Below are 56,617 nucleotides of genomic sequence, written 5' to 3' on the forward strand. Positions count from 1 at the left end.
GCTCGCGAATGCGGTGGGTCAGTCGAATTATCCGGTGACTGACACTCCGCATTCGCGAGCAAGCCCGCTCCCACATGGGTTCTTTGTCGGTCTTGATACCTGCACTTGCCGTTAGCGGCATAAGTCCGCCGTTTTTTCGACTCTCTTCCTGCTGCCCTCAGCTGCCACCTGCCGGCAAACCCCCGCCCCGCCTGGACTTTCCCTCATTTCAAAAAGTTGGTTCGCAAATTGCTTAAGCCTCATCAGTACAGCGGTGGGCGGCAAGCGTCCGTCAGAAAGAGGAAAGAGCGTGGATAAGTACCTTTACGTGGCAATGACCGGCGCCAGCCAGAATGCACTGGCGCAGAAGGCCCACGCCAACAACTTGGCGAACGTTTCCACCAATGGTTTCCAGCGTGACCTGGAACAGGCGCGCTCGATGCCGGTGTTCGGTGACAGCTTTCCGGCGCGGGCCTTTGCCTTGACCGAGCGCCCAGGCACGGACTTTTCCCCTGGCGCGATGATTGAAACCGGCCGTGACCTCGATGTGGCCGTCAGCGGTGACGGCTGGATGGCCGTGCAAAACCCGGATGGCGGCGAATCCTATGTGCGCAGCGCCAGCATGAACGTCGATGCGCTGGGCGTGCTGCGGGCCGGCAACGGTATGCCGATCATGGGCAACGGCGGCCCGATTGCCGTGCCGCCCCAGCAGCAGATCGAAGTCGGCCAGGACGGCACCATCAGCATCCGCGCCATGGGCGAAGGCCCGCGGGTGATGGCTGAAGTGGACCGGATCAAGCTGGTGCAGCCCGACCTCAAGAACATGACCAAGGGCCTCGACGGCACCATCCACACCAAGGATGGCCAGCCGGCCCAGGCCGATGCCAACGTCAAGCTGACGTCGGGCTTCCTGCAGGCGAGCAACGTGAACGCCGTCGAAGAAATGACGGCAGTCCTGGCCCTGTCCAAGCAGTTCGAATTGCACATCAAGATGATGAACAGCGCCAAAGAAGACGACCAGGCCATGACCCGCGTCCTGGCGATGAGCTGATAGCAGCCACACACTAATTTTTGTAGCGCGGCGCCATAAAACAGGCGCACGAAGGAGAAGAACATGCTTCCGGCTCTATACGTTGCCAAGACAGGCCTGTCCGCCCAGGACACCAACCTGACCACCATTTCCAACAACCTGGCCAACGTGTCGACCACGGGTTTCAAACGTGACCGCGCCGAGTTCCAGGACTTGCTCTATCAGATCAAGAAGCAGCCTGGCGCCCAGTCGACCCAGGACAGCGAATTGCCGTCGGGCCTGCAACTGGGTACCGGTGTGGCAATCGTTGGCACCCAGAAGAACTTCAGCGCCGGTAACCTGCAGCAGACCGGCCAGCCACTCGACCTGGCAGTCAACGGCAAGGGTTTCTTCCAGATCCTGCAGCCGGACGGCACCACCACCTACACCCGTGACGGTACGTTCCACCTGGACTCCAACGGCCAAGTCGTGACCGCCAATGGCTTCGCGCTGGAGCCGGCGATTGTCGTGCCGAACAACGCCCAGACCTTCACCGTCGGCAACGACGGCACCGTGTCGATCACCGTGGCCGGCAACCCGGCGTCCCAGGTGATCGGCAACCTGCAAACCGCCGACTTCATCAACCCGGCCGGCCTGCAGGCGATCGGTAACAACCTGTTCCTGGAAACCGCGTCCAGCGGCGCGCCGCAAATCGGCACCCCAGGCCTCAACGGTTTTGGTACCACCCTGCAAAGCACCCTGGAAACGTCCAACGTCAGCACCGTTGAAGAGATGGTCAACATGATCACCACTCAGCGCGCCTACGAGATGAACTCCAAGGTGATTTCCACCGCCGACCAGATGCTTTCGTTCGTAACGCAGAATCTGTAATCAAGTCTATGGGGCGCCCTTGAAGGCGCCTGCAACACCGTGAGGTATGGGTCATGAATCGCTATGTTTCTGTTCTGGCATTGAGTGGGATTGCTGTGCTCGCGGGCTGTGTCGCCCCGACGCCTAAGCCCAATGACCCGTACTATGCGCCGGTGTTGCCGCGCACGCCGTTGCCGGCGGCCGCCAACAATGGCTCGATCTACCAGGCCGGGTTCGAACAGAACCTGTACAGCGACCGCAAGGCCTTCCGGGTCGGTGACATCATCACCATCACGCTGAACGAGAAGACCCAGGCGAGCAAGAACGCCAACTCGCAGATCGGCAAGACCAGCAAGACCAGCATCGGCCTGACTTCATTGTTTGGCGGTGTACCGAACACCAACAACCCGCTGGGCAGCGGTGACCTGAGCCTGGACGCCGGCTACAGCGGCGACCGCGCCACCAACGGCAAGAGTGCGGCAGGGCAGGGCAACAGCCTGACCGGCTCGATCACCGTGACCGTGGCCGACGTGCTGCCCAACGGCATCATTGCCGTACGCGGCGAGAAGTGGATGACCCTCAACACCGGTGACGAACTGGTGCGCATTGCGGGCATGGTTCGCGCCGACGATATCTCCACCGACAACACCGTGCCGTCGACACGGATTGCCGATGCACGCATCACCTACTCGGGTACGGGTTCGTTTGCTGACGCCAGTCAGCCGGGCTGGTTTGACCGTTTCTTCCTTAGCCCGCTGTTCCCTTTCTAGGTGATCACTTTGAACTTCAAACAGCTGATGGCTGCGATGTTGCTGCTGGCCCTGAGCGCAGGCGCCCAGGCCGAGCGCTTGAAAGACATCGCGAGCATTTCCGGCGTGCGGTCCAACCAGCTGATCGGCTACGGCCTGGTGGTGGGGCTTAACGGCACGGGTGACCAGACCACCCAGACCCCGTTCACCCTGCAGACCTTCAACAACATGCTCTCGCAGTTCGGCATCAAGGTACCGCCGGGCTCGGGCAACGTGCAGTTGAAGAACGTCGCGGCGGTGTCCATCAGCGCTGACTTGCCGCCGTTCGCCAAGCCGGGGCAGGTGGTCGATATCACCGTGTCGTCCATGGGTAACTCGAAAAGCCTGCGCGGCGGCACCTTGCTGATGACGCCGCTCAAAGGTATCGACGGCAACGTCTACGCCATTGCCCAGGGCAACCTGGTGGTGGGTGGCTTTGATGCCGAAGGCCGCGACGGTTCGAAGATCACCGTCAACGTGCCGTCGGCCGGGCGGATTCCCGGTGGTGCCTCGGTGGAGCGCACCGTGCCCAGCGGCTTCAACCAGGGCAACAGCCTGACCCTGAACCTCAACCGCTCTGACTTCACCACCGCCAAGCGCGTGGTCGACAAGATCAATGAGCTGCTCGGCCCGGGCGTGGCCCAGGCCATCGATGGCGGCTCGGTTCGTGTGACGGCACCGCTGGACCCAAGCCAGCGTGTGGACTACCTGTCCCTGCTGGAAAACCTTGAGGTTGACCCGGGCCAGGCGGTGGCGAAAGTCATCATCAACTCGCGGACCGGCACCATCGTGATCGGCCAGAACGTCAAGGTTTCGCCAGCGGCCGTGACCCACGGCAGCCTGACCGTGACCATCACCGAAGACCCGATCGTCAGCCAGCCTGGCCCGTTGTCCAACGGCCAGACTGCCGTGGTACCCCGTTCGCGGGTGAATGCCCAGCAAGAAGCCAAGCCGATGTTCAAGTTCGGCCCCGGCACCACCCTGGACGAGATTGTCCGTGCGGTGAACCAGGTGGGCGCAGCGCCCGGCGACTTGATGGCGATCCTCGAAGCATTGAAACAGGCCGGCGCCTTGCAAGCCGACCTGATCGTGATCTGACGCCATGGCCATGGACATGCGCAAGAGCGGCCTGACCAGCACGGCGGATTCGGGTTCCTATTCCGACCTCAACCGGCTTAACCAGTTGAAGGTCGGCGACAAGAACAGCGACGGCAACATGCGCAAGGTCGCGCAGGAATTCGAGTCGCTGTTTCTCGGCGAAATGCTCAAGTCCATGCGTTCGGCCACCGAAGCCCTGGGCAAGGACAACCCGCTGAATACCCCGGCGGCCAAGCAGTACCAGGAAATGTACGACCAGCAGTTGGCGGTTTCCCTGTCTCGCGAGGGCGGTGGTATCGGCCTGGCGGACGTGCTGCTGCGCCAGATGCAGAAGAACAAGCCGGTGGACGCCCAGGCGGCCACCCTGCAAGGCCCGGCTGCGCCCGCGAAGAAGGTGGATGTACCGACTGAAATTGCCGCCGGTACCAAGGCCGATGGCCCGCTGGGCCGCAGCAATGGTCAGCGGCCATTGTGGGCGTACCGCGTGGCGGTGCCTGAAGGCACCAACTCCCACGCCAACGACATGGCGCTGATGAACCAGCGACGCATCTCGTTGCCCAGCAAGCTGACGGATCGCCTGCTGGCCGGCATCGTGCCGGGTGCCGAGGCTACCACTGCCGCCAAGGCCGCGCCGCTGCGCAACAGCGCTGCCGATGATGGCGTGGTCAACAGCACCGCCCGCAGCCTTGCCGCCATACCGCCTCGCGGGCAGATGCAGGTTTACGGCCGCGCCGTGGCCCAGCCACCGCTGGCACCGGCGAAGAAAGCCTTCAGCTCGCAGGATGAATTTGTCGCCACCATGTTGCCGATGGCCAAGCAGGCCGCCGCGCGGATTGGCGTCGACCCACGCTACCTGGTGGCCCAGGCCGCCCTGGAAACCGGTTGGGGTAAATCGGTGATGCGTGCCGAGGATGGCACCAGCAGCCACAACCTGTTCGGTATCAAGGCCGGCCAGAGTTGGCAGGGCGAACAGGCCCGGGCGATCACCAGCGAGTTTCGCAATGGCGCGATGGTCAAGGAGACGGCGCAGTTTCGTTCCTACAATTCCTACCAGGACAGCTTCCATGACCTGGTGACGTTGCTGCAAAGCAATGATCGCTATAAAGAAGTTGTGAAATCAGCCGACAACCCGGAACAGTTTGTGCGCGAGTTGCAAAAAGCCGGTTATGCAACCGACCCGGATTACGCCAGCAAGATTTCGCAGATCGCAAAAACGATGAACAGCTACCAGAACTACGCTGCCGCGGGCGCTTCCACTCATTTATAAGGTCTGAATCATGAGTTTGCTCAATATCGGGATGTCGGGGCTCAATGCCGCCCAGGGATCGTTGTCGGTCTTAAGTAACAACATCGCCAACGTCAACACCCCGGGATACTCGCGTCAACAGAGCGCTCAGACCGCGAATGCGTCGAACGCCTACGGCGGCGTATTTATCGGCACCGGTACTACCCTGGCGGACGTGCGTCGGGTGTACAACCAGTTCCTCACCACGGCTTACCAGAACAGCACGGCACTCGACAGCGACGCCAACGCCTACCTGGACCAGGCCAGTGCCATCGACAAGACCTTGTCGGATTCCAACACCGGCATGTCTTCGGTGCTCAGTGCCTTTTTCGCGGCGGCGCAGACGGCTTCTGCCACCCCGGGCGACGTGTCCGCGCGCCAATTGCTGCTGACCAGCGCCCAGACCCTGAGCAACCGCTTCAACTCCATTTCCGGCCAGTTGAACCAGCAGAAACAAACGATCAACAGCCAGTTGAGCACCATGACGGACCAGGTCAACAAGCTGACGTCCTCGATCGCCTCGCTCAACAAGCAGATTGCCCAGGCCCAGGGGACTTCCAGCAGTGCGCCGGCCAACCTGCTGGACTCGCGTGACGAAGCGGTGCGCTCGCTCAACGAGCTGATCGGCGTTACGGCCACGGAAAAAAACGGACAGTTCAGTATTACGACCGGTACGGGGCAGTCGCTGGTGGAAGGCGGGATATCCAATAATATCTCTGCGGTACCGAGTAGCACCGACAATAGCCAGTACACCATCCAACTCTCGATGGGCGACTCGTCCATTGACCTTGGCAATGTAGTCACCGGCGGCAGTATCGGTGGCTTGCTGCGCTATCGCAGTGACGTGCTGATGCCGGCCATCAATGATCTGGGGCGCATCGCGATTGCCACGGCAGACACGATCAACAACCAGTTGGGCCAGGGCCTGGACCTCAACGGCGAATTCGGTTCGTCGCTGTTCACCGATATCAACAGCGCGGCGGCGATTTCCCAGCGCAGCCAAGGGGCCGCCGGCAACAGCGCGGGGTCTGGCAACCTGAATGTCACGATCAAGGACAGCAGCCAGCTGACGACCTACGACTACAAAGTCACGTTTACCAGTGGTAACCAGTACAACGTCGTCCGCTCCGACGGCAAGGCCATGGGTTCGTTCGACACCACCACCACGCCGCCGCCGGTGATTGATGGCTTTACCCTGGCACTGGACGGCAAAGGGCCCATGGCTGCCGGTGACAGCTTCAAGGTCAGCCCCACGGCCAACGGGGCCACGGGCATCGGTGTCGACCTGAAGGACGTCAACAAGCTCGCCTTCGCAGGCCCCTTGGCGGGGAACGCAAGCAAGACCAACACCGGCACCGGTACGTTCACACCGCCTCAACTGACTGTGCCGCTGGATATTCATGGCGGCGCTGATACCGCCCAGTTGCGCGCCGGCATCGAAAACTCCATGCCGGTAAAAATGCTCTTTGGCAAGCCGGCCGCCGACGGCACCCAGTCGTATACGGTGAGCGACGCGCAAGGCAATCCGATCGGCAGTGGCACCATCATCCCGGGCCAGGGCAACAAGATCAGCATCAACGTACCGATGCGCGATGCCTCCGGTGCGTTGATCCCGGGCAAAAGCTTCAACTTCGACACCACGGTCGGCGGCTCGCCTGCCAATGGTGACAGCACGACTTTCTCGTTCAACGCTTCGGGCACCTCCGACAACCGCAACGCCCAGCAATTGCTGGACTTGCAGACCAAGGCCACCGTGGGCGCCAGCGACGGCAGCCCGGGTGTGAGCCTGGTCAGCGCCAACGCCCGACTCGTGTCGCAGGTGGGCTCAAAAGCCAGCCAGGCCGCTACCGACTCCACCGCGACGGGTGCGCTGTTGGCAGCGAACAAGGCGGCCAGCAACTCGGTGTCCCAGGTCAACCTGGATGAAGAGGCGGGTGACATGATCAAGTTCCAGCAGTACTACACCGCGTCGTCGCAGATCATCAAGGCTGCGCAAGAAACTTTCAGCACACTGATTAATGCCCTTTAAAGGAGTCTGGGACGATGCGTATTTCTACACAGCAGTATTTCGACACCAGCGCCAGCAAGTACCAGACGAACTATTCCGGTGTGGTGAAAGCCCAGGACCAGGCGAGCAGCGGTATCCGGGTGCAGACCGCCTCCGATGACCCCGTCGCCGCCGCGCGCTTGCTGCAATTGCAGCAACAGAAAGACATGCTTGGCCAGTTCAACGGCAACATCAACACCCTGCAGAACTCGCTGACCAACGAAGAATCGGTGTTAAAGAGCATCAACACCGCCTTGCAGCGCGGTAATGAACTGGCGCTGCGTGCGGCCAACCAGTCCCTGAGCGATGACGATCGTAAATCCATCGCCAGCGAAGTGGGCGCGCTTGAGGACCAGGTGCTGGGCTTGCTCAACTCCAAGGATGCCAACGGCAACTACATGTTTTCCGGGTCGAAAACCGACACGCCGCCTTACATCCGCAATAACGACGGCACCTACACGTATCAGGGTGACGAGACGCCGCTGAGCTTGCAGATCTCGGACAATCTGTCGATGGCGGGGGGCGACACCGGTAAGTCGATGATGGAAAGTTCGACCAACACCGGTCGCACCCAGGCTACGTTGTTGCCGCCTGCGGTCAATGACGGCAAGGTCGCGGTATCGGCGGGCACGGTGACCTCCGGTGTCACCTACACCAAGAGTTTTACCGACGGCCAGCCCTACAAGCTGACCTTCAGCAGCAGCACGCAGTATTCCGTGACCGACAAGGACGGTAACGATGTTACCTCGGAGATTCCCGGCAACGGCACTTTCGACGCGACCAAAGAGGGCGCATCCAGCGTCAACCTGCGCGGCGTCAAGTTCGATATCAGCCTGACGCTCGGCGCGGACGTTGCGCCCGGCGCTGACTCCGACGCACTGGTGGCGGGCAAGGCGTTCACCCTGCAATCCAAGCCGGACACCTTCAGTGCTTCGCGTTCGCCAGGCAACGCGTCGACTGCACAAGTGACCGGTGGCCAGGTGACGGATCAGGCGGCCTACGCCAGCACCTTCCCTGATACCGGTGCGGTGATCAAATTCACCAGCGGCACCACGTATGAGGTGTATGCGCAGCCCTACAGTCCGAACAGCAAGACCATCGCGACCGGCACCATGGCTGCCGGTGCCACCTCGATCAACGCGGCCGGCGTGACGTTCGACATCAGTGGTGCGCCAGGGGCGGGCGACCAGTTTGCGGTCAGCGCCGTCAGCAACAAGAACGAAAACGCCCTGGACACGTTGAGCCAATTGCGCAAAGCCCTGGAAACGCCGGCTGACGGCAATCTGGTCGCGCAGAACAACCTCAAGGATGTGGTGGCCAAAACCATCGGCAACCTGAACAACGCCAGTTCACAGATTGACCAGGTGCGCGGCTCCATTGGTGCTCGCCAGAATGCCCTGGATCTTCAAACAGATGAAAACACCAGCCTGGGGACTGCCAATACCAACACCATGAGTTCCTTGGGCAACGTTGACATGGGTCAGGCGGCGATCAACCTGCAGCTTCAGCAAACCATGTTGCAGGCCTCTCAGTTGGCCTTTGTGAAAATCTCTCAGTTGAGCCTGTTCAACAAAATGTGATGTCCGCAGCTGCAAACCGGCGGCTCACCCTGGAAACGGGGTGGGCCGTTGTGCTTTTTGGCGTTTGTATGTCCCCGTGTTTCGCACAAAGCGCAGAAAATTGAGTGACCTGTGAGTCATAAAGCGCATCTTCACTGTATCGTGTGAAAAGGATAGGTCGTCGCCAGGTCTCTGCGAGGGCCTGCCGCCAGGGTACAAAGGCGGTTTTCGGCGAGTTTTTTGCGGGGTCATCCCCATTATTGTCAGCACCCGGCGACGTGTCTCGCGGGGTGTTCTCCAGCTATTTAGTATTGGGAAGCCACAATGATTGGCATAAAAAGCATCGCCAGTTACGTGCCGGCAGACGGGATTGATAACTACGCCCAGGGTGCCAAATTCGCCAAGGATGAAGAATTCATCATTGGCAAGATCGGTTCGGCGTTCCTGCCGCGCAAGGATGCCGCGCAGGAAACCTCCGATCTGTGCGTCGAGGCGGTCAACGCCTTGTTTGCCAACAACCCCGATTTGAAGCGCGAGTCCATCGATGCGCTGATCGTCGTTACCCAGAACGGCGACGAAGAGGGCTTGCCTCACACCGCCGCCATCGTCCAGGACAAGCTGGGCCTGCCGACGCACGTGGCGGCCTTCGATATTTCCCTGGGCTGCTCGGGCTACGTCTACGGCATCTATGCGATGAAGGGCTTCATGGAAGCCACCGGCCTGAAGAACGGCCTGCTGGTGACCGCCGATCCGTACTCGAAGATCGTCGACCCGGAAGACCGCAACACCACCATGCTGTTCGGCGATGCCGCTACCGCCACCTGGATGGGTGAAGACGCGCCGTGGCAGTTGGGCAAGTCCAAGTTCGGCACTGACGGCTCCGGTGCGCCGCACTTGAAGGTCAGCGATGGCGTGTTCTTCATGAACGGCCGCCAGGTGTTCAACTTCGCCTTGCTCAAGGTGCCGGCGCATTTGCACGAGCTGCTCAACGAATCGGACCTCAAAGCTGACGAGATCGATGCGTTCTGCATCCACCAGGGCAGCGCGGCGATTGTCGACGCCGTGGCCCGGCGTTTCGAAGACGCGCCGGTGGACAAGTTCATCAAGGACATGGTCGAGACCGGCAACACCGTGTCCTCGAGCATTCCGCTGCTGCTGGAAAAGCACATGCTCGACTCCACCTGGAAGCGCGTCGCCATCAGTGGTTTTGGTGTGGGGCTGTCCTGGGGCTCGGCGATTTTGCACCGCCCTTGACGACTTAAAGGCGCTGCACAAAAAAACGCCCATGATCGAAAGATCATGGGCGTTTTTTATTTGGCGCCAGAAAGCCAACAATTGCTGGGGTTTGGGCTATCGTAAATGCTTGAATTAAAAGGGGTGGCACGGCGCCAGTAAAAAAAATCAAAAAAGTCCTCAAGCAACCTGCTTTCACGACGATAACTATTACGAAGGTTCTCTAGGCCACACCCGGCGGTTGCCAGGGCCGGAAGCCGCAGTACACCACCCACGAGGATTTCGTCATGGCATTAACAGTAAACACCAACCTTGCTTCGTTGACCGTTCAGAACAACCTGAACAAGGCTTCCAGCGCCCTGCAAACTTCCATGCAGCGCCTGTCCTCCGGCCTGCGTATCAACAGCGCCAAAGACGATGCGGCCGGCCTGCAAATCGCTGGTCGTCTGACCAGCCAGATCAACGGCCTGGGCGTTGCCATCAAGAACGCCGGTGACGGTAACTCCATCGCGCAAACTGCTGAAGGCGCGATGCAGCAATCCACCAACATCCTGCAGACCATGCGTTCCCTGGCTCTGTCGTCCGCTAACGGCTCCCTCAGCGCTGACGACCGTAAGTCGAACCAGGCTCAGTACGCTGCTCTGACTTCTGAATTGACCCGTATCGCTTCTACCACCACTTTCGGTGGTCGTAACCTGCTGGACGGTTCTTTCGGTACTACCGCTTTCCAAGTGGGCGCCAACGCCAACCAGACCATCAACATGAGCCTGGGCAACGTATCGGCTAACAACATTGGTTCGCAGCAGCTGCTGTCCAATGCTCCGACACCAGGCGCCGGTATTGCAGGCGGCAAAATCACCGTTACCGGTGGTGGCCAGGTATCTGATGAACTGACCATTGCCGCAAAAGCCTCGGCCAAGGATATCGCTGCCCAGTTGAACGGCGCAGTCGGTGGCCTGCAGGCTACCGCTAGCACCGAAGCCAAGTTCACTGTGCCTACTACCTTCCCGGCGGCCACTCCAAGCGGTGCGTTCACCCTGACAGTCGGTAGCGGTACTACTGCTCCTAAAGTTTCGTTCACCGGCATCACCAGCGCTGCTGACCTTGCCGGCCAACTGAACTCCAACGCTGCCAAGCTGGGCATCAGCGTTAACTTCGATCAGTCGACCGGCTCTCTGTCGATCAAGTCCGACTCGGGTGAGAACTTCACCTTCTCCGCAGCTGACACTGGTGGTGCGACCATCAGTGTTCAGACCAAAGGCGGCGATGGCAAGTTTGGCACCGCAGCAAACCTGGCTACTACTGACGTGATTGCCACCGGCGCTGTAGCCTTGAACTCCAGCTCCAGCTACTCCCTGTCTGGCGACGGCGTTCCCGGCGTGTTCGGTGACGGGACTGCAACCGCTGTTAACTCGGCTAAAGTCGTTGTCAGCAACACTGACGTGACCACCGCTGCCAATGCTCAGAGCGCTGTTGACGTGCTGACCCAGGCACTGTCCACCATCGACTCCCAGCGTGCTGACCTCGGTGCTGTACAAAACCGTTTCGACAACACCATCGCCAACCTGCAGAGCATCTCGGACAACTCCACCGCTGCTCGTGGCGTGATCCAGGACGTTGACTTCGCTTCTGAAACCGCTCAGTTGACCAAGCAACAAACCCTGCAACAGGCTTCGACTGCGATCCTGTCCCAGGCGAACCAACTGCCATCCGCTGTACTGAAGCTGCTTCAGTAATAACGGCGCTTGGTAACTGACGGAAGGGCGCGTTTACGTGCCCTTTTGTCTTTTGTCTAATGAGGTGATTGGTCATGGACATGAGCGTCAAACTGAACCTGTCTTACCCTGCGGCAGCGCCACAGAATGCACCTGCTCCTGTCAGTGCCGATCCGCAGAAACCCAAGGTGGACGCCGTTGCTGGCGCGAAAGATGCCCAGCAGCCATCGAGCCACACCGACTTGAAAAAAGCGGTCAACGACATAAACGAATTCATCCAGGCTGCCCAGCGCAAACTGGATTTTTCCATTGATGACTCCACCCACCAGGTTGTGGTCAAGGTCATTGCGACCGAAAGCGGTGAGGTCATTCGCCAGATTCCTTCGGAATTGGCCCTGAAACTCGCCCAGAGCCTTCATGACGCCAGCAGCTTGCTGTTTGACGCCAAGGTCTAAACTGGCATGAACTTTGTTGCGAAAACTGCCTAGAGCGTGATTCGTCAATAAAGCATCAGCCCCGGATTAGGAGAAAGACGATGACAGTCGTAGCAGGTCTAACGGTCAACGGCCCGGGTACGGGTATCGATGTGCAAGGCCTTGTGAAGTCGTTGGTGGGGGCGCAAACCGCACCCAAGCAAGCGCAGATCGATAGCCAGACCAAAATATCCACTGCGCAACTGACCTCGATCGGCAAGATCCAGGCGGCCCTGGATGCGTTCCGGGGCGCGCTGGACAACATGACCAAGACCGTCAACTTCAGCGGCCTGAGTGCGACGGTTTCGAACGACAAGCTCGCGACGGTCACGCTGGGCCCGGGCGCTGCGGCCGGCAACTTTACGTTGAACGTTACCAATTTGGCCACGGCGTCCAAAGTCTCCACGGCAGTGATTCCTGGTGGGCCGACGGCGGTTGTCAATTCCGGGGCTTCGGCGACGGTGTTTACGGTCTCCCAATCCGGCAAGGATTACAGCGTCAGTGTGCCGCCGGGCGGGACCCTTCAGCAGGTGCGTGACTCGCTCAATACGCAGTACGGCAATTCGGGCTTGAGTGCCAACATCCTGACCGACTCCAACGGTTCCCGGTTGGTGGTCACGTCCTCGACTACCGGTAAAGGTAGTGACATCACCTTCAAGGGCTCCTCGGGCCTGGATACGGGCGCGACGGTCGTGGGCGCGGCACCGGTGAACGCCGTGTATACTCTGGACGGCAGCCCTCAAGAGTCCACGAGCAATACCCTGCCCAACGCAATCAGTGGTGTGAGCATCACCTTGACGGGGGTTTCGGCAGCTGCCGACGGCCTTAACGGCGCTTCGACGATCAAAGTGTCTGCTAACGCCGCCACTCTTAAGTCGGCAGTCAAGGGTTTCACGGACACTTACACGGCGTTGGTCAAGGCTGTGAATGCCGAGACCCAGGTCACTACCAATGCCGACGGTTCCGTCACGCCAGGCGCGCTGACCGGGGACAGCTCTGTGCGTACCATGATGGCGTCGATACGCAATGTGATGAACTCGGTGACCGGTAGCGGCACGTTTTCATCCCTGGCGCAGTTTGGCGTGACCACGGACCAGACAGCGGGCACGCTGAGCGTCAGTGATGTGGCGTTTGACAAGGCCGCCCTCACTAACGGCTCTGACATCAACAGCATCTTCACTGGCCCCACAGGGCTGTTGGCAAGCCTGACGAATGCCACCGCCAACTTTGCGCTGAGCAAGACCGGGGTGTTCGCCCAAAAGTCCACGACCCTGCAGGACAATCTCAGGGACTTGACCAACCAACAGACCGCCCTGAACACGCGCTCTGATGCCCTGACGGCCTCCCTGACGGTTAAGTACAACGCGATGGACTCCCTGGTTGCCCAGCTCAAGGCTCAAGGCGACAGCGTCATGACCACGCTCAACTCGCTGAACAATCCGAAGTCCACCTGATTGGCGGATGGATAAAGCCCGCCGAAGGCGCTGAGTCAAAGCGCCAGGCGGGCTAAAGTTTTGTGTAACGCCGTCGACATAATAATCAGCGTCCACCCTTTTAGCTGTCGCCTGTCACGAGGTAGAAACATGAATCCCATGAGAGCCCTTCGCCAATACCAGAAGGTCAACACCCACGCCCAGATCTCCGAAGCCAGCCCGCACCGCCTGGTGCAGTTGCTGATGGAAGGCGCACTGGATCGTATGGCGCAGGCCAAGGGTGCGATGGCTCGCGGTGATATCGCGCAGAAGGGGTTGATGCTGGGCAAGGCGGTGGACATCCTCGTCGGGTTGCGTGACGGCCTGAACCCCGAGAAGACCCCGGACCCGATTGCACTGCAGCAGTTGGATAACCTGTATGCCTTCATGACCATGCGTCTGCTGGAAGCCAACCGTCAGAATGACGCTGCGATGATCGATGAGGTCGCAGGTCTGATGATTACGCTCAAGGAAGGCTGGGATGGTATTGCCACAGAGGTACAGTAGGCCGTAAGGCCTGAGGACGATGTCATGAGCCAAGCATTGCAAAAAATCGACGAGACCCGTGAGGCGCTGTCCGAGGCGTTGGCTGAACGCAACTGGGGGGCGATCGGCGAACTGGATTTGGGCTGCCGCGCGTTGATCGATGCTGCGCTCAACGAGGATTCGGCGGATGAGGCAGCCATTCGGGCAAAACTGGAAGACTTGCTTTCGGTCTACCAGCAGTTGCTTGAGGCGACGACAGGGGAGCGACAGGCTATTTTCGAAGAGATGTCGCAGTTCAACCGAGCTAAACATGCGTCAAAGGTTTACCATATGTTCGGCTGAAGGCTCAGTTAATCCGAATACCGCGCGTCATAAATTTGACTGTGCACGATTTTTTGACTTAACTAGTGCTATTTTCAGACGTCAGAAAGCCGTAGCGCAGAAAATGCCTACAGCAATCTAGATTGCCCCAACTCGAGGGCATTAGAGTTTTACTAGGGAAGTTGCTATTGCATGTGGCGTGAAACCAAAATTCTGCTGATCGATGACGATAGCGTTCGGCGCCGCGATCTGGCGGTGATCCTGAATTTTCTTGGCGAAGAAAATCTACCCTGCGGCAGCCACGACTGGCAGCAGGCGGTCAGCTCTTTGTCGTCGAGCCGCGAAGTCATTTGTGTGCTGATCGGGACGGTAAACGCTCCTGGTGCAGTTCTGGGCTTGTTAAAGACACTGTCGACCTGGGATGAGTTCCTTCCGGTGTTGCTGATGGGCGATATTTCTTCCGTGGACCTTCCGGAAGACCAGCGCCGCCGCGTGCTTTCCACCCTTGAAATGCCCCCCAGCTACAGCAAATTGCTCGACTCCCTGCACCGTGCCCAGGTCTACCGCGAGATGTACGACCAGGCCCGCGAGCGCGGCCGTCACCGCGAACCCAACCTGTTCCGCAGCCTCGTCGGCACCAGTCGTGCGATCCAGCATGTGCGCCAGATGATGCAGCAAGTGGCCGACACCGACGCCAGTGTGCTGATCCTTGGCGAGTCGGGCACCGGCAAGGAAGTGGTCGCACGCAACCTGCATTACCATTCCAAGCGTCGCGACGGGCCGTTCGTGCCGGTCAACTGCGGGGCGATCCCGGCAGAGCTGCTGGAAAGCGAACTGTTCGGCCACGAGAAGGGCGCCTTTACCGGGGCGATCACCAGCCGTGCCGGGCGTTTTGAACTGGCCAACGGCGGCACCCTGTTCCTCGACGAAATCGGCGACATGCCGCTGCCGATGCAGGTCAAGCTGCTGCGGGTATTGCAGGAGCGCACCTTCGAGCGCGTGGGCAGCAACAAGACCCAGAGCGTCGACGTACGCATCATCGCGGCCACCCACAAGAACCTCGAAAGCATGATCGAGGTCGGCAGCTTCCGCGAAGACCTGTACTACCGCCTCAACGTATTCCCGATCGAAATGGCGCCCCTGCGCGAGCGCGTCGAAGACATCCCGCTGCTGATGAACGAACTGATCTCGCGCATGGAACACGAAAAGCGTGGTTCGATTCGCTTCAACTCGGCGGCGATCATGTCACTGTGTCGCCACGGCTGGCCGGGCAACGTCCGCGAGCTGGCCAACCTGGTGGAGCGCATGGCGATCATGCACCCGTACGGGGTGATCGGCGTGGTCGAGCTGCCGAAGAAATTCCGCTACGTCGACGACGAAGACGAGCAATTGGTGGACAGCCTGCGCAGCGACCTGGAAGAGCGCGTGGCCATCAACGGCCACACGCCGGACTTCGGCTCCACCGCCATGCTGCCGCCGGAAGGCCTGGACTTGAAGGACTACCTCGGCAGCCTCGAACAAGGCCTGATCCAGCAGGCACTCGACGACGCCAACGGTATCGTCGCCCGTGCCGCGGAGCGCCTGCGCATCCGTCGTACCACCCTGGTGGAAAAGATGCGCAAGTACGGCATGAGCCGCAAGGAAGGTGATGAACAGGCGGATGATTGACGCCTGTTTTTCAACTGACTGAAAACTAAGCCTATTTTTTTAGGCACGGGTATTGCTACAGCACTCGCAACGTTCCGTTTAACTGACGGTCAGCCAAGCGAGAGAGCATGATGCCCCACGCCGCCCAACTATCTTCGGTCCCTGACACTCAGGGGCCGGCCCCCTCCGTAGAGCAGATCAGCCGCCTCGGGCTTGAACAGGCTTTTTCCCTGTTCAACCAGATGTCGAGCCAGTTGACTGACTCCTACAGCCTGCTGGAAGCCCGGGTTTCCGAGCTTAAGGGCGAGTTGGCCGTGGTCAGTGCCCAGCGCATGGAAGAGCTGGCCGAGAAAGAGCGACTGGCCAACCGTCTGCAAAACCTCCTCGACCTGTTGCCCGGTGGCGTGATCGTCATCGACGAGCAGGGCCGTGTGCGCGAAGCCAACCCGGCGGCCTGCAACATGCTTGGCCTGCCGCTGGAGGGCGAGCTGTGGCGTGAGGTCATCACCCGCTGCTTTGCCCCGCGGGAAGACGACGGCCACGAAATTTCCCTCAAGGATGGGCGCCGCCTGTCCATCGCCACGCGTTCCCTGGATGCCGAGCCCGGCCAGTTGGTGTTGCTCAACGACCTGACTGAAACCCGGCACCTGCAAGACCAGTTGGCCCGCCATGAGCGCTTGTCGTCTTTGGGGCGAATGGTCGCTTCCCTGGCCCACCAGATTCGTACGCCATTGTCGGCCGCGCTGATTTACGCCAGTCATTTGACTGATGAGCAATTGCCCGCCGCCACCCACCAGCGTTTTGCCGGCCGCCTCAAGGAGCGCCTGCACGAACTGGAGCATCAGGTGCGCGACATGCTGGTGTTTGCCCGCGGCGAATTGCCGCTGACCGACCGCGTCACCCCGGCCGCCTTGATGCAGTCCCTGCAAGCGGCGGCCGCCACTCATATACAGGAAGCGTCAGTCCGTTGGCAGTGCGACAGCCATTACGGCGAGTTGCTGTGCAACCGCGACACCCTGGTGGGCGCGCTGCTCAACCTGATCGAAAACGCGACCCAGGCCAGCGGCCCCGGGGCGCGGCTCAAGGTGCACCTGTACAACCGTGGCGACACCCTGCGCCTGAGCATCAGCGACAGCGGCAGCGGGATTGACCCGGCAGTGCTGCAGCGCCTCGGCGAGCCTTTTTTTACCACCAAGACCAACGGGACCGGCCTGGGCCTGACCGTGGTCAAGGCAGTCGCCCGTGCACATCAGGGAGAATTGCAGCTGCATTCCCGGTTGGGTCGTGGCACGTGCGCGTTGATCACGCTGCCGCTGTTTTCATGCGCCGTCAGCGCGGAGTAAAAGGTCATGGCTATCAAGGTTTTATTGGTTGAAGACGATCGCGCCCTGCGTGAAGCATTGGCTGACACGCTGTTGCTGGCGGGCCATGACTATCGGGCGGTCGGTTCTGCCGAAGAAGCCCTGGACGCGGTGGAGCAGGAGTCCTTCAGCCTGGTGGTCAGCGACGTCAACATGCCGGGCATGGACGGACACCAGTTGCTCGGCCTGTTGCGTGCGCGCCAGCCGCAACTGCCGGTGCTGCTGATGACCGCCCACGGCGCCGTGGAGCGTGCCGTCGACGCCATGCGCCAGGGCGCTGCGGATTACCTGGTCAAGCCCTTCGAACCCAAAGCCTTGATCGAGCTGGTCGCGCGCCATGCCCTCGGTGCCCTGGGCGCCGCCGACGGCGAAGGCCCTATTGCCTTCGAGCCGGCCAGTGCGCAATTGCTGGAGCTGGCGGCCCGTGTCGCCCGCAGCGACTCCACCGTATTGATCTCCGGCGAGTCCGGTACCGGCAAGGAAGTGCTGGCGCGCTACATCCACCAGCAGTCCCATCGTGCCAGCCAGCCGTTCATTGCGATCAACTGCGCGGCCATTCCCGACAACATGCTCGAAGCCACCTTGTTCGGCCATGAGAAGGGCTCGTTCACCGGCGCCATCGCGGCGCAGGCCGGCAAGTTCGAACAGGCTGACGGCGGCACCATCCTGCTCGACGAAATCTCCGAAATGCCCCTGGGCCTGCAAGCCAAGTTGCTGCGGGTATTGCAGGAGCGCGAAGTGGAGCGGGTGGGCGCACGCAAGCCGATCCAGCTGGACATCCGTGTGGTCGCCACCACCAACCGCGACCTGGCGGGCGAAGTGGCGGCGGGGCGCTTCCGCGAGGACCTGTTCTACCGGCTCTCGGTGTTCCCGTTGGCCTGGCGCCCGTTGCGCGAGCGCCCGGCCGACATCATCCCGCTGGCCGAGCGCCTGCTGGGCAAGCACGTCAATAAAATGAAGCATGCCCAGGCGCGCCTGTCGGCCGAGGCCCAGGCCTGTCTGATCAGTTACCCGTGGCCCGGCAACGTGCGGGAACTGGACAATGCGATCCAGCGTGCGTTGATTTTGCAGCAGGGCGGCCTGATCCAGCCCCAGGATTTCTGCCTGGCCATGGGCGCGGGCGCAGCCCCGCAGCCGAGCCTGGCTGCCGCGCCACAGGTCGAAGCCGTGCCTGCCGAATCCGCCGGCGCCCTGGGCGACGACCTGCGCCGCCGCGAATTCCAGATGATCATCGACACCCTGCGCTCCGAGCGCGGGCGCCGCAAAGAAGCCGCCGAGCGCCTGGGCATCAGCCCGCGCACCCTGCGCTACAAGCTGGCGCAGATGCGTGACGCCGGGATGGACGTGGAAGCCTACCTCTACGCCACCTGAAAATTCTCAAAGCCGACAGGGCCAGTCGCCTTTTCTTACAGAATGCCACGGAGCTGGCACCCTTGTTGCTACCACCCCTGTAATCGCTGTGTAGTGTCAAAAAATTGCGGGTCGTCGGAGAGAAAGTTCATGAGCCAAGGTGTTGAGTTCAATCGGTTGATGTTGGATATGCGGTCCATGCAAATGGATGCCATGGCTCAACCGAAATCCGCCGCGCAAGCCGTACCGGAATTGGGCCAGAGCAGCTTTGCCGACATGCTCGGCCAGGCCATCAACAAAGTCAGCGACACCCAGCAGGCATCCAATCAGTTGGCGACCGCCTTCGAGATCGGCAAGAGCGGCGTGGACCTCACCGACGTGATGGTCGCCTCGCAAAAAGCCAGCGTTTCATTCCAGGCCTTGACCCAGGTGCGCAACAAACTGGTTCAAGCCTATCAAGACATCATGCAGATGCCGGTTTAAGGACGATTTGAGTCATGGCAGAAGCACTCGTGGATAACGCACCCGCCAAGGCAGACGGCAAGCCGCCGCTGTTTGGCCTGTCGTTCCTGGAAAACCTCTCCGAGATGACCATGTTGCGTCAGGTAGGCCTGATGGTCGGCCTGGCTGCCAGCGTGGCGATTGGTTTTGCCGTGGTGCTGTGGTCCCAGCAACCGGATTACCGTCCGTTGTACGGCAGCCTGGCGGGCATGGATTCCAAGCAGATCATGGAAACCCTGGCGGCGGCAGACATCAGCTACACCGTCGAACCGAATTCCGGCGCCCTGTTGGTCAAGGCCGACGATGTGGCCCGTGCGCGGATGAAACTGGCGGCTGCCGGCGTAACCCCGTCCGACGCGAATATCGGCTTTGAAATCCTCGACAAGGACCAGGGCCTGGGGACCAGCCAGTTCATGGAAGCCACCCGCTACCGTCGCGGCCTGGAAGGCGAACTGGCGCGCACCATCTCCGCCCTGAACAACGTCAAGGGCGCCCGCGTGCACCTGGCGATTCCGAAAAGCTCGGTATTTGTGCGCGATGAACGCAAGCCCAGCGCCTCGGTGCTGGTCGAACTCTTTGCCGGCCGCTCCCTTGAGCCTGGCCAGGTATTGGCGATCATTAACCTGGTGGCCACCAGCGTTCCTGAATTGAGCAAGTCGCAGATCACCGTAGTCGACCAGAAGGGCAACCTGCTGTCGGACCTTGCGGAGAACTCCTCGCTGACCATGGCCGGCAAGCAGTTCGACTACAGCCGTCGCATGGAAAGCATGTTGACCCAGCGGGTGCACAACATCCTGCAACCGGTGTTGGGCAATGATCGCTACAAGGCTGAAGTGTCGGCCGACGTCGACTTCAGCGCCGTCGAATCGACCTCCGAGCAGTTCAACCCGGACCAGCCGGCCTTGCGCAGCGAGCAATCGACCACCGAACAACGTACCGCCAGCAATGGCCCGCAAGGCGTGCCGGGTGCCCTGAGCAACCAGCCACCCACCCCGGCCACTGCCCCGCAAACCACCGGTGGCGCTGCCGCTACCGCAGGCGCGGTGCAGCCTGGCCAGCCGCTGTTGGACGCCAACGGCCAGCAGATCATGGACCCGGCCACTGGCCAGCCTATGCTCGCGCCGTACCCGGCCGACAAGCGCAACCAGTCCACCAAGAACTTCGAGCTTGATCGTTCCATCAGCCACACCAAGCAGCAACAGGGTCGGATCAATCGCCTGTCGGTGTCGGTGGTGGTGGATGACCAGGTCAAGGTCAATGCCGCAGACGGCGCCATCACCCGCTCCCCATGGAGCGCCGATGAATTGGCGCGCTTCACTCGCCTGGTGCAGGACGCGGTGGGCTTCGATGCCAGCCGTGGCGACAGCGTCAGCGTGATCAACATGCCGTTCTCCGCCGAGCGTGGCGAAGTCATCGCCGAGGCAGCGTTCTATACTCAGCCGTGGTTCTGGGACATCGTCAAGCAAGTGCTGGGGGTGTTGTTCATCCTGTTGCTGGTGTTCGGCGTGCTGCGCCCGGTGCTCAACAACATCACCGGCCACGGCAAGAAGCAACTGGCCCTGGCCGGCGGCGACGTCGAACTGGGTGGCATGGGCGGCCTCGATGGCGAACTGGCCAACGACCGCGTGAGCCTCGGTGGCCCGCAAAGCATTCTGTTGCCGAGCCCGAGCGAGGGGTATGACGCTCAGTTGAACGCAATCAAGAGCCTGGTGGCCGAAGACCCGGGTCGTGTGGCCCAGGTCGTGAAAGAGTGGATTAACGCAGATGAGTGATAGCCGAGCTGCAGTAGCCAAACTCTCCCGGGTCGACAAAGCCGCCGTGCTGTTGCTGTCCCTCGGAGAAACCGACGCCGCCCAAGTGCTGCGCCACATGGGGCCCAAAGAGGTTCAGCGTGTCGGCGTGGCCATGGCGCAAATGCGCAATGTGCACCGCGAGCAAGTCGAGCAGGTGATGAGCGAGTTCGTCGAGATCGTCGGCGACCAGACCAGCCTGGGCGTCGGCTCCGACAGCTACATTCGCAAGATGCTCACCTCGGCCCTGGGCGAAGACAAGGCCAACGGCCTGATCGATCGCATCCTGCTGGGTGGCAACACCAGCGGCCTCGACAGCCTCAAATGGATGGAGCCGCGGGCCGTGGCCGACGTGATCCGCTACGAACACCCGCAAATCCAGGCGATCGTGGTGGCGTATCTCGACCCCGACCAGGCCGGTGAAGTGCTCGGCCACTTCGACCATAAGGTGCGCCTGGATATCATCCTGCGCGTCTCGTCGTTGAACACCGTGCAGCCGGCGGCCCTGAAAGAACTGAACACGATTCTCGAGAAGCAGTTCTCGGGCAATTCCAACGCTTCGCGCACCACCCTGGGCGGCATCAAGCGTGCGGCCGACATCATGAACTTCCTCGACAGCTCGGTGGAAGGCCAGTTGATGGACTCGATCCGCGAGATCGACGACAGCCTGTCGGTGCAGATCGAAGACCTCATGTTCGTGTTCAACAACCTCTCCGACGTCGACGACCGTGGCATCCAGGCGTTGCTGCGGGAAGTGTCCTCCGACGTACTGGTGCTGGCGCTCAAGGGCTCCGACGAGGGCGTCAAGGAAAAGATCTTCAAGAACATGTCCAAGCGGGCTTCCGAACTGTTGCGCGACGACCTCGAGGCCAAGGGCCCGGTGCGCGTCAGCGACGTGGAAACTGCACAGAAGGAAATCCTCACCATTGCCCGCCGTATGGCCGAAGCCGGAGAAATCGTTCTCGGTGGGAAGGGCGGCGAAGAAATGATTTAAGGCGCCGCGCATGTCGAACAAAGATGAGACGCCCAGCGATCTGATTCGCGCACGGGACGTCGGAGGGTTCGACGTCTGGTCGCTGCCCAGTTTCGACCCGCATCGCCCGGAGCCTGAGCCGGAGCCGGTAGAAGAACCCCCGGCCGAGATGGAAGAAGTGCCGCTGGAGGAAGTCCAGCCACTGACCCTGGAAGAGCTCGAAAGCATTCGCCAGGAAGCCTACAACGAAGGTTTCTCCACCGGCGAGAAGGACGGTTTTCGCAGCACCACTCTCAAGGTCCGCCAGGAAGCCGAGGCCGCGCTGAGCGTCAAGCTGGCCAGCCTGGAAACCCTGATGGGCAGCCTGTTCGAGCCCATCGCCGAGCAGGACTCGCAGATTGAAAAAGCCATGGTCGGGCTGGTGGAGCACATCACCCGCCAGGTGATTCAGCGCGAATTGGCCCTGGACTCCACGCAAATCGAAAGCGTGATGCGCGAAGCCCTCAAGCTGCTGCCCCTGGGCGTCGGCAACGTGCGGCTGTACATCAACCCGCAGGATTTCGAACAGGTCAAAGCCCTGCGCGAGCGCCATGAAGAAACCTGGCGCATCGTCGAAGACGCCGCGCTGCTGCCCGGTGGTTGCCGGGTCGAGACCGAGCACAGCCGCATCGATGCCACGGTGGAGACGCGCATCACGCAGATCATGGCCAAGCTGTTCGATCAGTTGCACGAGCAGGCGCTGCACCCGGCAGAGCCGGACTTGAGCGTCGAGCTGGACACCCCCGATGCGCCTTGATCGCACCAGCTTCGCCAAGCGCCTGGGTGGCTATGCCGAAGTCACCGAGTTGCCCGGCCAGCCGATCCTGGAGGGCCGCCTGCTGCGCATGGTCGGCCTGACCCTGGAAGCCGAAGGCCTGCGCGCCGCCATGGGCAGCCGCTGCATGGTGATCAACGACGACAGCTACCACCCGGTGCAGGTCGAAGCCGAAGTGATGGGGTTCTCCGGCAGCAAAGTATTCCTGATGCCCGTCGGCAGCGTTGCCGGCATTGCCCCCGGCGCTCGCGTGGTGCCGCTGGCCGACACCGGCCGTCTGCCGATGGGCATGAGCATGCTCGGCCGCGTGCTGGATGGCGCCGGGCGCGCCCTCGACGGCAAGGGCGGTATGAAGGCCGAAGACTGGGTGCCGATGGACGGCCCGACCATCAACCCGCTCAAGCGCAACCCCATCAGCGTGCCGCTGGACGTGGGCATTCGCAGCATCAACGGTTTATTGACGGTGGGCCGCGGCCAGCGCCTGGGCCTGTTTGCCGGTACCGGCGTGGGTAAGTCGGTGTTGCTGGGCATGATGACGCGCTTTACCGAGGCCGACATCATCGTGGTCGGGCTGATCGGCGAGCGGGGCCGGGAGGTGAAGGAATTCATCGAGCACAGCCTCGGCGAAGAAGGCCTCAAGCGTTCGGTCGTGGTGGCCTCACCGGCGGATGACGCGCCGCTGATGCGCCTGCGCGCCGCGATGTACTGCACGCGCATCGCCGAATATTTTCGCGACAAGGGCAAGAACGTCCTGTTGCTGATGGACTCCCTGACCCGTTTTGCCCAGGCCCAGCGGGAAATTGCGCTGGCCATCGGCGAGCCGCCGGCCACCAAGGGCTATCCGCCGTCAGTGTTCGCCAAGCTGCCCAAGCTGGTGGAGCGTGCCGGTAACGCCGAAGCCGGTGGTGGTTCGATCACTGCGTTCTACACCGTACTCTCCGAGGGCGATGACCAGCAGGACCCGATTGCCGACTCGGCGCGGGGCGTGCTCGACGGGCACATCGTGCTGTCCCGGCGCCTGGCCGAAGAAGGGCACTACCCGGCCATCGACATCGAAGCCTCCATCAGCCGGGTGATGCCGTCGGTGGTCACCCCGGAGCACATGATGCGCGCGCAGCAGTTCAAGCAACTGTGGTCGCGTTATCAACAGAGCCGCGACCTGATCAGCGTCGGCGCCTATGTGGCGGGCGGCGATCGCGAGACCGACCTGGCGATTGCCCTGCAACCGCAACTGGTGACGTACCTGCGCCAGGGCCTCAACGACAAGATCAGCATGGGTGAAAGCGAGGCTCACCTGGGCACCATCTTCGCGCCGGCGCCGGGCGGATAAACCATGGCCAACACTCGCGCCGCGCGCCTTGCCCCGGTAGTGGACATGGCCGAAAAAGCTGAAAAGACCGCCGTCCAGCGCCTGGGGTACTTCCAGGGCCAGGTTCGCCTGGCGGAAAGCAAGCTGGGGGACCTGGAGCGCTTTCGCGGCGAGTATCAGCAGCAGTGGATCGAGCGTGGCAGCAAGGGCGTCTCCGGGCAGTGGCTGATGGGCTACCAGGGCTTTCTCAACCAGTTGGAAACCGCCGTCGGCCAGCAGCGCCAGAGCCTGGCCTGGCACCAGGCCAACGTCGACAAGGCCCGCGACAGCTGGCAACAGGCCTATGCCCGGGTCGAAGGCCTGCGCAAGCTGGTGCAACGCTACATCGACGAAGCCCGCGCACTGGAAGACAAGCGCGAGCAGAAACTGCTGGATGAATTGTCCCAGCGTCTTCCCCGCCAAAACCCCTATTAACCACGCCCTCGCTCCTACACGGATTTGCCCACTTCCCTATCACCTGCTACACCTTGTTGCACATTGCCAATGACAAGGAAGCAGTCGTATGTCAGTCGAATCAGAAGTGTCCCTGGACGGGACGAAGTTGACGATCACCGTCAGGGGGCGATTCGATTTCGGTAGCCACCAGGCCTTTCGTGATGCCTACGAGCGGTTCTACAAGGTGCCCGAGATCTACGTGGTGGACTTGAAGGAAACCACCTACATGGACAGCTCGGCCCTGGGCATGCTCCTGCTGTTGCGTGACCATGCCGGAGGCGACAATGCCGAAGTGCAGGTGGTCAACGCCAACTCCGATGTGCGCAAGATCCTGGCCATTTCCAACTTCGACAAACTGTTCGACCTCACTTGAGCGTCCTGGCCCCGGTCCTCGAGGCGCTGACGGTGTTGATCGCCGAAGACAGCGCCGCCGACCTGTTGTTGCTGTCGACCATCGTGCGCCGCCAGGGCCACCAGGTGCTGACCGCCAGCAACGGCCAGGAAGCGGTCGATGTGTTTACCCGTGAACGGCCGCAGTTGGTGTTGATGGACGCCCTGATGCCGGTGATGGACGGCTTCGAGGCGGCCCGGCAGATCAAGCAACTGGCGGGGGAGGCGCTGGTGCCGATCATCTTCCTCACCTCCCTGCGCGAGAGCGAAGCCCTGGCCCAGTGCCTGGATGCCGGCGGCGACGACTTCCTGGCCAAACCCTATAACCAAGTGATCCTCGCGGCGAAGATCAACGCCATGGACCGCCTGCGCCGCTTGCAGGCCACGGTCTTGCAGCAACGCGACCTGATCGCCCGGCACCACGACTACCTGCTGCAGGAGCAGCGAGTGGCCAAGGCGGTGTTCGACAAGGTGGCCCACTCGGGCTGCATCAACGCCGCGCCGAATATTCGTTATGTGCAGTCGCCCTACGCGCTGTTCAACGGCGATTTGCTGCTGGCCGCGTACACGCCGTCGGGCGATATGCATGTGCTGCTGGGGGACTTTACCGGCCACGGTTTGCCGGCGGCGGTCGGCGCCATGCCCCTGGCGGAAGTGTTCTACGGCATGACTGCCAAGGGCTACGGATTGGCGCAAACCCTGCGGGAGATGAACGCCAAGCTCAAGCGCATCCTGCCGGTGGACATGTTCTGTTGTGCCACCTTGCTGTGCCTCAGCGCCCAGCGACGGGTGGTGGAAGTGTGGAATGGCGGCATGCCCGACGGCTACGTGCATGACGTCACCACCGGCAAGCGCACGCCGCTGGTGTCGCGACATTTGCCATTGGGCGTGCTGGCGGCCGAGGCGTTTGATGACTGCACTGAAGTCTGGCCGATGGCGCTGGGTGACCGAGTGTTTTTGCTGTCGGATGGTGTGCTGGATACCGCCGATGCCCATGAACAGTTGTTTGGCGCCGAGCGGTTGCAGCAGGTGTTTGCGGTCAATCGCGAGCCGGACCGGTTGTTCGAGGAGATCGAACAGGCCTTGGCGGGTTTTCGCGGTGAGGTGCGCGATGACATCAGCATGGTGGAGATCAGCCTGCAGGCGGATGAGCCGTTGCGTTCGTCGTCGGTGGTGTATTCCGACAGTGGGCAGTCGTCGCCGCTGGATTGGTCGGTAAGTTTTGAGTTTCGTGCCGAGACGCTCAAGTCCTACAACCCTTTGCCGTATTTGTTGCAGTTGCTGTTGGAGATTCATGGGCTGCGGGAGCAGAGCGGGGCGTTGTACAGCGTGATGGCGGAGTTGTATTCCAATGCGCTTGAACATGGTGTGCTGGGGCTGGATTCGCGGCTCAAGCGGGATGCACAGGGGTTTGCTGCGTATTACCGCGAGCGTAATGAGCGGCTGGCGCGGTTGGATAGCGGGTATGTGCGGGTGCATCTGGATGTGGTGCCGACCGGGGAGGGGGGGTGTCTGACGCTGCGGATCGAGGACAGTGGGGCCGGGTTTGATGTGGATAAGGTGCTGGCCAGGCCGCTGGATGTTGACCGTCTGTCTGGTAGGGGATTGAGCCTGGTGCGCCAGTTGAGCAGCGATGTAGGCTGGTCTGACGGCGGGCGGTGTGTGTGCGTGGAGTTTTCATGGAAGGCTCTGGCATAATCCGCCGATTCTTGATCAAGGAGCGAACAAGTGGCAGAGATTCATCTGGACCCCGATGTGCTGACTGGCTTGCAGGAGGTCATGGAGGGCGAGTATCCGAAGCTGCTCGACACTTTTCTCGATGACTCGCAAAAGCGGGTAGAGGCGTTGCGCCGGGCTCGGGATGATGCCAAGGCGCTTGGGCGGATTGCGCATAGCTTCAAGGGGAGTAGCGGTAATCTTGGGGCGGTGCGGTTGGCTGAGCTTTGTCAGTTGCTCGAGGATAAGTCCGCCAAGCCTGTGGTTGCGGATTTGGCGCAGTTGGTGGATGAGATTGACCATGAATTCGCGCTGGTGCGGCCGTTGTATGAGCATGAGCGGGGGCGGTTTCAGCTCTGACGCTTTTGGTGTGTATATCCGTTTCTTCGGTAACGGCGGCTTATGGTTTCGCTCTTGCAGCGAGTCACTTTGCAAAAGCGGCACAGTAACCAAAGCGCTCTGCCCCATCAAAAACCAGAGCGAAAGCAGAGCTGCTTTTCTGTGGGAGCGTGCCCGCTTTTGATTTGGCTGTTGCTTTTGCTCTTCAACACTCAAGACCCTATACAAGCCCTCACCCAAATAACGGATATACACCCTTAAACCAAAACCTGGCCCAACTCTTGCTCTACCTCCTGTTACCGCACCCTCGACCCCTGTGCGGCGGAGACTCTTGACTATGGCAATCACCCCGAATTCGCTCCTTCAGGCAGCCCTTGCGGCCAAGCCTCAAGCGCCCGCTGCCAATCCACCGGCAGTGGCTGCGAACCCGCGGGACAAGGTCCCGGGCTTCGCTCAGGTGTTCGCCAACCAGGCCCCTGCGCCTGCGGCAAAACCTGTCGACACCCCCATCAAATCCACCCGCGACAAGCCTGCGGACAACAGCCCCAAGCCCGCCGCCAACAACGACAAGCCTGCCGCCGGTACCCCATCGGTTGCCGATAACGGCAAGACTTTGCCTGCCAACCCGCCGGCCAAGGCGGACACCCCGGACACCACCGCCAAGTCAGACGACGATGCCCCGGCAGACGATCCGTCCCTGGCCCAGCAACCTCCGGTCGACCCCGCCGTAGACCCGGCGCTGATAGCCGCGGTAGTCCCTGTCCCCGTCCCCGCTACGCCGGCGCCCGTCGAGACTCCGACGCCGACCACCGCGAAGGATGACAAAAACCAGCCAGTCGTGGCGCCACCGATTGCCGCGACCGACGACGCCAAGCCCGCCTTCGACCCCGAGGCCGATCCGCTGGATGCAATGCCCGCCGTGCGCCTGGCCATGGAACAGGGCGGTCACGTATCCGCCAGCAGCCAAACCCCAGCCAAAGGCACGTCGGCCCCGACCCAGGATCAGCCGACCGCCGCGCAAAACTTCGTCACAGGCCTGGCCAATATGGTCGACCAGCAAGCGTCCAAGGACAGCACCGACCAGGGCGGCGACAAAGCCTTTGCCGGTCTGATCGACGGCGGTCTCAAGGATTTGAAGGACGCCAGCAGCGACACCCGTGTCGATGACTTCGCCAACCGCCTCGCCGCGCTGACCCAGGCTGCCACGCCGAAAACTGCGAATGCCCTGCCGCCGGTGGCCAACGCGCCATTGGCCATGCACCAGAGTGGCTGGACCGATGAGGTGGTGAACCGGGTCATGTACCTGTCCAGCGCCAACCTCAAGTCGGCAGAGATCCAGTTGCAGCCCGCTGAGCTGGGTCGCCTGGACATCAGCGTGAAGATGTCCGCCGACCAGCAGGCGCAAGTCACCTTCATGAGCGGCCATGCAGTGGTGCGTGAAGCCCTGGAAAGCCAGTCGGGCCGCCTGCGGGAGATGTTTGCCCAGCAGGGCATGGGCCAGGTCGACGTCAACGTGTCGGACCAGTCCCGTGGCTGGCAGGGGCAGCAGGGCCAGGACCAGCAACAGCAGAACCAGGCTCGCGGCGTCAGCGGCAGTGGCGGGCGGGGTGATGGGGTTGATGGCGGCGGTATCGGTGAGGTGGCTGAAGTGGCCGCGCCGGTGGTGCAGTCGGTGATTGGCTCCAGCGCCGTGGACTACTACGCCTGATCCGAGGCCTGGCGATGATCAAAATGTGGGAGCGGGCTTGCTCGCGAATACGGAGTGTCAGTCACCGTTACAGGTGCTGATCCACCGCTTTCGCGAGCAAGCCCGCTCCCACATTGGTTTTGCAGTGTCGGCGAAACCGTGACCGAACTGACAACTCTGGCATAACACTTGCTCTTGCCTTTCCCAAGAACTATGAATCCCAGAATAGTGACGGATTATTGGCATGGCGAAGAGCGACGACGCAGCAAAAGCACCCGCAGGCAAGGGCAAGCTCAAGCTTATCCTGCTGATTGTCTTGGCCTTGTTGCTGGCGATCGGCCTGTCCGTGGGGGCTACCTGGTACTTTATGCACAGTGCCCAGAGCAAACCGGCCGCCACGGCCGAGGTCAACCCCAACGTCAAGCAACCGGCAATCTTCGAGCCGATGCTGCCGGCGTTTGTCGCCAACTTCAATCAGAACGGCCGTCAACGCTACCTGCAGGTGAGCATTACCCTGCTGGCGCGTAACCAGGCAGACCTGGATGCCCTCAAGGTGCACATGCCAGTGATCCGCAACAACCTGGTGATGCTGTTTTCCGCCCAACCCTTCGACACCCTCGCCACCCCGGTGGGCCAGGAAATGCTGCGCCAGAAGGTCACCGCCAGCGTGCAGGAAGTGGCCCAGAAGGAAGTCGGCAAACCGGTGATCGAGCAGGTGCTCTTCACTAATTTCGTATTGCAGTAGGATCACGACATGGCCGTGCAGGACCTGCTGTCCCAGGATGAAATCGATGCGCTGCTCCATGGCGTCGACGATGGTCTGGTACAGACCGAAATGGCTGCCGAGCCCGGCAGCGTCAAAAGCTACGACCTGACCAGCCAGGATCGCATCGTCCGTGGACGCATGCCGACCCTGGAAATGATCAACGAGCGTTTTGCCCGTTACACCCGTATCAGCATGTTCAACATGCTGCGCCGCTCGGCGGACGTGGCGGTGGGCGGCGTGCAGGTGATGAAGTTCGGTGAGTACGTGCACTCGCTGTACGTGCCCACCAGCCTCAACCTGGTGAAGATCAAGCCGCTGCGCGGCACCGCGCTGTTCATCCTCGACGCCAAGCTGGTGTTCAAGCTGGTGGACAACTTCTTCGGCGGCGATGGCCGTCACGCCAAGATCGAAGGCCGTGAATTCACCCCGACCGAGTTGCGGGTGGTGCGCATGGTGCTGGAGCAGGCCTTCATCGACTTGAAGGAAGCCTGGCAGGCGATCATGGAAGTCAATTTCGAGTACATCAACTCGGAAGTGAACCCGGCCATGGCCAACATCGTCGGCCCCAGCGAAGCCATTGTGGTCTCCACCTTCCACATCGAACTCGATGGCGGCGGCGGCGACCTGCACGTGACCATGCCGTACTCGATGATCGAGCCGGTGCGCGAGATGCTCGATGCCGGTTTCCAGTCCGACCTCGACGACCAGGACGAACGCTGGGTGAAAGCGCTGCGCGAAGACCTGCTGGACGTCGACGTACCCCTGAGCGCCACCGTGGCCCGTCGCCAGCTGCGTTTGCGGGATATTTTGCACATGCAGCCGGGGGATGTGATTCCCGTCGACCTGCCGGAAGAACTGATCATGCGCGCCAACGGCGTGCCGTCGTTCAAGGTCAAGCTCGGTTCTCACAAAGGCAACCTGGCGTTGCAAGTGATCGAACCGATCAACCGTCGCTGATCCACCTTAATTTCTGCTCCGCCGAGGACATGTAATGGCTACCGAACACGAAAACACTTCCGCCGAAGACCAGGCCCTGGCTGACGAGTGGGCGGCTGCCCTGGAAGAAACCGGCGATGTCGGCCAGGACGATATCGATGCACTGCTGGCGGCCGATGCGGCCACTGCACCGGTTGGCAACCGCCTTCCCATGGAAGAGTTCGGCAGCGTGCCGAAGAACAATGACCCGGTGACCCTCGACGGTCCGAACCTGGACGTGATCCTCGACATCCCGGTGTCGATCTCCATGGAAGTCGGCAGCACCGAAATCAACATCCGCAACCTGCTGCAGCTCAACCAGGGGTCGGTGATCGAGCTGGACCGCCTGGCCGGCGAGCCGCTGGACGTGCTGGTCAACGGCACGCTGATCGCCCATGGCGAAGTGGTGGTGGTCAACGAGAAGTTCGGCATCCGCCTGACCGACGTGATCAGCCCGAGCGAACGCATCAAGAAGTTGCGTTGATATGAAGCGCTCATTGGTAGGACTGTTATCGACGCTGCCCTTGAGCGTAATGGCAGCAGAACCGGTTGCCCAGGCGGCTGCGCCGGCACTCGGCAGCGGTGTGGGCGGGCAACTCACCCAGTTGGTGCTGGGGTTGTTGCTGGTGGTGGGGCTGATCTTCGTGCTCGCCTGGGTGCTGCGCCGCGTGCAGCGCATCGGCCCGGGCAATGCCCAGGTCATCGAGCTGGTGGGTTCACGCGCCCTTGGCCCGCGAGACAGGCTGGTGCTGGTGCAGGTCGGCGACGAGCAGATCCTGCTGGGCATCACCCCCGGCCGCATCACCCCGTTGCACGTGCTCAAGTCGCCTGTGGAAGTGGCCCAGACCCAAGCGGCCACGCCGGAATTCGCCCAGCGCCTCATGGAGTTGCTGGGCAAGGATCAGAAGGATAAGAAGTAATGCGCGTTTTATTGACGCTCATGCTGTTGCTGGCAGCGCCGCTGGCGTACGCAGCAGACCCGTTGTCGATCCCGGCGATCACCCTGGGCACTAACGCGGCGGGCGCGCAGGAGTATTCGGTCAGCCTGCAGATCCTGCTGATCATGACCGCGCTGAGCTTCATCCCCGCGTTCGTGATGCTGATGACCAGCTTCACCCGCATCATCATCGTGTTCTCGATCCTGCGTCAGGCCCTCGGCCTGCAACAGACGCCGTCGAACCAGATCCTCACCGGCATGGCGCTGTTCCTGACGCTGTTCATCATGGCGCCGGTGTTCGACAAGGTGAACCAGCAAGCCCTGCAACCGTACCTGGCGGAGAAAATGACCGCCCAGGATGCGATCGACAAGGCCCAGGGCCCGATCAAGGATTTCATGCTGTCGCAGACCCGTTCCAGCGACCTTGAGTTGTTTGTGCGGTTGTCCAAGCGTACCGACATCGCCAGCCCCGACATGGCGCCGCTGACCATCCTGGTGCCGGCGTTCGTGACCTCGGAGTTGAAGACCGCGTTCCAGATCGGCTTCATGATCTTCATTCCGTTCCTGATCATCGACCTCGTCGTGGCGAGTGTGCTGATGGCCATGGGTATGATGATGCTGTCGCCGCTGATCATTTCGCTGCCGTTCAAGATCATGCTGTTTGTGTTGGTGGACGGGTGGGCGCTGATTATCGGCACCCTGGCCGGCAGTTTCGGTGGGGTGTAGGCCATGACGCCAGAAGTAGCAGTCGACCTGTTTCGCGAAGCCCTGTGGCTGACCACCATGATGGTCGCCGTGCTGGTGGTGCCGAGCCTGTTGGTGGGCCTGTTGGTGGCGATGTTCCAGGCCGCGACCCAGATCAACGAACAGACCCTGAGCTTTTTGCCGCGCCTGCTGGTGATGCTGATCACCCTGATCGTCGCCGGCCCGTGGCTGGTGCAAACCTTCATGGAATACATCCTGCAGCTGTACGGCAGTATTCCGCAGTTGATCGGCTGACCCCGTGAATTCGATGCTGGCCTTGACCGACACCCAGATCAGCACCTGGGTGGCCTCGTTCATCCTGCCGTTGTTCCGGGTGACGGCCGTGCTGATGACCATGCCGGTGTTCGGCACCACCCTGGTACCACGGCGCATCCGCCTGTATTTCGCGGTGGCGATCACCGTGGTCATCGTGCCGGGCTTGCCGCCGATGCCACCGGTGAATGCCCTGGACCTCAGTGCAATGATGCTGATCGCCGAGCAAATCATCATCGGCGCCTTGCTGGGCTTCTCCCTGACGCTGTTCTTCCAGGCCTTCGTGATCGCCGGGCAGATCATCTCGATCCAGATGGGCATGGGCTTCGCGTCCATGGTCGACCCTACCAACGGCGTGTCGGTGGCGGTGATCGGGCAATTCCTGACGATGCTGGTGACCTTGCTGTTCCTGGCCATGAACGGCCACCTGGTGGTGTTCGAGGTGATGACCGAAAGTTTCACCACCTTGCCGGTGGGCAGCGGGTTGGTGGTCAATCATTTCTGGGAGCTGGTGGGGCGCTTGAGCTGGGTGCTCGGTGCATCCCTGCTGCTGGTATTGCCGGCGATCACTGCGCTGCTGGTGGTCAACATCGCCTTTGGCGTGATGACCCGGGCGGCGCCGCAGTTGAACATCTTCTCCATCGGTTTCCCGTTGACCCTGGTGCTGGGCATGGGGATTTTCTGGGTCGGCATGGCTGACATTCTCAATCAGTATCAACCGCTGGCGACCGACGCCTTGCAGTTTTTACGTGACTTGGCGCGGGCGCGATAAGCCATGGCCGAGAGCGAGAGTGGCCAGGACAAGACAGAAGACCCCACGGAGAAACGTAAAAAGGACTCCCGGGAAAAGGGCGAGATTGCCCGCTCCAAAGAGCTCAACACCCTGGCGATCATGCTCGCCGGTTCCGGCGGCCTGCTGATCTATGGCGGTGGCCTGGCCCTGGACCTGATGGAGTTGATGCGCCTGAATTTCTCCCTGCCCCGCGACGTGCTGCTGAGCCCGGGGGCCATGGGCTTGTACCTGCTGCACTCGGGCAAGATCGCGATCCTCGCGGTACAGCCGATCCTCATCACCTTGTTGCTGGCGGCCCTGATCGGCCCGATTTCCCTCGGCGGCTGGCTGTTTGCCGCCGGCAGCCTGGCGCCCAAATTCAGCCGGATGAACCCGGCGGCCGGGCTCAAGCGGATGTTTTCCACCAAGGCCCTGGTGGAACTGCTCAAGGCCTTGGCCAAGTTCATCCTGATCCTGTTTGTGGCGTTGACGGTGTTGTCGTCCGACATCGACGACCTGCTGCGCATCGCCCATGAGCCGATCGAGCTGGCGATCATCCACAGTGTGCAAGTGGTGGGCTGGAGTTCGCTGTGGATGGCCTGCGGGCTGATCATCATTGCTGCGGTGGATGCGCCGATCCAGCTGTGGGAAAGCCACAAGAAACTGCTGATGACCAAGCAGGAAGTGCGCGACGAGCACAAGGACCAGGAAGGCCGGCCCGAGGTCAAGCAGCGGATTCGCCAGCTGCAGCGCGAGATGTCCCAGCGCAAGATGATGGCCTCGGTGCCCGATGCCGATGTGGTCATCACCAACCCGACCCACTACGCCGTGGCGCTCAAGTACGACCCGGAGAAGGGTGGGGCGCCGATGTTGCTGGCCAAGGGCAGTGATTTCACGGCGTTGAAAATCCGCGAGATTGCGGTCGCCAATGACATCCTGCTGCTGGAATCGCCGGAGTTGGCGCGGTCGATCTTCTACTCCACCGACCTGGACCAGGAAATTCCGGCCGGGTTGTATCTGGCGGTGGCTCAGGTGTTGGCGTACGTGTATCAGATCCGCCAGTACCGGGCGGGCAAGGGCAAGCGGCCGGATCCGCTCAAAGACCTGCCGATTCCACCGGATCTGCGTCGGGATTCCTGATTTTGTAGCGTCCCTCCTGGCCTCTTCGCGAGCAAGCCCGCTCCCACATTTGACCGTGTATATCCTGTAGAAACGCGGTCAAATGTGGGAGCGGGCTTGCTCGCGAAGGCGTCCGCCCAGGCAACAAAAAATCTCGCAATTGCCTATGGCAACGTTTAAGTCGCCGGCAAGGGCGCTATGTCATCCAGCACTCGATCAGCCAGCAACCGCCCCACCTCGATTAACTGTGCAATCCCCAGCGCGCCTTCCCGCCGCGATCCTTCCAGTTCAAAGGCAAAGTCGCAGGTCAGCGCATGGGCTGAAGCCAGTGTTTCGGTGAGGTTGACCAGCAGGTCTTCGGTACTGATGCCGTCGATGACGCTGAATAGCACGACGGGGGCGTTGTGGGAGGAGGAATAGCTATCTTCGATAGCGCCTTTTTCGGCGTTGCGCAGGTTATGGGAAGTTGTTTTGGTCATGGTGACGCTCCTGGAGAATATGCTGGAGGTACCCTGAATTCACTCGGGCCGCGACGCCCGCCCGCTGCGTTTGCAGCGGTGTCCGAAGACTAGAGATCGACTTTCCCACCAGCAACCCTAAATACCTGTCGGACGTTTCGCTTTCCATCCCATAGCTAGCCGAACGGTCAGTTGTTTGGTTTAGCGTCGCTCAGCAACATCCCTTCCCGTGCCAAAGCATAAACCTCGAAATCACGGATACGCGTTGCTAAGGGACTTTGTTATGTGGGAGCGACTTATTCGCTGGCAAGATCGTGAGCGATTAGGGATTGGTTTTGAAAAGATCGAATCTCCATTTTTTGCGGTCGGTCATGTCCGTTGGTCTTTGGAGAGAGACCTGCACATGACGGGGCTGGATGAATTGAAAACCGCCTTTGGTTGCTACGGCGTTTATCGTAATAGGTTATCTGAGTTTAAATTGCGCCAGATGCTAGAGGCGGTAGAGCATGGGAACTGGTTCCTGGTGCTGGATGAGCCGTTCAGTCCATTGAGCCAAGACACAAGCGGCCGGTGGTGGAGGGGGCTGGAAAGTGGCTACCACCCGGCACGTGCGCAAGAGAGGTCAGAGTCGCCACCTGCTGAGCCAATCGGGGCGCTGCCAAGGCCTGCACCTATTGAAAAGCAATTGGCCTGTACCTTTACCAAACCCTGTACGTTGCCTGATGGTGCGATTGACTACACGAATTTCAGTGGGGCGATTCCCACCTTGGCCGTCGGCGACTACGGCACCTTCGCCCTGCTGGGTGGGCGTGAGGCGGACGCTGCGGGCACCATCGTTCTCAAGAAAATCAGGGGCAACCAGTTGCCGGCAGCGCTCGGAACGCTGCGATTGGGTGGGGCGGCGACGACTACAGGAGCCTCCTGTGGAGGTCTTTGTACTGCGGCAGCCGGTGCTGTAACGACGGGTGTTGCCAGCAGCGCATTGGCCGGTCTGGTTGCGTTGCTTTGGCCTTCGAGCCTTGGCGACAGTAGCTTGTACACTGACGAACAGCTCCATTCGATGAAAAATGGCCGTACGCGGCTTCGGTTGTATGTAGAGCAACAAGCTGATGGGGCCTTGAAGGGGTATGGATACAACACCCAGAAACGCCCTGACTGGGAAATGATACCGGTTGTGCAGTTTCAGGCGCGGGGCGCCCAACAAGTGGCCGACTTTGGTGATGGGGTGACCCTGATCTGGACGCCGGCGGTTGATCCGTCCAGCACCTCCGGTATTCCGCCATTGGAGGGCGCACCGCAGGCTCCGAACATCTGGATTTACCCGCCGACCGAGCAAGCGGATAACATCATCGTCAACCCGATTTACCCGCCTGAATACAAGGATTTTATTCTCGTGTTTCCGGCGGATTCGGGTGTGAAGCCGCTGTATATCGTGATGAATGTGCGCCTTCAGCCAGGGGTTGTGACGGGGCGGGGGCAGGATGTAGCAGGTCCCTGGTTAGCGGGTGCTGGTGCGGGGCTCGGAGCGCCCATTCCGACACGAATCGCTGATCAATTGCGGGGAAAGAACTTCGGCAGTTTTGATTCGTTTCGGAAGGCGTTCTGGATGGCTATAAGCAATGATCCTGAGTTGTTGGGTCAGCTAAGTCAGAGTGCTCGGGATCGTTTATCGACCGGAAACGCTCCTGTTGTTCGGGACAAGGATTCTGTGGGCCAAAGAAGCACTTACGAAATACATCATATCGAGCGCATTGCTGATGGCGGTGCCGTTTATGACGTGGACAATCTAAGGGTAAACACCCCGAAAAATCATATTGATCTTCACAGGAGGTCGTAAGTAGATATGGCAAATATTACTGATTACACAGAAGAAGAATTTGTAAGCCTTATCAATCAAATACTAATCGCCAACAAGGGGGGGACTGATGCCGAGCTGGGTGGATTGATTGAGCAATTTCGGCAGATCTCTGGGCATCCGGATGGTTCTGACTTAATTTTCTACCCTGCGCCGAGTAACGATAGCTCTGCCGAAGGAGTTGCTCTGACAGTGAAGGCGTGGCGTGCTGCTCATGGTTTGCCGGGCTTCAAAGATGCTTGATACCCCCACACTGTAGGAGCGAGCTTGCTCGCGAAGGCATCTTGACAGCCACCTTATCCCTCCAGCCAAACCCCCTACCTGTCAACTTTGACAGTAGCTATCCCCTGCCTTTAGCGGTTTGATTGAGGTGATGAGGCTGGCTGCGCTATGCAGTCTGCGCACGAGATGTCGGGAGAACGGCAATGGCAAGGGTTACAGGCACGGTCAAATGGTTCAACACAGAAAAGGGCTTTGGCTTTATCAAGCAAGAAGGCGGCGAAGATCTTTTTGTCCACTTCTCGGCCATTCAGAGCGACGGTTTCAAGACGCTTGAAGAAGGCCAGGCCGTTGAGTTCGAGGTGGTGCAAGGTCCAAAAGGACTGCAAGCGGAAAAGGTTCGTCTGGTCTAGGCAGGGACTGATCGTTCCCGCGCAGGGAGCGATCAGCCTTTGACGGCAATGCAACCCTAAATACCTGTCGGACGTTTCGCCATCTCCCGCGAACGAGCTTGTGTGGCGAGGGAGCTTGCTCCCGCTGGGGTGCGAAGCGCCCCCAATAAAGCTAGCGCGGTGAATCAGGCAAAGCGCGCAAGCCGTTCCGGGGCTGCTGCGCAGCCCAGCGGGAGCAAGCTCCCTCGCCACAGGTGATGTGTGTACGGCGGTAGCCCTTCGCTGTCCGTGAGACCGATCTGCTTCCTCAAGCAAAAGTTGGAAGGCTTCTTGCAATACCGCCTCCAGGACGCTTCCCGGCGTCAAAAGTTTGCTTCAAGGAAACGAGGAATACCGGTGGATCGCTCTCAAATGCTCAGCACGGCCCGTGGCACCCTGACTGACCTCTCGCGAGGCAATCTGGGTGTGCCGTTGTTGTTGCTGGTGATGCTGGCAATGATGATGTTGCCGATGCCGCCGTTCCTGCTGGATGTGTTCTTCACCTTCAACATTGCGCTGTCGGTCGTCGTGTTGCTGGTGTGCGTATACGCCCTGCGGCCGCTGGATTTCGCGGTATTCCCGACCATCCTGCTGATCGCCACCCTGCTGCGGCTGGCGCTTAACGTGGCTTCCACCCGGGTGGTGATGCTCCACGGCCAGGACGGCCACGCCGCCGCGGGCAAGGTGATCCAGGCCTTCGGCGAGGTGGTGATCGGCGGTAACTACGTGGTCGGTATCGTGGTTTTTGCGATCTTGATGATCATCAACTTTGTGGTCGTGACCAAGGGCGCCGGGCGGATTTCCGAGGTGAGCGCGCGTTTTACCCTCGACGCGATGCCCGGCAAGCAGATGGCGATCGACGCCGACCTCAACGCCGGCCTGATCGACCAGAACCAGGCCAAGGCCCGTCGCCTTGAAGTCGCCCAGGAAGCCGAGTTCTATGGGTCCATGGACGGTGCCAGCAAATTCGTGCGCGGCGACGCCATCGCCGGCCTGTTGATTCTGTTTATCAACCTGATCGGCGGCATGGCGGTCGGCATCTTCCAGCACGGCATGACCTTCGGCGACGCCGGCAAGGTTTACGCCCTGCTGACCATCGGTGACGGTTTAGTGGCGCAATTGCCATCACTGTTGTTATCTACAGCTGCGGCGATCATGGTGACCCGTGCTTCGGGCTCCGAAGACATGGGCAAGCAGATCAGCCGGCAGATGTTTGCCTCGCCCAAGGCGCTGGCGGTGGCGGCAGGCATCATGGCGATCATGGGCATCGTGCCGGGCATGCCCCATGTCTCGTTCCTGAGTATGGCCGCCATGGCCGCCGGCGGTGCCTACCTGTTCTGGAAAAAACAAAACAACATCAAGGTGATTGCCCAGCAGGAAGTGGCGCGCCAGCAGGAACTGCTGCCATCGCCGGCCCGCGCCCTGGAAACCAAGGAGCTGGGCTGGGACGACGTGACCCCGATCGACATGATCGGCCTGGAAGTCGGCTACCGCCTGATTCCCCTGGTGGATCGCAACCAGGGCGGGCAATTGCTGGCGCGGATCAAGGGTGTGCGCAAGAAGTTGTCCCAGGACCTGGGCTTCCTGATGCCCACCGTGCACATTCGCGACAACCTCGACCTGGCCCCGAGCGCCTACCGCCTGACCCTGATGGGGGTGATTCTGGCCGAGGCCGAGATCTACCCGGACCGCGAACTGGCGATCAACCCGGGCCAGGTGTTTGGCAGCCTCAACGGGATTACCGCCAAAGATCCGGCTTTTGGCCTGGAAGCGGTATGGATCGAAATCAGCCAGCGCAGCCAGGCGCAGTCGCTGGGCTACACCGTGGTCGACGCCAGCACTGTGGTCGCCACCCACCTCAACCAGATTCTATACAAGCACTCCCACGAGCTGATTGGCCACGAAGAAGTCCAGCAACTCTTGCAATTGCTGGCCAAGGCCTCGCCAAAACTCGCCGAAGAGCTGGTACCGGGTGTGCTGTCCACCTCGCAACTGCTCAAGGTGCTGCAAGCGCTGTTGGCCGAGCAGGTGCCGGTGCGGGACATTCGCAGCATTGCCGAAGCTATCGCCAACAATGCCGCCAAGAGTCAAGATACTGCCGCCCTGGTGGCCGCAGTGCGCGTCGGATTGTCGCGTGCAATCGTCCAAAGCATTGTAGGGCTTGACTCCGAGCTGCCTGTTATCACCTTGGAACCAAGGTTGGAACAAATATTGCTCAATAGTATTCAGAAGGCTGGGCAGGGCGCTGATGAGGGCGTGTTGCTGGAGCCAAGCATGGCAGAGAAGCTGCAACGTTCGTTGATCGAGGCCGCGCAGCGCCAGGAAATGGAAGGCCATCCGGTGATCCTGCTGGTGGCTGGCCCCGTCCGGGCGATGTTGTCGCGGTTTGGACGCCTGGCTATACCGAATTTGCACGTATTGGCTTACCAGGAAATTCCTGACAATAAGCAAGTGACTATCGTCGCGACAGTAGGGCCCAACGGCTGAGGTAGTGGGATATGCAAGTGAAGCGTTTTTTCGCCGCCGATATGCGTCAGGCCATGAAACTGGTACGTGATGAGTTGGGCGCCGACGCTGCGATTATCGGTAACCGTCGTATTGCCGGCGGTGTGGAGCTGACGGCTGCCCTGGATTACAAACCCTCGGCCCTGGCGCCGCGCGTGCCGAACATGGAACTGGAAGACGAGCTGCGCAAGACCGCTTCGCGCATTGTCTCGGCCCAGGCTGAACTGAGCATGCGTGGCGACAGCGACGCCTCCACCAATCGCCAGCTGTTCGCCGGGCTGCCGTTGACCGCGTCCGAGCCGCTGGTAGAGCCGACTTTTGTTGAACCACCGCGTCCTGCTGCGCCAGCCCCGGCGCCGGCGGTAGACCAGCGGGTGTTCGACTCGATGCGCTTCGAACTCAACGGCCTGCGTGAACTGCTGGAAGTGCAGCTGGGTTCGCTGGCCTGGAACCAGTTGCAGGGCAGCCAGCCACAACAGGCCAACCTGTGGCGTCGCCTGCAACGCATTGGCCTGTCCGGCCCGTTGTCCCGCGACCTGTTGCAACTGACCACGCAAATTGAAGAACCTCGCCAGGCCTGGCGCATGCTCCTGGCCCACCTGGCGCGGATGATCGTCACCCCGGAAATCGAACCCCTGGAAGAAGGCGGTGTGATTGCCATGGTCGGCCCGGCCGGCATGGGCAAGACCACCACCCTGGCCAAGCTGGCCGCACGTTACGTGCTCAAGTACGGCGCCCAGAACATCGCGCTGGTGAGCATGGACAGCTACCGCATCGGCGCCCAGGAACAACTCAAGACCCTGGGCCGCATCCTCAATGTGCCGGTGACCCACGTCGACCCGGGCCAGTCCCTGGCCAACGCCCTCGACCCATTGCTGCGCAAGCGCGTGGTGCTGATCGACACCGCCGGCCTGCAAGCCAGCGACCCGGCCCTGCGCATGCAGCTGGAAAGCCTGGCCGGGCGCGGGATCAAATCCAGAAACTATTTGGTGCTTGCCACTACCAGCCAGAAGCAGGTATTGACCGCCGCCTACCACAGCTACAAGCGCTGCGGGCTGGCGGGTTGCATCCTGACTAAACTGGATGAGACGGCAAGCCTGGGCGAAGTATTGAGCCTGGCAATCAGTCATGAATTACCGGTCGCCTACCTGACCGACGGGCCGCGGATCCCGGATGATCTGCATCTGCCGCGCCGTCATCAGTTGGTCAGCCGGGCTGTCAGCGTGCAAATGCAGGAAGAACCCAGTGAGGAAGCTATGGCTGACATGTTTGCTGACCTCTACCACAGCCCGAACAAGCGAGTTGGCTGAGGCATCATGGCTTTCTATTTAAAAATGACAGTGAAAAGTATCTACATCGATGGCCTGCCAGCAGTTCGCGCGGCCAACTTATGTAGCCTGCGTCTAAGCAAGACAAGGTAAAGAAATAAAATGGGCAGCATGCATCCCGTACAGGTGATCGCGGTGACCGGCGGCAAAGGTGGCGTCGGAAAAACTAACGTGTCAGTGAATTTGTCCCTGGCCCTGGCAGAGCTTGGCCGTCGCGTCATGCTGCTGGATGCTGACCTGGGGCTGGCGAACGTCGACGTTCTGCTGGGACTGACGCCCAAACATACCCTGGCCGATGTGATCGAAGGCCGCTGTGAGCTGCGCGACGTACTGTTGCAAGGCCCCGGCGGGATTCGCATCGTGCCGGCCGCTTCCGGCACCCAGAGCATGGTGCACCTGAGCCCGGCGCAGCATGCCGGCCTGATTCAGGCGTTCAGCGACATCGGCGACAACCTCGACGTGCTGGTGATCGACACCGCCGCCGGGATCGGCGAGTCGGTGGTCAGCTTCGTGCGCGCAGCCCAGGAAGTGTTGCTGGTGGTGTGCGACGAGCCCACCTCGATCACCGACGCCTACGCCCTGATCAAACTGCTCAACCGCGACTACGGCATGAACCGCTTCCGCGTGCTGGCCAACATGGCCCAAAGCCCGCAGGAAGGGCGGAATCTGTTCGCCAAGTTGACCAAGGTCACGGATCGCTTCCTCGATGTCGCCTTACAATACGTTGGCGCAGTTCCTTACGACGAGTGTGTGCGCAAGGCCGTGCAAAAGCAGCGTGCGGTCTATGAAGCGTTCCCTCGTTCGAAGTGCGCATTGGCGTTCAAGGCTATTGCCCAGAAGGTCGATACCTGGCCGTTGCCCGCCAATCCCCGGGGGCATCTGGAGTTTTTCGTCGAGCGATTGGTGCATCAGACGAGCGCAGGACCGGTGCTATGACAGCCAGCGGCTACAACCTTTACAAGAAGTCGGCACGTGACAGTCAAGTCGAATTGATCGAGCGCTATGCGCCCCTGGTCAAGCGCATTGCCTATCACCTGCTGGCGCGCTTGCCTGCCAGCGTGCAGGTCGAGGACTTGATCCAGGCCGGGATGATCGGCCTGCTTGAAGTGTCGACCAAGTACGACGCGAGCAAGGGCGCGAGTTTCGAGACATACGCGGGTATCCGTATCCGTGGGGCCATGCTCGATGAAGTGCGTAAAGGTGATTGGGCGCCGCGATCAGTGCACCGCAATACGCGGATGGTGAGTGACGCAATTCGCTCAATTGAAGCAAAAACCGGTCGCGACGCTAAAGATCATGAAGTTGCGGCCGAACTCCAATTGAGTCTCGACGATTACTACGGGATTTTGAACGATACCTTGGGCAGCCGGCTGTTCAGTTTCGACGACCTTTTACAGGACGGCGAACATGAAGGGCTGCACGAGGACGGCGCGAGTGCCCATCTCGAACCGTCACGGGACCTGGAAGATGAACGCTTCCAGAGCGCGCTGGCGGACGCGATAGCCAATTTGCCGGAGCGTGAGCGACTGGTGTTGGCGCTGTACTACGACGAAGAGCTGAACCTCAAGGAAATCGGTGAGGTCCTGGGAGTCAGCGAATCGCGGGTCAGCCAGTTACACAGCCAGTGCGCGGCCCGCTTGCGGGGGCGTTTGGGAGAGTGGCGAGCGCGCTGACAGGCAGTGTGGGGACACTGCGAACGATACCGTCCAGGCCCTGCGCTCGGACGGGCTTGGCCCGTGGTGCACCCCCGGTAGTCCTTTTTGTGTAACGCCTGTTGATTGATATGGCGCGCCCAGGTGCTGGGCGCGTTTAAGACTGCTTGGAGGTCGAATTGGACAAGAACATGAAAATCCTCATCGTTGATGACTTCTCAACGATGCGGCGGATCATAAAAAACCTGTTGCGTGACCTTGGGTTCACTAACACGGTCGAGGCGGATGACGGTATTACGGCGATTCCGATCCTCAACAGCGGGAGCATCGACTTTCTGGTAACGGACTGGAACATGCCGGGCATGACCGGTATCGATCTGCTGCGCCACGTGCGCGCTGATGAAAAACTGCGCAGCCTGCCTGTGCTGATGGTGACCGCTGAAGCCAAGCGTGAACAGATCATCGAAGCCGCCCAGGCCGGGGTCAACGGCTACGTGGTCAAGCCATTCACTGCACTGGCCTTGAAAGAGAAGATCGAAAAGATCTTCGAACGCATCGGTCATTGATGCTGCCACGGGGGAGCTATGGAGCATAAAGAATCATCGCAGGCCGACTTTGAGTCGACCCTGAAAAAACATGCTCATCAACTCGTCGAAAGCCTTGAAAGAGGCCAGTTCGGCGACGCGGTGCAGTTGATCCATGAGCTCAACCAGACCCGTGACCGCGGCCTGTACCAGGAAGTGGGCAAGCTCACCCGTGAGTTGCACAGTGCGATAGTCAATTTTCAGATTGACCCGCACATGCCCCAGGCCGAGGAAATCTCGCAGATCACGGATGCCACCGAACGCCTGTCCTACGTGGTCAGGCTGACTGAGGCGGCGGCCAACCGCACCATGGACCTGGTGGAAAACGCCACGCCTCTGGTCAACGGTATGGCCAGTGAAGCCAAGGCCCTGAGCACTGACTGGGGCCGGTTCATGCGTCGGGAAGTGGGCGCTGAGGAGTTTCGTGAGCTGGCGCGTCGGGTCGAGGGCTTTTTGTCCCGCAGCGAGCAGGAAAACCGCACGGTTTCCAGCAACCTCAATGACATTCTGCTGGCCCAGGATTACCAGGACCTCACCGGTCAGGTGATCAAGCGTGTGACCCAACTGGTCACCGAAGTGGAAAGCAACCTGCTCAAACTGGTGTTGATGGCGGGCCAGGTCGACCGGTTTGCCGGCATCGAACATGACCGCGCAGCGATCCTTTCTGAAAAAGATCCACAAAAACACCTCGCCAAGGGTGAAGGTCCGCAGATTCATGCCGATAAACGTGAAGACGTTGTATCCGGGCAAGACGACGTAGACGATTTGCTGTCCAGTTTAGGCTTCTAAGGAGCACACCCATGAGCTTCGGCGCCGATGAAGAAATCCTTCAGGATTTCCTTGTAGAGGCCGGCGAAATTTTAGAGCAACTGTCGGAACAACTGGTCGAGCTGGAAAGCCGACCGGATGATGCGAACCTGCTCAATGCAATTTTTCGCGGTTTTCACACTGTAAAAGGGGGCGCCGGCTTCCTCCAGCTCCACGAGCTGGTGGAGTGCTGTCACATCGCCGAGAACGTGTTCGACATCCTGCGCAAGGGTGAGCGGCACGTCGACTCGGAACTGATGGACGTGATCCTGGAAGCACTGGACGCGGTCAACGGCATGTTCAGTGAAGTGCGCGAGCGCGCACCGATCACTGCCGCCACGCCGGAACTGCTGGCCGCCCTGGCGCGCCTGGCGGAACCTGCGGCCAACGCTCCCGTGGTGGAAGCGGTGGCTGAGCCGGTTGCCGAGCCTGCGGGCGACGTGACCGACAGCGAATTTGAACAACTGCTGGACTCGCTGAACGCCGTCAAGGCCGAAGCCGAAGCGCCGGCAGCCAGTGCGCCGGCCATGGTGCCGACCACCGAAGACATTACCGACGCCGAGTTCGAGTCGTTGCTCGACCAGTTGCACGGCAAGGGCCAGTTTGCCCCGGACGCGGTGGCCGCAGCGCCAGCGCCAACGGAAGCCGCGGCGCCCGTCAGCAATGAAATCACCGACGACGAATTTGAAGCGCTGCTGGACCAGTTGCACGGCAAAGGCTCGTTTGCCGCCGAGGCTCTGCCGGAAGTCGCCGCAACGGCCGCCGCGCCTGCGGCACCCGCTGCTGCGCCGGCCGCCGATGGACTGATCTCCGATCACGAATTCGAAGCCCTGCTGGATGAACTGCACGGCAAGGGCAAGTTCACCGAAGTGGTCGGCGCTGCTGCACCGGCTGCTGCCGCAGTTGTCGCAACACCGGCTCCTGCCGCCAAGGCTGCCGCGCCTGTCGCAGCGAAAGCGGCTCCGGCTCCGGCTCCAGCACCGGCCCGGGCTGCCACGGCTGCCCCGGCCCCGGACAAGCAACCGGCCAGTGAAGCCGAAACCACCGTGCGGGTTGATACCGCGCGCCTGGACGACATCATGAACATGGTCGGTGAACTGGTGCTGGTGCGTAACCGCCTGGTGCGCCTGGGCCTGAACAGTGGCGACGAGGCCATGCAAAAGGCCGTGTCGAACCTCGACGTGGTCACCGCAGACCTGCAGACCGCCGTCATGAAGACCCGGATGCAGCCGATCAAGAAAGTCTTCGGCCGTTTCCCGCGCCTGGTTCGCGACCTGGCACGTCAGCTCAAGAAAGAGATCAACCTGGAACTGGTGGGTGAAGAAACCGACCTCGACAAGAACCTTGTCGAGGCCCTGGCCGACCCGCTGGTCCACTTGGTGCGCAACGCGGTCGACCACGGTGTCGAGACGCCGGAAGAGCGCGAAGCCTCGGGCAAGAACCGCCAGGGCAAAGTGATCCTGGCGGCCGAACAGGAAGGCGACCATATCCTGCTGTCGATCACCGATGACGGCAAAGGCATGGACCCCACGGTACTGCGCAACATTGCAGTCAAGCGTGGGGTGATGGACAAGGACGCCGCCGACCGCCTCACCGACACCGAGTGCTACAACCTGATCTTCGCCCCGGGCTTCTCCACCAAGACCGAGATTTCCGACGTGTCGGGCCGTGGCGTGGGCATGGATGTGGTGAAGACCAAGATCAGCCAGCTCAACGGCTCGATCAACATCTACTCGACCAAGGGCCAGGGCTCGAAGATCGTCATCAAGGTGCCGTTGACCCTGGCGATCATGCCGACCCTGATGGTGATGCTGGGCAACCAGGCGTTCGCCTTCCCGCTGGTCAACGTCAACGAAATCTTCCACCTCGACCTGTCGCGCACCAACGTGGTGGACGGCCAGGAAGTGGTGATCGTGCGCGACAAGGCGTTGCCGCTGTTCTACCTCAAGCGCTGGCTGGTGGCTTCGGCCAAGCATGAAGAGCAGCGCGAAGGCCATGTGGTGATTCTTTCCGTGGGCACCCAGCGTATCGGCTTCGTGGTCGATCAACTGGTGGGCCAGGAAGAAGTGGTCATCAAGCCTTTGGGCAAAATGCTGCAGGGAACCCCGGGCATGTCGGGTGCGACCATTACCGGTGACGGTCGGATCGCGCTGATTCTGGATGTTCCGAGCATGCTCAAGCGTTACGCCGCACGGCGTATTTGATTCGGCCCGGGCAGGGCGGTTGTCCCTCGCCCGGCCTAACGGAGTGTTTATGGTAGTCAAGGTCCTGGTGGTGGACGATTCGGGTTTCTTCCGCCGCCGCGTCTCGGAAATTCTTTCATCGGATTCCAATATCCAGGTGGTCGGCACGGCCACCAACGGCAAAGAGGCGATCGATCAGGCCCTGGCGCTCAAGCCGGACGTGATCACCATGGACTACGAGATGCCGATGATGGACGGCATCACGGCGGTGCGGCACATCATGCAGCGCTGCCCGACGCCGGTGTTGATGTTCTCCTCGCTGACCCACGAAGGCGCCCGGGTCACCCTGGATGCGCTGGATGCCGGCGCGGTGGACTTCCTGCCGAAGAATTTCGAAGACATCTCGCGCAACCCCGAGAAGGTCAAGCAGATGCTCTGCGAGAAGGTGCACAGCATCTCCCGCAGTAACCGTCGCAGCCTGTTCAGTGCGCCGGCGCCCGCACCCGTTACGCCGCCACCGGCCGCCCCGAGCACCTTTGGTCGCCCGGCGCCGGCACCGGTTGCGCGCCCGGCCGCCGCCCCGGTGCGTACGGCTGCGCCCGCCGCACATTCACCTGCGCCCAAGCGCAAGGCCTACAAGCTGGTGGCCATCGGTACGTCCACCGGCGGCCCGGTGGCCTTGCAGCGGGTGTTGACCCAATTGCCGGCGAACTTCCCGGCGCCGATCGTGTTGATCCAGCACATGCCGGCCGCGTTCACCAAGGCGTTCGCCGAGCGCCTGGACAAGCTGTGCCGCATCAGCGTCAAGGAAGCCGAGGATGGCGACATCCTGCGTCCGGGTCTGGCGCTGCTGGCCCCTGGTGGCAAGCAGATGATGGTCGATGGCCGTGGTGCGATCAAAATCCTGCCGGGTGACGAACGCCTGAACTACAAGCCGTGTGTGGATATCACCTTCGGGTCTGCGGCCAAATCCTACGGCGACAAAGTTTTGGCGGTGGTGTTGACCGGCATGGGCGCCGACGGCCGTGAAGGCGCGCGCCTGCTCAAGCAGGGCGGCAGCGCGATCTGGGCCCAGGATGAAGCCAGCTGCGTGATCTATGGCATGCCCATGGCCATCGTCAAGGCCGACCTGGCCGACGCCGTCTACAGCCTCGACGACATCGGCAAGCACCTGGTGGAGGCTTGCCTCTGATGGATGTATTGAGCCTGATTGGCATCATCATGGCGTTTGTCGCGATTATCGGCGGCAACTACCTCGAAGGCGGCCACCTGGGCGCCCTGGCCAACGGCCCGGCAGCGTTGATCGTGATCGGCGGCACCGTGGGCGCGGCGTTGTTGCAGTCGCCCATGAGTTCGTTCAAGCGCGCGATGCAGATCCTCATCTGGATCATCTTCCCGCCGCGTGTCGACTTGCCGGGCGGCATCGACCGCGTGGTCAACTGGAGCCTCACGGCGCGCAAGGAAGGCCTGCTCGGGCTGGAAGGCGTGGCCGATGCCGAGCCCGACAGCTACGCCCGCAAAGGCCTGCAACTGCTGGTGGACGGCGCCGAGCCGGAAGCGATTCGCAGCATCCTCGAAGTGGACTTCTACACCCAGGAAAGCCGCGACATCAACGCTGCCAAAGTCTTTGAAAGCATGGGCGGCTACGCGCCGACCATCGGCATCATCGGTGCGGTGATGGGCTTGATCCACGTGATGGGCAACCTGGCCGATCCGTCGCAACTGGGCAGCGGGATTGCCGTGGCGTTCGTCGCCACCATCTACGGCGTGGCCAGTGCCAACCTGGTGTTGTTGCCGGTGGCCAGCAAGCTCAAGTCGATCGCCCTGCGCCAGTCGCGTTATCGCGAGATGTTGCTCGAAGGCATCCTCTCGATTGCCGAGGGTGAAAACCCGCGCTCCATCGAATTGAAGCTCCAGGGCTTCATGGATTGATGGGAGGTATTTGTTGTGAGCCGTCGCCGCCGCGAGCCTGAAGAACACGTCAACCATGAACGCTGGCTGGTGTCCTACGCCGACTTCATTACGTTGCTGTTCGCGTTTTTTGTGGTGATGTACTCCATTTCCTCGATCAACGAAGGCAAGTACAAAGTCATTTCCCAGGCGCTGATTGGCGTGTTCAACGACGCTGACCGCGCCCTCAAGCCGATACCCATTGGCGAAGAACGCCCCAAGACCGTGACCCCGGCCAAGCCGCTGGTCAACGACAGCGATGAAACCGCCGCCGGCATCGCTGGCACCAGCGACCCGCTGAAAAGCATCGCCGATAACATCAGCGCGGCCTTTGGCGACCTGATCAGCTCCAACCAGATGACCGTGCGCGGCAATGAGTTGTGGGTCGAGATCGAACTCAATTCCAGCCTGCTGTTCGCCAGTGCCGATGCAATGCCCAGCGACCAGGCGTTTACCATCATCGACAAGGTGGCGGCGATCCTGAAGCCGTTTGAAAACCCGGTCCACGTTGAAGGCTTTACCGATAACCTGCCGATCAGTACCGCGCAGTACCCGACCAACTGGGAGCTGTCTTCGGCCCGGGCGGCGAGTATTGTACGAATGCTCGCGATGCAGGGTGTGAACCCCGGGCGCCTGGCGTCGGTGGGTTACGGCGAGTTCCAGCCGGTGGCCAATAACGCCACGGCGGAAGGCCGTGCGCGCAACCGTCGGGTGGTGCTGGTGGTGTCGCGCAACCTGGACGTGCGCCGCAGCCTGACCGGTACCGGCACTGCCAATGCAACACCGGATGCCGCCTTGAAGCGGGCTGGCACACAAACTGCACCAGCGCCCGTAAAGGCGCCGGTTCGCGGGAGTGCCGTCAATTCTCCGTCACCGGCTCTATAACCCCATGCAATTTCTCGGTCGAGCCTGTGCCTGCCGGGAGGAACAATCCGAATGAGAGTCTGGGCAGTTGCCAATCAAAAGGGTGGTGTCGGTAAAACCACCACGTCCATCGCCTTGGCCGGCTTGCTGGCCGAGGCCGGCAAGCGTGTGGTCGTGGTCGACCTGGACCCCCACGGCTCCATGACCAGCTATTTCGGCTATGACCCGGATGCCCTGGAACACAGTTGCTACGACCTGTTCCTGCACAAGGGCAGCGTGCCGGCCGACTTGCCGGGGCAACTGTTGCTGCCTACCAGCAATGAAAAGATCTCGCTGTTGCCGTCCAGCACCGCCCTGGCCACCCTTGAGCGCCAGTCGCCGGGGCAGAGCGGCCTGGGCCTGGTGATCGCCAAGACCCTGGCGCAGCTGTGGCAGGACTTCGACTACGCGATCATCGACAGCCCGCCGTTGCTCGGCGTGCTGATGGTCAACGCCCTGGCCGCCAGCCAACAGCTGGTGATCCCGGTGCAGACCGAGCACCTGGCCGTCAAGGGCCTGGAGCGCATGGTCAGCACCCTGGCGATGATCAACCGCTCGCGCAAGCAAGCGCTGCCGTTCAGCATCGTGCCGACTCTGTTTGACCGCCGTACCCAGGCGTCCCTCGGCACCTTGCGGGTATTGCGCGATGCTTATCCGGACACCATCTGGCAAGGCTACATCCCGGTGGACACGCGCCTGCGGGATGCGAGCCGGGCAGGGCTGACGCCGTCGCAGTTCGACGGCAAGAGCCGTGGGGTGCTGGCGTATCGGGCGTTGCTCAAGCACCTGTTGTCCCAGCAACTTGTGGCGCAGGTGGCGTGATGGTCATAAACAGCCCTGTAGGAGCCTGGCTTGCCAGCGATGCAGACGCCGCGGTTTTCCTGACCAAACCGGCTCTCGATTCAAGTCCGGACACTCACAGGCCGATAACCTCTGAATACAGGGTTGATGGGGCTTGCGCGTGGGCATACAGATGAACCGTCCCGTTGATTTCAAGACCCGGCCGCAACTGGCGCTGGAGTCCTACCTGGACGCCTTGCTCCAGGACGCCACCGAGGACATGCCGGAACCGATTCTGATCCTCGATGAAGTCATCGAGCCTGAACCTGCTGCCCTGGACGAGTTTCAGTTGGCGGTCCTGGAAGAACAGGCCCGTGATGCGTTGGTGGTTCCCGTAGCAGTTCCTGTACCGGTTGCTGTGCCCGTCGAGCCTGTGGTGATTGCGCCTGTAGTGGTGGAGCCGGTGGTTGAGGTTCACCTCCCGCCGAGCATCACGCCGCCGCCGGTACAGGGCGACGGTCGCCCGGTGTGGGCTGCGGAGCCGTTCGAATGTTTGCTGTTCGATGTCGCCGGGCTGACCCTGGCGGTGCCGCTGGTGTGCCTGGGGTCGATCTACTCCCTGGAAGGCCAGGAGTTGACGCCGTTGTTCGGCCAGCCGGATTGGTTCCTCGGGATCCTGCCGAGCCAGCAGGGCAACTTGAAGGTATTGGACACCGCGCGTTGGGTGATGCCCGACCGCTACCGCGATGACTTCCGCCAGGGCCTGCAATACGTTATTTCGGTCCAGGGCTACGAGTGGGGGCTGGCGGTGCATCAGGTCAGCCGCTCATTGCGCCTGGACCCGAACGAAATCAAATGGCGCAGCCACCGGGGCCAGCGGCCATGGCTGGCGGGCACTGTGATCGAACACATGTGCGCGTTGCTGGATGTCGCCGAACTGGCGGAGTTGATTGCCAGCGGCGCGGTAAAAGCCATGCCGCTGAACAAACGCACTTGATAACAAGCAGCAGCGCTACGGCGCTGCCCAAGAACACACACCGTAACCAACGGTATTTGAAGGGGTCTGGAGTATGAACAAGTCAGTGTCCGCACAAGGTCTGGTGGATGATCCAATCCTGCAATGGGTCACCTTCAAGCTGGACAACGAGTCCTATGGCATCAACGTGATGCGTGTGCAGGAAGTGCTGCGCTACACCGAAATCGCTCCGGTTCCGGGTGCCCCAAGCTATGTGCTGGGCATCATCAACCTGCGCGGCAACGTGGTGACCGTGATCGACACCCGCCAGCGTTTTGGCCTGGTGCCGACCGAAGTCAACGACAACACCCGCATCGTGATCATCGAAGCCGACAAGCAAGTGGTCGGGATCATGGTCGACAGCGTGGCGGAAGTGGTTTACCTGCGCCAATCCGAAGTCGAGACTGCGCCGAACGTCGGCAACGAAGAATCGGCCAAGTTCATCCAGGGTGTCTGCAACAAGAACGGCGAACTGCTGATTCTGGTTGAGCTGGACAAGATGATGAGCGAAGAAGAGTGGCAGGACCTGGAGAATATCTGATTGTTTCTTGAGGTAGCGGTGATCGTCCTGGCCATCCTTTGGGCCGGGACCCTGGGCTTCCTGCTGCGTTATGTTCGCCAGCAACGGGAATTGGCCACTCGACAAGTCGAGCGCGACGCTGTGCGCGACCGGCGGATCCTGGAGCTGGCCAAGCGGGTCGACCACTTCCAGCAAAGTGCGGTGCGTGTGGGTGATGAAGTGCACGAGCTGCGTTCGGTGCTGGCGCCGTTGCCGGACAAGCTGTCGGCACTCGAGCAGCGTGACCCGTCGAGCCTCTCATTCGCCCAGGCGGCGAAGCTGGTGGGCATGGGCGCCACGGTGGATGAGCTGACCCAATCCTGCGGGTTGACCCAGGCTGAAGCGCAGTTGATGAGCCGGTTGCACAAGGACAGCTGAAGGTTACGAGCTGCAAGCGCTATTGCTTGCAGCTTATAGCCGGTGCCGGTTGCTCAGCCATTCGGCCATGGTCGAGTCCTCCAAAGCATATTCACCACGGTTGGCTTTCCAGACCAACTCCTTCTCCCGCAGCACTTCCAGTGCTTTCTGCACGTTTGGCGTGCTGGCGTTCGGCTCGACCTGGGCCTGTTCCAGCTTGCGGTTCACATCCTGGAAGGTTTTTTCCGCAAAAGGCGAGAACGCCTGCTTGCCCAGGGTTCGTTCGCCCATCACTTCGAGCACCGCCTGTTGCAGCGGCGAGAGGTCGTTGTAGGCGCTCTCGTAATCGCTCCAGATGCCGGCCTGGTGATTGAGTGCTCCGGTCCTCAGCAACTCGCCAAGGTTGCTGGCCTCGCCAAGACCCACGCTCACTTCGGTCAACAGTTTGTTGAGCATTTCCGGGCGTCGGCCGACGAGCTGAAACGCGTAGTCCATATCCTCAAGGTTGAACTGGTTGGTCGCAGCCAGGCGCTGGTTCCACAGGTCCGTCACGAACTCCACAAAGTCGCGGCTCAGCAACGGGAATGGCGTGATGTGGGCGCCGAAGAACGGTTGTTTGCTCTTGAGTACCAGGTTGGCCAGTTTGTCCCGGCTGGAGCCGGTGAAGACCAGGCGCAGGCCATCGGCCGTGCTGCTGCCGTTGAGATGATCCCGTGCCGCCTTGAGGGCGAACATGGCGTTCACCCCGCCTTCGCTGTTGAGGGCGTGCTGGGCCTCGTCCACGATCAGCACGATCATTTGCCCCGAGACCTGGTGCAGCACGTCCAGGGCGTGGCTGAGCGTGGTGCCGGCGGGCAATTGCGGTTTGGTGAAATCCCAACTCAAGGTGCGCAGCAGGCTGATCTTGTCGATACCGGCCTTCTTGGCCGCTTTGCTCACTGCGCTTTCGAACTCGCCCAGGGCTTTGCCGATGGCGCCGGAGATCAGTTCGGCGGGGTCGACTTCGCGGTTCATCCACAGGTCCACGTACACCGGCAGCCAGCCCCGGGCCTTGCACTCGGGGATAAGGTCGTTGCGCAGGAACGTACTCTTGCCGGTACGGCGCGGAGCCGCGAGGAACATGCCGGAGCTGTAGTCGGCAAATGACTCGCCTGCCAGATCACGGGCGAGCGCTTCGGCGAGTAGCTTTCGACTGAGAATCGGGCGGGTAGGGCTCATGGGTTTATCCTGAACTATCGGGTTCGAGATAATCTATACCTCGAAAGATATAATTGCTATACACCACCCACCGCAACTGATCATTCCCACGCTCTGCGGGGGAATGCATCCCGTGACGCTCCGCGTCACCCCTGCGCAAGACTTGAACGTTGCAGCGCCGGTTGGACGCGGAGCTCCGAGGCGGCGTTCCCACGCAGAGCGTGGGAACGATCAGCCGGCTCCCACCTTAATAATCGTCGCCTCTTTCCGTCACATCCCGCTCCACCGGCCCCGCGTCCGGGTCGTAGCCCACCGGGAACTTGCCCTTCAGCGTCCAGGCAAACGCGATGATCTCGGCGACGGTGCGGTACAACTCTTCCGGGATGCTGTCGCCCAACTCCATGCGTGCCAGTAATTTGACCAGCTCGGCATTTTCGTAAATCGGGACTTCGTTCTCCCGGGCCAGCTTGAGGATGGCTTCGGCCAGGGCATCGTCGCCCTTGGCGGTCAGGGTCGGCGCTTGTTGCCCGTCGTATTTGAGGGCGATGGCCTGGCGGGGCGGGTTGGGGTTTTTCATGCGGTTTCATCCACCCAGCGTTGTTCAAGCCCGGTTTTCGGGCCCCGTGGCGGGGTACCGAGGTGGCAGTCGAGGTCGCCGACGTTGAGTCCCGACGACACCAGGCGCTCGCGCAGGCTGCCCAGGTGGCTTTCGATCAGGCTGGCGGTGAAGGGCCGGGTCGCCCACAACTGGCTCGACAGTTTGCCCTGGCTCAGTTGCGCCTGGACCTGCAACGGGCCGAGCGGCTCCATGTCGAGCGCCATTTCCACGCGCCAGAGCATTTGCTTGGGATCCTTGCTGTCCTTGCGTTCCGGCTGTTCCTTGTCGGGCGCCGGTTCTTCCCGCTGGAACTTGACCTGCAACGGCACGATGTCCTGCAAGGTGCGCATGGGGATTTCCAGCTGCCAGGTGGTCAAGAGCTTGCCGTCGGCGGTGGTACCGGTCTGCTCCAGGCTCGACAGCTGATGGCTTTGCAGGCGGGAGATGGCCCCGGCGGCCAGGCGCAGCAGGTTTTCCAGGTCACTTTCACCTTCCAGGCGTTGCATCAGCCGATCGGGCAGCGGAAAGCCTGCGGGCGCCTGCCTGGCGCCGACCTGGCCGAGGGTGCCCAGCGGGCTGCGTACGAAGCTGGGCAGCAATTGCGCCAGGGTGTTGGCAGCGAGGATCGCATTCAGATTGGTGCTGGCGGGCAGGGATGGCAGCAGGTCGGCGACGAAGCGCAGCAGCGCGCCTTTCATGTCCAGCGGCGGTATCTGCGGGTTTTGCCCGGCCAGCAACTTGGCTTCGAGGAAGGTCCCGCTGTTCTGGATCAGTTGCGCCAGCACCTTGGGGTTGCTGGCCTGGGCCAGGTCGGGCAGGCCGGCGAGCAAACGCTCGGCGGCGGCGCGCAGGTCGGCCCCGGTGCTGTCGCTGCTGGTCGCCGGCAGGCTTTGCAGCGCGGTGAACACCACGTCCAGCGAGCCCTGGCGGCTTTGCTGGGTGGAGAGTTGCTGGGCCACGGCCAATTGGTCCTGGCGCCCGCTCAGCGGTACAAAACTCAAGGTCTGCGCACTTTGCACCACGGCGCTGAGCAGGCTGCCGACGCGCAAGGGCTGCGGGCTTTCGACGGTCAGGGTCGCGCCGCTGAGGACGTTATTGAGCACCGACACCAGTGAGCGATACACCACCGGCTGGTTGGCGCCCTGTGGCAGCGCCTGGGTGGTCAGCACCTTGCCTTGCAGCAGGGTGCCCACCGGTAACTGGCTGGTATCGATACGCGTCAGCGCGGCGACGCTGGAACTCAGGGCCTGCTGCAGGCTGATGGACAAATTGCCCGACGGCGTCTGGCTGACTTCCACCTGGGTACCCAGCGGCAGCGGCTGGCTGCTGCTGGCCTGCACCAGGGTTTGCCGGCCGCCTTCCAGGGTCAGCTTGAGCAGCAACTGAAATGCATCGCCGCCTTGTTTCAGTGCCAGCACCTCGGCATTTACGGTTTTTCCGGGGTCGATCAGGCCGGTCTGCGGCTCCAGCAGTTTCAGCAACTCGCCCGCTGCAGGCGCGGGCGCAGGCCCGGCCGGAAGCGTCGGGGGGAGCGTGGGAAGATTGATCTCACCGGTCATCGTGCGCGCCGTCTCAGGGGAAATTGCCCTCTTTAGAGTAGGGCATCACATGTATAATGCCGCCCGTCTTCAAAGAGAGCGTTAAAAACAACACAACTGATTGATCCAGCTCTCTAAAAACGGTCGCCAAAGCAGTTAATGTGCATCTCTTTAACGGCCGTTCCACCGCCGACTTGAACCGTAAAGGCCCGCGATCTCTTGACCAGCCCTCTTCTAGAAGCCGTAGCGCTCGCCTGTGAACGTGACCTGCGGATGCTGTTCGAACACCTCGAACTGCGTCTGGCGGGCGGCGACATGGTGCAGGTCAGCGGCCCCAACGGCAGCGGCAAGACCAGCCTGTTACGCCTGCTGGCCGGTCTAATGCAGCCGACGGCGGGGGAAGTGCGGCTCAACGGCAAACCGTTGCACGAGCAGCGCACCGAGCTGGCGCGCAACCTGATCTGGATCGGCCACGCCGCCGGAATCAAGGATGTGCTTACCGCTGAAGAAAACCTCAGTTGGCTCAGCGCCCTGCATCATCCCGCCAGCCGCGAGGCGATCTGGCAGGCACTGGCCGCGGTTGGCCTCAAGGGTTTCGAAGACGTTCCCTGCCACACCCTGTCCGCCGGCCAGCAGCGCCGCGTGGCCCTGGCCCGTTTGTATCTCGACGGCCCGCCGCTATGGATTCTCGACGAACCCTTCACCGCCCTCGACAAACAAGGCGTTGCCCAATTGGAAGAACACCTTGCCGCGCACTGCGAGCAGGGCGGCATGGTTGTCCTGACCACTCACCACACCTTGACGCGCATGCCCGCCGGTTACCGCGACCTCGACCTGGGCCGGTGGGCGGTATGAGCGTATTTGCCCTGTTGGTCGCCCGCGAAGCGCGGTTACTCTGTCGCCGTCCGGCCGAATTGGCCAACCCGCTGGTGTTCTTCGCGATTGTGATCGCGCTGTTCCCGTTGGCAGTGGGCCCCGAGACTAAACTGTTGCAAACCTTGTCTCCGGGACTGGTCTGGGTGGCGGCGCTTTTGTCAGTCCTGCTCTCGCTGGACGGGCTGTTTCGCAGTGATTTTGAAGACGGTTCCCTCGAACAGTGGGTCCTTTCGTCGCACCCCCTGCCACTTCTGGTATTGGCCAAGGTACTGGCACACTGGGCGTTTTCCGGCCTGGCGCTGGTATTGCTCGCGCCGCTGCTGGCGATGATGCTGGGGTTGCCCACCGAATGCCTGCCGGTGTTGCTCCTTTCCTTGTTGCTTGGCACGCCGGTTCTCAGTCTACTGGGCGCCGTAGGTGCGGCACTGACCGTCGGTTTGAAACGCGGTGGCCTGTTGTTGGCCCTGCTGATCTTGCCTTTGTATATCCCGGTGTTGATCCTGGGCAGCGGCGCGTTGCAAGCCGCGCT

Annotated in this window: 57 protein-coding genes (1 of these 57 running past the window's edge); 53 read left to right on the plus strand and 4 right to left on the minus strand. The window is 61.3% G+C overall.

What is annotated here, in order from left to right; all coding sequences use genetic code 11:
• Window positions 1-289 precede the first annotated feature (289 nt).
• From HYE77_RS13140 to flhB, 34 genes are all read left to right on the plus strand, one after another.
• On the plus strand, window positions 290-1,030 hold the full coding sequence (locus tag HYE77_RS13140; RefSeq protein ID WP_003214611.1) for a flagellar basal body rod protein FlgF: 741 nt from the start codon (window positions 290-292) through the stop codon (window positions 1,028-1,030).
• Window positions 1,031-1,093: 63 nt separating this feature from the next.
• Complete coding sequence (flgG, locus tag HYE77_RS13145) at window positions 1,094-1,879, plus strand: flagellar basal-body rod protein FlgG (protein ID WP_003214609.1); 786 nt, start codon at window positions 1,094-1,096, stop codon at window positions 1,877-1,879.
• Between the two features lie 53 nt (window positions 1,880-1,932).
• A complete protein-coding gene (gene flgH / locus HYE77_RS13150) occupies window positions 1,933-2,628 on the plus strand; it encodes a flagellar basal body L-ring protein FlgH (RefSeq protein WP_003214607.1) in 696 nt (231 codons plus the stop codon).
• Window positions 2,629-2,655: 27 nt separating this feature from the next.
• Window positions 2,656-3,744, plus strand: a complete 1,089-nt coding sequence (locus HYE77_RS13155; RefSeq protein WP_032899355.1) for a flagellar basal body P-ring protein FlgI — start codon at window positions 2,656-2,658, stop codon at window positions 3,742-3,744.
• Between the two features lie 4 nt (window positions 3,745-3,748).
• The gene (flgJ, locus tag HYE77_RS13160) at window positions 3,749-5,011 is read left to right on the plus strand and encodes a flagellar assembly peptidoglycan hydrolase FlgJ (RefSeq protein WP_087692741.1); all 1,263 of its coding nucleotides are present in this window, start codon (window positions 3,749-3,751) and stop codon (window positions 5,009-5,011) included.
• A 10-nt stretch (window positions 5,012-5,021) separates the two neighbouring features.
• Complete coding sequence (gene flgK / locus HYE77_RS13165; protein ID WP_102604682.1) at window positions 5,022-7,058, plus strand: flagellar hook-associated protein FlgK; 2,037 nt, start codon at window positions 5,022-5,024, stop codon at window positions 7,056-7,058.
• 14 nt (window positions 7,059-7,072) lie between these two features.
• A complete protein-coding gene (locus HYE77_RS13170) occupies window positions 7,073-8,656 on the plus strand; it encodes a flagellar hook-associated protein 3 (protein WP_003214602.1) in 1,584 nt (527 codons plus the stop codon).
• A 303-nt stretch (window positions 8,657-8,959) separates the two neighbouring features.
• The gene (locus tag HYE77_RS13175; protein WP_003214601.1) at window positions 8,960-9,889 is read left to right on the plus strand and encodes a ketoacyl-ACP synthase III; all 930 of its coding nucleotides are present in this window, start codon (window positions 8,960-8,962) and stop codon (window positions 9,887-9,889) included.
• A 266-nt stretch (window positions 9,890-10,155) separates the two neighbouring features.
• The gene (locus HYE77_RS13180; RefSeq protein WP_177008385.1) at window positions 10,156-11,604 is read left to right on the plus strand and encodes a flagellin; all 1,449 of its coding nucleotides are present in this window, start codon (window positions 10,156-10,158) and stop codon (window positions 11,602-11,604) included.
• Between the two features lie 74 nt (window positions 11,605-11,678).
• The gene (locus HYE77_RS13185; protein WP_102369676.1) at window positions 11,679-12,038 is read left to right on the plus strand and encodes a flagellar protein FlaG; all 360 of its coding nucleotides are present in this window, start codon (window positions 11,679-11,681) and stop codon (window positions 12,036-12,038) included.
• Window positions 12,039-12,118: 80 nt separating this feature from the next.
• Window positions 12,119-13,510, plus strand: a complete 1,392-nt coding sequence (fliD, locus tag HYE77_RS13190; protein ID WP_177008384.1) for a flagellar filament capping protein FliD — start codon at window positions 12,119-12,121, stop codon at window positions 13,508-13,510.
• Window positions 13,511-13,639: 129 nt separating this feature from the next.
• A complete protein-coding gene (fliS, locus tag HYE77_RS13195; RefSeq protein ID WP_003214591.1) occupies window positions 13,640-14,035 on the plus strand; it encodes a flagellar export chaperone FliS in 396 nt (131 codons plus the stop codon).
• Window positions 14,036-14,059: 24 nt separating this feature from the next.
• Window positions 14,060-14,356, plus strand: coding sequence for a hypothetical protein (locus HYE77_RS13200; protein ID WP_008434847.1), 297 nt, complete (start codon window positions 14,060-14,062; stop codon window positions 14,354-14,356).
• Window positions 14,357-14,527: 171 nt separating this feature from the next.
• A complete protein-coding gene (locus tag HYE77_RS13205; RefSeq protein WP_003214588.1) occupies window positions 14,528-16,003 on the plus strand; it encodes a sigma-54 dependent transcriptional regulator in 1,476 nt (491 codons plus the stop codon).
• 110 nt (window positions 16,004-16,113) lie between these two features.
• Window positions 16,114-17,325 (plus strand): PAS domain-containing sensor histidine kinase, encoded by a 1,212-nt coding sequence (locus HYE77_RS13210; protein WP_218173274.1) that lies wholly within the window; start codon window positions 16,114-16,116, stop codon window positions 17,323-17,325.
• Between the two features lie 6 nt (window positions 17,326-17,331).
• Window positions 17,332-18,714 carry a sigma-54 dependent transcriptional regulator gene (locus tag HYE77_RS13215; protein ID WP_177068862.1) on the plus strand — a complete coding sequence of 461 codons (1,383 nt, stop codon included), beginning with the start codon at window positions 17,332-17,334 and terminating at the stop codon, window positions 18,712-18,714.
• Window positions 18,715-18,843: 129 nt separating this feature from the next.
• Window positions 18,844-19,176 carry a flagellar hook-basal body complex protein FliE gene (gene fliE / locus HYE77_RS13220; protein WP_003214581.1) on the plus strand — a complete coding sequence of 111 codons (333 nt, stop codon included), beginning with the start codon at window positions 18,844-18,846 and terminating at the stop codon, window positions 19,174-19,176.
• 14 nt (window positions 19,177-19,190) lie between these two features.
• Window positions 19,191-20,966, plus strand: coding sequence for a flagellar basal-body MS-ring/collar protein FliF (gene fliF, locus HYE77_RS13225; protein WP_177068863.1), 1,776 nt, complete (start codon window positions 19,191-19,193; stop codon window positions 20,964-20,966).
• Window positions 20,959-21,978 (plus strand): flagellar motor switch protein FliG, encoded by a 1,020-nt coding sequence (gene fliG, locus HYE77_RS13230; RefSeq protein WP_003214577.1) that lies wholly within the window; start codon window positions 20,959-20,961, stop codon window positions 21,976-21,978. The genes fliF and fliG overlap by 8 nt, the downstream gene beginning before the upstream one ends.
• Before the next feature lie 10 nt (window positions 21,979-21,988).
• The gene (gene fliH, locus HYE77_RS13235) at window positions 21,989-22,753 is read left to right on the plus strand and encodes a flagellar assembly protein FliH (protein ID WP_008434837.1); all 765 of its coding nucleotides are present in this window, start codon (window positions 21,989-21,991) and stop codon (window positions 22,751-22,753) included.
• The gene (gene fliI, locus HYE77_RS13240) at window positions 22,743-24,101 is read left to right on the plus strand and encodes a flagellar protein export ATPase FliI (RefSeq protein ID WP_087694334.1); all 1,359 of its coding nucleotides are present in this window, start codon (window positions 22,743-22,745) and stop codon (window positions 24,099-24,101) included. The genes fliH and fliI overlap by 11 nt, the downstream gene beginning before the upstream one ends.
• A 3-nt stretch (window positions 24,102-24,104) precedes the next feature.
• Entirely contained in the window at window positions 24,105-24,554 is a 450-nt protein-coding gene (fliJ, locus tag HYE77_RS13245; RefSeq protein ID WP_008434833.1) for a flagellar export protein FliJ, read from the plus strand.
• An 88-nt stretch (window positions 24,555-24,642) separates the two neighbouring features.
• Entirely contained in the window at window positions 24,643-24,948 is a 306-nt protein-coding gene (locus HYE77_RS13250; RefSeq protein ID WP_003214569.1) for an STAS domain-containing protein, read from the plus strand.
• Window positions 24,945-26,663, plus strand: coding sequence for a fused response regulator/phosphatase (locus HYE77_RS13255; RefSeq protein ID WP_177068864.1), 1,719 nt, complete (start codon window positions 24,945-24,947; stop codon window positions 26,661-26,663). Before HYE77_RS13250 ends, HYE77_RS13255 begins: the two co-directional genes overlap by 4 nt.
• Before the next feature lie 30 nt (window positions 26,664-26,693).
• A complete protein-coding gene (locus tag HYE77_RS13260; RefSeq protein WP_003214564.1) occupies window positions 26,694-27,041 on the plus strand; it encodes an Hpt domain-containing protein in 348 nt (115 codons plus the stop codon).
• A gap of 316 nt (window positions 27,042-27,357) precedes the next feature.
• Window positions 27,358-28,728 carry a flagellar hook-length control protein FliK gene (locus tag HYE77_RS13265; protein WP_177068865.1) on the plus strand — a complete coding sequence of 457 codons (1,371 nt, stop codon included), beginning with the start codon at window positions 27,358-27,360 and terminating at the stop codon, window positions 28,726-28,728.
• Window positions 28,729-28,951: 223 nt separating this feature from the next.
• A complete protein-coding gene (gene fliL, locus HYE77_RS13270; protein WP_003214560.1) occupies window positions 28,952-29,452 on the plus strand; it encodes a flagellar basal body-associated protein FliL in 501 nt (166 codons plus the stop codon).
• Between the two features lie 9 nt (window positions 29,453-29,461).
• Complete coding sequence (fliM, locus tag HYE77_RS13275; RefSeq protein ID WP_003214559.1) at window positions 29,462-30,430, plus strand: flagellar motor switch protein FliM; 969 nt, start codon at window positions 29,462-29,464, stop codon at window positions 30,428-30,430.
• Between the two features lie 34 nt (window positions 30,431-30,464).
• Window positions 30,465-30,932: a flagellar motor switch protein FliN gene (fliN, locus tag HYE77_RS13280; RefSeq protein ID WP_003214557.1), complete on the plus strand. Its 468-nt coding sequence runs from the start codon at window positions 30,465-30,467 to the stop codon at window positions 30,930-30,932.
• Window position 30,933: 1 nt separating this feature from the next.
• The gene (gene fliO / locus HYE77_RS13285; RefSeq protein WP_023659254.1) at window positions 30,934-31,368 is read left to right on the plus strand and encodes a flagellar biosynthetic protein FliO; all 435 of its coding nucleotides are present in this window, start codon (window positions 30,934-30,936) and stop codon (window positions 31,366-31,368) included.
• Window positions 31,368-32,111: a flagellar type III secretion system pore protein FliP gene (gene fliP / locus HYE77_RS13290; protein ID WP_003214554.1), complete on the plus strand. Its 744-nt coding sequence runs from the start codon at window positions 31,368-31,370 to the stop codon at window positions 32,109-32,111. Before fliO ends, fliP begins: the two co-directional genes overlap by 1 nt.
• A 3-nt stretch (window positions 32,112-32,114) precedes the next feature.
• On the plus strand, window positions 32,115-32,384 hold the full coding sequence (gene fliQ / locus HYE77_RS13295; protein WP_003214552.1) for a flagellar biosynthesis protein FliQ: 270 nt from the start codon (window positions 32,115-32,117) through the stop codon (window positions 32,382-32,384).
• Window positions 32,385-32,397: 13 nt separating this feature from the next.
• Window positions 32,398-33,174: a flagellar biosynthetic protein FliR gene (gene fliR, locus HYE77_RS13300; protein WP_003214551.1), complete on the plus strand. Its 777-nt coding sequence runs from the start codon at window positions 32,398-32,400 to the stop codon at window positions 33,172-33,174.
• 3 nt (window positions 33,175-33,177) lie between these two features.
• Complete coding sequence (gene flhB, locus HYE77_RS13305; protein ID WP_008430191.1) at window positions 33,178-34,314, plus strand: flagellar biosynthesis protein FlhB; 1,137 nt, start codon at window positions 33,178-33,180, stop codon at window positions 34,312-34,314.
• A 155-nt stretch (window positions 34,315-34,469) separates the two neighbouring features.
• Here the strand turns inward: flhB and HYE77_RS13310 are convergent, their stop codons facing one another.
• Window positions 34,470-34,772, minus strand: a complete 303-nt coding sequence (locus tag HYE77_RS13310) for a DUF6124 family protein (protein ID WP_256347211.1) — start codon at window positions 34,770-34,772, stop codon at window positions 34,470-34,472.
• A 262-nt stretch (window positions 34,773-35,034) separates the two neighbouring features.
• Between HYE77_RS13310 and HYE77_RS13315 the strand changes: the two genes are divergently transcribed.
• From HYE77_RS13315 to HYE77_RS13395, 17 genes are all read left to right on the plus strand, one after another.
• Window positions 35,035-36,588 (plus strand): S-type pyocin domain-containing protein, encoded by a 1,554-nt coding sequence (locus HYE77_RS13315; protein ID WP_177027721.1) that lies wholly within the window; start codon window positions 35,035-35,037, stop codon window positions 36,586-36,588.
• Window positions 36,589-36,594: 6 nt separating this feature from the next.
• Window positions 36,595-36,849 (plus strand): bacteriocin immunity protein, encoded by a 255-nt coding sequence (locus HYE77_RS13320; RefSeq protein WP_087694328.1) that lies wholly within the window; start codon window positions 36,595-36,597, stop codon window positions 36,847-36,849.
• Between the two features lie 182 nt (window positions 36,850-37,031).
• Window positions 37,032-37,238 carry a cold-shock protein gene (locus HYE77_RS13325; protein ID WP_177027722.1) on the plus strand — a complete coding sequence of 69 codons (207 nt, stop codon included), beginning with the start codon at window positions 37,032-37,034 and terminating at the stop codon, window positions 37,236-37,238.
• A gap of 390 nt (window positions 37,239-37,628) precedes the next feature.
• Window positions 37,629-39,743, plus strand: coding sequence for a flagellar biosynthesis protein FlhA (flhA, locus tag HYE77_RS13330; RefSeq protein ID WP_023659255.1), 2,115 nt, complete (start codon window positions 37,629-37,631; stop codon window positions 39,741-39,743).
• A gap of 11 nt (window positions 39,744-39,754) precedes the next feature.
• A complete protein-coding gene (gene flhF / locus HYE77_RS13335; RefSeq protein WP_003214543.1) occupies window positions 39,755-41,071 on the plus strand; it encodes a flagellar biosynthesis protein FlhF in 1,317 nt (438 codons plus the stop codon).
• 120 nt (window positions 41,072-41,191) lie between these two features.
• The gene (gene fleN, locus HYE77_RS13340) at window positions 41,192-42,025 is read left to right on the plus strand and encodes a flagellar synthesis regulator FleN (RefSeq protein WP_003192912.1); all 834 of its coding nucleotides are present in this window, start codon (window positions 41,192-41,194) and stop codon (window positions 42,023-42,025) included.
• Window positions 42,022-42,762: an RNA polymerase sigma factor FliA gene (fliA, locus tag HYE77_RS13345; RefSeq protein ID WP_008434817.1), complete on the plus strand. Its 741-nt coding sequence runs from the start codon at window positions 42,022-42,024 to the stop codon at window positions 42,760-42,762. Before fleN ends, fliA begins: the two co-directional genes overlap by 4 nt.
• A gap of 170 nt (window positions 42,763-42,932) precedes the next feature.
• The gene (locus HYE77_RS13350) at window positions 42,933-43,307 is read left to right on the plus strand and encodes a chemotaxis response regulator CheY (RefSeq protein ID WP_005790040.1); all 375 of its coding nucleotides are present in this window, start codon (window positions 42,933-42,935) and stop codon (window positions 43,305-43,307) included.
• A gap of 18 nt (window positions 43,308-43,325) precedes the next feature.
• The gene (locus tag HYE77_RS13355; RefSeq protein WP_003214538.1) at window positions 43,326-44,114 is read left to right on the plus strand and encodes a protein phosphatase CheZ; all 789 of its coding nucleotides are present in this window, start codon (window positions 43,326-43,328) and stop codon (window positions 44,112-44,114) included.
• Between the two features lie 11 nt (window positions 44,115-44,125).
• A complete protein-coding gene (locus HYE77_RS13360; RefSeq protein ID WP_177049308.1) occupies window positions 44,126-46,336 on the plus strand; it encodes a chemotaxis protein CheA in 2,211 nt (736 codons plus the stop codon).
• A gap of 49 nt (window positions 46,337-46,385) precedes the next feature.
• Complete coding sequence (locus HYE77_RS13365; protein ID WP_008434810.1) at window positions 46,386-47,507, plus strand: chemotaxis response regulator protein-glutamate methylesterase; 1,122 nt, start codon at window positions 46,386-46,388, stop codon at window positions 47,505-47,507.
• Complete coding sequence (locus HYE77_RS13370; RefSeq protein WP_003210645.1) at window positions 47,507-48,247, plus strand: flagellar motor protein; 741 nt, start codon at window positions 47,507-47,509, stop codon at window positions 48,245-48,247. The genes HYE77_RS13365 and HYE77_RS13370 overlap by 1 nt, the downstream gene beginning before the upstream one ends.
• Before the next feature lie 15 nt (window positions 48,248-48,262).
• The gene (motD, locus tag HYE77_RS13375) at window positions 48,263-49,150 is read left to right on the plus strand and encodes a flagellar motor protein MotD (RefSeq protein WP_008434806.1); all 888 of its coding nucleotides are present in this window, start codon (window positions 48,263-48,265) and stop codon (window positions 49,148-49,150) included.
• Between the two features lie 51 nt (window positions 49,151-49,201).
• A complete protein-coding gene (locus tag HYE77_RS13380) occupies window positions 49,202-49,990 on the plus strand; it encodes a ParA family protein (protein ID WP_003210643.1) in 789 nt (262 codons plus the stop codon).
• A 151-nt stretch (window positions 49,991-50,141) separates the two neighbouring features.
• The gene (locus HYE77_RS13385) at window positions 50,142-50,945 is read left to right on the plus strand and encodes a CheW domain-containing protein (RefSeq protein WP_003210642.1); all 804 of its coding nucleotides are present in this window, start codon (window positions 50,142-50,144) and stop codon (window positions 50,943-50,945) included.
• A 73-nt stretch (window positions 50,946-51,018) separates the two neighbouring features.
• A complete protein-coding gene (locus HYE77_RS13390) occupies window positions 51,019-51,504 on the plus strand; it encodes a chemotaxis protein CheW (protein ID WP_003210641.1) in 486 nt (161 codons plus the stop codon).
• Complete coding sequence (locus tag HYE77_RS13395) at window positions 51,505-51,900, plus strand: DUF2802 domain-containing protein (RefSeq protein WP_003210640.1); 396 nt, start codon at window positions 51,505-51,507, stop codon at window positions 51,898-51,900.
• Between the two features lie 33 nt (window positions 51,901-51,933).
• On the opposite strand, the gene HYE77_RS13400 is transcribed toward HYE77_RS13395, so the two are convergent.
• From HYE77_RS13400 to HYE77_RS13410, 3 genes are all read right to left on the minus strand, one after another.
• Window positions 51,934-53,097 (minus strand): hypothetical protein, encoded by a 1,164-nt coding sequence (locus HYE77_RS13400; RefSeq protein WP_102369668.1) that lies wholly within the window; start codon window positions 53,095-53,097, stop codon window positions 51,934-51,936.
• A gap of 226 nt (window positions 53,098-53,323) precedes the next feature.
• Window positions 53,324-53,653 (minus strand): EscU/YscU/HrcU family type III secretion system export apparatus switch protein, encoded by a 330-nt coding sequence (locus tag HYE77_RS13405; protein WP_003210638.1) that lies wholly within the window; start codon window positions 53,651-53,653, stop codon window positions 53,324-53,326.
• Window positions 53,650-55,233 carry a flagellar hook-length control protein FliK gene (locus HYE77_RS13410; protein ID WP_032899324.1) on the minus strand — a complete coding sequence of 528 codons (1,584 nt, stop codon included), beginning with the start codon at window positions 55,231-55,233 and terminating at the stop codon, window positions 53,650-53,652. Before HYE77_RS13410 ends, HYE77_RS13405 begins: the two co-directional genes overlap by 4 nt.
• Before the next feature lie 252 nt (window positions 55,234-55,485).
• On the opposite strand from HYE77_RS13410, the gene ccmA reads away from it, so the two are divergent.
• Together ccmA and ccmB are read left to right on the plus strand one after the other, a co-directional pair.
• Complete coding sequence (ccmA, locus tag HYE77_RS13415) at window positions 55,486-56,067, plus strand: cytochrome c biogenesis heme-transporting ATPase CcmA (protein ID WP_003210636.1); 582 nt, start codon at window positions 55,486-55,488, stop codon at window positions 56,065-56,067.
• Window positions 56,064-56,617 carry the 5' portion of a heme exporter protein CcmB gene (gene ccmB, locus HYE77_RS13420; RefSeq protein WP_003210635.1) on the plus strand. Its footprint extends 115 nt past the window's final position, so only the first 554 of its 669 coding nucleotides appear in the window; its start codon is at window positions 56,064-56,066; its stop codon lies off the right edge, out of view. Before ccmA ends, ccmB begins: the two co-directional genes overlap by 4 nt.

Origin of the sequence: Pseudomonas sp. IPO3774 (genome assembly GCF_013386835.1) — a bacterium.
GTDB lineage: Bacteria > Pseudomonadota > Gammaproteobacteria > Pseudomonadales > Pseudomonadaceae > Aquipseudomonas.

Bases quoted from the DNA above. Each gene is read 5' to 3' on its own strand.
- flgG (WP_003214609.1), top strand. From the start codon at position 1,094: ATGCTTCCGGCTCTATACGTTGCCAAGACAGGCCTGTCCGCCCAGGAC.
- flgH (WP_003214607.1), top strand. From the start codon at position 1,933: ATGAATCGCTATGTTTCTGTTCTGGCATTGAGTGGGATTGCTGTGCTC.
- HYE77_RS13155 (WP_032899355.1), top strand. From the start codon at position 2,656: ATGGCTGCGATGTTGCTGCTGGCCCTGAGCGCAGGCGCCCAGGCCGAG.
- flgJ (WP_087692741.1), top strand. From the start codon at position 3,749: ATGGCCATGGACATGCGCAAGAGCGGCCTGACCAGCACGGCGGATTCG.
- flgK (WP_102604682.1), top strand. From the start codon at position 5,022: ATGAGTTTGCTCAATATCGGGATGTCGGGGCTCAATGCCGCCCAGGGA.
- HYE77_RS13170 (WP_003214602.1), top strand. From the start codon at position 7,073: ATGCGTATTTCTACACAGCAGTATTTCGACACCAGCGCCAGCAAGTAC.
- HYE77_RS13175 (WP_003214601.1), top strand. From the start codon at position 8,960: ATGATTGGCATAAAAAGCATCGCCAGTTACGTGCCGGCAGACGGGATT.
- HYE77_RS13180 (WP_177008385.1), top strand. From the start codon at position 10,156: ATGGCATTAACAGTAAACACCAACCTTGCTTCGTTGACCGTTCAGAAC.
- HYE77_RS13185 (WP_102369676.1), top strand. From the start codon at position 11,679: ATGGACATGAGCGTCAAACTGAACCTGTCTTACCCTGCGGCAGCGCCA.
- fliD (WP_177008384.1), top strand. From the start codon at position 12,119: ATGACAGTCGTAGCAGGTCTAACGGTCAACGGCCCGGGTACGGGTATC.
- fliS (WP_003214591.1), top strand. From the start codon at position 13,640: ATGAATCCCATGAGAGCCCTTCGCCAATACCAGAAGGTCAACACCCAC.
- HYE77_RS13200 (WP_008434847.1), top strand. From the start codon at position 14,060: ATGAGCCAAGCATTGCAAAAAATCGACGAGACCCGTGAGGCGCTGTCC.
- HYE77_RS13205 (WP_003214588.1), top strand. From the start codon at position 14,528: ATGTGGCGTGAAACCAAAATTCTGCTGATCGATGACGATAGCGTTCGG.
- HYE77_RS13210 (WP_218173274.1), top strand. From the start codon at position 16,114: ATGCCCCACGCCGCCCAACTATCTTCGGTCCCTGACACTCAGGGGCCG.
- HYE77_RS13215 (WP_177068862.1), top strand. From the start codon at position 17,332: ATGGCTATCAAGGTTTTATTGGTTGAAGACGATCGCGCCCTGCGTGAA.
- fliE (WP_003214581.1), top strand. From the start codon at position 18,844: ATGAGCCAAGGTGTTGAGTTCAATCGGTTGATGTTGGATATGCGGTCC.
- fliF (WP_177068863.1), top strand. From the start codon at position 19,191: ATGGCAGAAGCACTCGTGGATAACGCACCCGCCAAGGCAGACGGCAAG.
- fliG (WP_003214577.1), top strand. From the start codon at position 20,959: ATGAGTGATAGCCGAGCTGCAGTAGCCAAACTCTCCCGGGTCGACAAA.
- fliH (WP_008434837.1), top strand. From the start codon at position 21,989: ATGTCGAACAAAGATGAGACGCCCAGCGATCTGATTCGCGCACGGGAC.
- fliI (WP_087694334.1), top strand. From the start codon at position 22,743: ATGCGCCTTGATCGCACCAGCTTCGCCAAGCGCCTGGGTGGCTATGCC.
- fliJ (WP_008434833.1), top strand. From the start codon at position 24,105: ATGGCCAACACTCGCGCCGCGCGCCTTGCCCCGGTAGTGGACATGGCC.
- HYE77_RS13250 (WP_003214569.1), top strand. From the start codon at position 24,643: ATGTCAGTCGAATCAGAAGTGTCCCTGGACGGGACGAAGTTGACGATC.
- HYE77_RS13265 (WP_177068865.1), top strand. From the start codon at position 27,358: ATGGCAATCACCCCGAATTCGCTCCTTCAGGCAGCCCTTGCGGCCAAG.
- fliL (WP_003214560.1), top strand. From the start codon at position 28,952: ATGGCGAAGAGCGACGACGCAGCAAAAGCACCCGCAGGCAAGGGCAAG.
- fliM (WP_003214559.1), top strand. From the start codon at position 29,462: ATGGCCGTGCAGGACCTGCTGTCCCAGGATGAAATCGATGCGCTGCTC.
- fliN (WP_003214557.1), top strand. From the start codon at position 30,465: ATGGCTACCGAACACGAAAACACTTCCGCCGAAGACCAGGCCCTGGCT.
- fliO (WP_023659254.1), top strand. From the start codon at position 30,934: ATGAAGCGCTCATTGGTAGGACTGTTATCGACGCTGCCCTTGAGCGTA.
- fliP (WP_003214554.1), top strand. From the start codon at position 31,368: ATGCGCGTTTTATTGACGCTCATGCTGTTGCTGGCAGCGCCGCTGGCG.
- fliQ (WP_003214552.1), top strand. From the start codon at position 32,115: ATGACGCCAGAAGTAGCAGTCGACCTGTTTCGCGAAGCCCTGTGGCTG.
- fliR (WP_003214551.1), top strand. From the start codon at position 32,398: ATGCTGGCCTTGACCGACACCCAGATCAGCACCTGGGTGGCCTCGTTC.
- flhB (WP_008430191.1), top strand. From the start codon at position 33,178: ATGGCCGAGAGCGAGAGTGGCCAGGACAAGACAGAAGACCCCACGGAG.
- HYE77_RS13310 (WP_256347211.1), bottom strand. From the start codon at position 34,772: ATGACCAAAACAACTTCCCATAACCTGCGCAACGCCGAAAAAGGCGCT.
- HYE77_RS13315 (WP_177027721.1), top strand. From the start codon at position 35,035: ATGTGGGAGCGACTTATTCGCTGGCAAGATCGTGAGCGATTAGGGATT.
- HYE77_RS13320 (WP_087694328.1), top strand. From the start codon at position 36,595: ATGGCAAATATTACTGATTACACAGAAGAAGAATTTGTAAGCCTTATC.
- HYE77_RS13325 (WP_177027722.1), top strand. From the start codon at position 37,032: ATGGCAAGGGTTACAGGCACGGTCAAATGGTTCAACACAGAAAAGGGC.
- flhA (WP_023659255.1), top strand. From the start codon at position 37,629: ATGCTCAGCACGGCCCGTGGCACCCTGACTGACCTCTCGCGAGGCAAT.
- flhF (WP_003214543.1), top strand. From the start codon at position 39,755: ATGCAAGTGAAGCGTTTTTTCGCCGCCGATATGCGTCAGGCCATGAAA.
- fleN (WP_003192912.1), top strand. From the start codon at position 41,192: ATGGGCAGCATGCATCCCGTACAGGTGATCGCGGTGACCGGCGGCAAA.
- fliA (WP_008434817.1), top strand. From the start codon at position 42,022: ATGACAGCCAGCGGCTACAACCTTTACAAGAAGTCGGCACGTGACAGT.
- HYE77_RS13350 (WP_005790040.1), top strand. From the start codon at position 42,933: ATGAAAATCCTCATCGTTGATGACTTCTCAACGATGCGGCGGATCATA.
- HYE77_RS13355 (WP_003214538.1), top strand. From the start codon at position 43,326: ATGGAGCATAAAGAATCATCGCAGGCCGACTTTGAGTCGACCCTGAAA.
- HYE77_RS13360 (WP_177049308.1), top strand. From the start codon at position 44,126: ATGAGCTTCGGCGCCGATGAAGAAATCCTTCAGGATTTCCTTGTAGAG.
- HYE77_RS13365 (WP_008434810.1), top strand. From the start codon at position 46,386: ATGGTAGTCAAGGTCCTGGTGGTGGACGATTCGGGTTTCTTCCGCCGC.
- HYE77_RS13370 (WP_003210645.1), top strand. From the start codon at position 47,507: ATGGATGTATTGAGCCTGATTGGCATCATCATGGCGTTTGTCGCGATT.
- HYE77_RS13380 (WP_003210643.1), top strand. From the start codon at position 49,202: ATGAGAGTCTGGGCAGTTGCCAATCAAAAGGGTGGTGTCGGTAAAACC.
- HYE77_RS13385 (WP_003210642.1), top strand. From the start codon at position 50,142: ATGAACCGTCCCGTTGATTTCAAGACCCGGCCGCAACTGGCGCTGGAG.
- HYE77_RS13390 (WP_003210641.1), top strand. From the start codon at position 51,019: ATGAACAAGTCAGTGTCCGCACAAGGTCTGGTGGATGATCCAATCCTG.
- HYE77_RS13400 (WP_102369668.1), bottom strand. From the start codon at position 53,097: ATGAGCCCTACCCGCCCGATTCTCAGTCGAAAGCTACTCGCCGAAGCG.
- HYE77_RS13405 (WP_003210638.1), bottom strand. From the start codon at position 53,653: ATGAAAAACCCCAACCCGCCCCGCCAGGCCATCGCCCTCAAATACGAC.
- HYE77_RS13410 (WP_032899324.1), bottom strand. From the start codon at position 55,233: ATGACCGGTGAGATCAATCTTCCCACGCTCCCCCCGACGCTTCCGGCC.
- ccmA (WP_003210636.1), top strand. From the start codon at position 55,486: ATGCTGTTCGAACACCTCGAACTGCGTCTGGCGGGCGGCGACATGGTG.